Here is a 57671-nt window from a genome sequence, read left to right on the forward strand (position 1 = left end):
TTACTAATAGCTTTTTATCAGAAGGAAAAAGTTTATGTTTAAAATATACAATCTTTAATTCAGAAATTGGAAAAGAAGATAAAAACACCGTCAATATAATATTGGCGGTATTTTTATGGGAAAAATTAAAAAGAAAAATTGAAATATGTAAAGAAATAATTGAAGAAAATATTATTTTTAAATTAATTAAAAAATACACAACAAAATTTAATATGTGTTATTATAATTCTGTTATAAGCGAATATTATTTATATCTAAAAACATATGGGATAATGATAAATACAAGAGAATTTTATAGAAAATAAAAAAAATATATAAATAGATTAAAATTAAAATGTAATCACTTTAATGTTGATTTTTATGTAAAAATATAGTATAATCATAAAAAAGAATATACTTTTTTTAAGAATTTATTATAGGAGGTTATATAAAAAATATATTTAAAACTAGAATAATAAAGGAGAGAATATGAACAATAATTTGAGAAATATAGAAAAGAACTTAAGAGCATTTATTAAAAGATGTAAAGAAATAACTTATACAAAAGGATTACTTTTTACTTTTTTAATGACAGGAACATTTTCACAAGTAAATGGTAAAGCTAAAAAAGATGAAACAACAGGTAATCAAAGAAAACAGATAGAAAATTCAATAGGAGATATGAAAAAGCTTTTCAAGGATGCAAGATATGAAAATAATAAACTTTTAAAGTCTTCAAATCTTGAATTGATACAGCTTATGGAACAGGGAGACCATGTTGTAAAATCCCCATGGAGCAGCTGGCAATATGGAATTAATGGATTTTTTAGCCATTGGGGCAGTACATACAGAGGGAGAGGGGATAAGTCTGAAAGATACCCTTATAATGGAATTTATGAAAGAAGTACATACAGCTTTGACAGATACACTTCTCCATACAGTGACAGTTACAGCTTTTTACAAAAATCAAGCAATGTAAAATCAGCAACTACTACTGGAAGAGAAGGATACGGATCAAATTATGGATTAACAAGTACAACAAAGAAACAGGAACCTGTGGCAAGTTTAAATGTGGAAGCTACAATAAAGCCTAAAGAAGTAAGTAAGGCTTCAGTGGCGGCACCTAATATAAATGTAGTGGCACCTGTTCTGGTTTCACCTTCTATACCTACTGTAATTCCTGAGACTTTAACTATACCTAGTCCTAATCCTCCTGTGGTAAAGGTAAATCTTCCGCAGCCTAGTGCAAAGCCGTTTGTGGACTTTTCGTTTCAGAATGGAGTATTGGGATGGTTTAATGTAGCAAAGTCTACTGATTATAAAGCATATGATGGAACAACCTCTAAGTATAATGACGGGGGAGGACATAAATTTTGGACAGGATATAATCCGGTTACAAATCAATTACAGGCAAACTCAGGAGTAGATGGAACAACTTTAAATAAAGCATACAAAGCAATGGTGGCAGGAGTACCAAATTCTATAGTTAATCCTAGGGCAGGAGCACTGTTTTATTTCCATAGTACGACTACTGCAGGTTTAGCAAATGCTAGTGACAGGAAATTTATAGCTCAAAATATAGATATGTATTTAGCAGGTAATATAGGAGCAGCAGGACTGACAGATGGAAATCATGAAGGTGCATTAGGAATACATACAGTATGGAATGGAAAACTTTCGAATATTAATGCACATTTATATGGAAAAGCAGCTTTTCTTTCGTTAGAAACATGGTGGGCAGGTAAAATGGAATTTGATAATACACCAGGAAATGAAATAAAAGTAAATATTGAGTCAGTTCCAGGAGTAGCAGGAAGTGGAAATGAAAATACAATATTCCTTATTTATCCTGGGACTTATAGTATGGTAGCTGGACAAAATAATGGAGCTAAGCATCAGCGTGGAGGATTTACCGGTAAAGTAAATGCTGATATAAAAACTGATAAAAATATAGTTTATTCAGTGTTGGGTAATCAGGGATCTTTTGAGATAGACAGTAGTGGAAAATACAATATAACAGGAAATGAAAATATAGTTTATTCAGGTTATGGATATGTTCCTAACTGGAATAACTTTGTAGGGAAAGGGGTTGTTCAGGATAAACATCAGACTGGTATGACACCTACTATAAAACTTACAGAGGCTCCTGTAATAAATGGTGATAGAAATATTGTACTCCTTTTTAATGATAAAATGGATGATAATTTAGCAAAAGGTATTGATGTTTATGGAGGTATAAATAACAGTGATTGGAAAAAATCAGTAATTGGTATTTATCAGGGAGAAATTGATGCCAGAGCAAGAATAGGAAATAATGATGCAACAAGAGTAGTTGAAAATAACATCGGAATATATTCAAGATCAGGACAAAGAGGTCAGGAAACTATAAATGGTCAGGTTGCTAAATTTAATACAAAAACAGATTTAGGTGCTTCTGGATCCAGTATAAATTATGAAGATGATCCTATACATTCTTTGCAGATAAATAATATTGATATAACATTTGGTAAAAACTCTAAAAATGGAGTAATGATAGCCGCTGAACGAGGAACTGTAATTGATGTAGCTATGCCTGGAAATTTACATAGTAATGTTGTAAAAGATAATAGTGGAAACGCTATATCAGGAAAAACAGATTCCACAACAGTACCGATTATGACTACACCTATAAAGGATTATGAGGGAACATCGCCTTTAACAGCTTCTTATGATGATACTGCAAATGAAGTGGCTACAGGTACGGTTATTGCTTATGCATCAGGTGAATGGAAAAATACAGATCATAGAATGACTTCTTCTGAAGTACAGAGATTTGAAGGAAAGGGAAGTCAGATTAATATTGGACAGGATGTTATAATGTCTGCCAGATATAAAGATTATACACCGGCAGGATCTACAACAAAGGTAGAATCATTCCCAGTGGCGTATGTGGCTAAAGATAAAGGGGAAATAACAGCTGAGAAAACTACAGATGCAAAAGGATTTGGATCTATAATCGCTTATGCAGATACAAATTCTAAAATTACTTTAAAGGATAAAGCTACAGCGATAGATGAATGGGCAGCTTCAGATGCAACAACACAGCCTTATTTATATAAAAATATTGGTGGATATGCTAAAGCAGGAAGTACAATTACATTTGAAAAGGATGTAAAAATTCATGGAATGGCAGGATATGCTGACGGTGCAAATTCATTAGTTGAATTTAAAGGAACTGGCAATCTTGTGGAATCAGCAAAAGATGGTGGACTTGTAGCACAAAATGGAGGAAAGATTCAGTTTGGTGGTGGAGACATTAAAACTGAAAAAAGAAATCCTAATGATAATTATAGCGGAGTAGTGCCATTTTTAGCAGACGCTTCTTCAAATATAAACTTTAAGGGAGCAACAGAAATTTCTATTTCAGATGGTATACTTATGCCAGGAACAGCAACTGATTATGCAGCTGAAGATTCATCAGATCCTGCAAATGCCGCAGCAACAGCAGGTAAAAAATATACAGGAATGCAGAATGTAAAAGTTAATGTTACAGGAAATGGTGTAATATTAAGAGTTACAGAAGGCGGAACTGTAAATGATAACAAATGGACAGGACCTACTGGGCTTATTGAAAGTGTTGAAGATGACATGAAAATAAGCAGAGGAAACCTGAGAATAGGACCAAATGCAGATTATAAAGTATATTATAAAAATGGTGAATATTCTATAGAAAGAAATATTGACCTTGATAATGCACCTATTTTCAATAAAATAAAATTTGTGAGGGAAAAAATACATATACAGCCTGGAATTACTGTAAGTTCTGCGACAGGACAAGGAATGATAGTTGGATCAGATTCCGGAGCAACAAGTAATACACAGACAGGATATGTAAATAAAGGTAATGTTGAAATAACAGGTGGAACTGCTTCAACAATAGGATTAAGTACAAGTTATGGAGAAATTATAAATGAAAATGTTGTTAATGTAGATAATGGACTGGGACTGTATGGAGTAAATGGAAGTAAAATACTGAATGACAGTGCTGGAACAATTACTATAACAGGAAATGGAACTGGAATGGCTGCATTTACATCAGCAACTCAGCTTCAGGACTATGGAACAGATGCTAAAATAAAAGCAGGAACTCTTGGAAATAATGAAAAAACTTTAGAACTGGAAAATAAAGGTACAATTACAGTAAATGGAAATGGCGGAATTGGAATGTACGGAGAATTAAAAACATTACCAGGAGCGCATTCCAGTATAGAAGTAGGTAAAACAGGAACTTCTCATGGAAGTATAAGAAATGCAGGGAAAATAGTTCTGGCAGGAGATAATTCGGTAGGAGTTGTTTCAAAAGTGTCAGCTCCTGCAGGAGCGGCCTCGGCTCTTGACTTTGGAGGACCTGAAATAAGCCTGAATGGAACAGGAACTTCTGATATAGTTACAGGTAAGGAAGGAATCGGAGTATATGCAGACAATACAAAGGTTACTTTTGAAACTGACTATGGAGTGGAAGTAAAGGATAAAGGAACAGGAGTATTTATAGAAGGAAATAATCCATCGCTTACAGATAATAAAACTTTTGAATTGAAATATTCAGGAGTTCCAACTAAGTCAGCTGTTGCATTCTTTATGAATAATAAATCAACAGCGTCAGGAGCGGCAATGCTGAACAATATGAACATAAGATTAACTGATACTTCTCAAAATACAGAAGGATTAGTTGGAATATTGGCAAGAGGGACTACAGGAGAACTGAATAACCAGGGAAATATAACAGCAGATGCAGGATATGGAATTATTTCTGAAGGAGTGGAAGTTAGAAACAGTGGAAATATAACTTTAACTAATCCTGTAAGTGAAACACCTAAAAAGGAAAGTGTAGGAATTTATTCTAAAAACGGAAATAAAATTACAAACTCAGGAAATATAACAGTTGGAAAATATTCTGTAGGAATTTATGGAAATGAAGTACAGAATAGTGGTAACTTGAATATTGGTAATTCAGGTACAGGAATATTCAGCCAAGGTGGGAATGTAGACTTGACAGGAGGAACAATAACGGTTGGTTCAGATCAGGCGGCAGCAGTTTATGCAAATGGAGATGGTCAGACAGTAACTGCACATGCAGGATCAAATATTTCCATAGGAGACAACTCTTTTGGAATCCTTGTGGAAAAAGGTGCAGGTTCGGCTGGAAATAAAGTTATAAGTAATATTGCGGCAATAAATAATCTTGGAAATGATACTGTATACATATATTCCAACGATAACAGAACAGGAGCCCAAGTTATAAACAATACGGATCTTACAGCGTCAGGATCATTCAACTATGGAATATATTCTGCAGGAGAAGTTATAAACAACGGTAATATAAATTTTGGAGCAGGAGATGGAAATATTGGAATTTACAGTACTCATGGAGGAACAGCTGTTAATAATGCTTCAATTACAGTAGGTGAAAGTTATATGGATCCTACAAATTCATTGAATAATCGTTATGCTATCGGAATGGCTGCCGGATATACTCCAACTGCGACAGAACTTGCAGCAGGAAAACAGCCTTATACAGGAAATATTGTAAATAATGGTACAATAAACGTTACTGGAAAAGGAAGTATCGGAATGTACGGAACTGGTGCCGGAACAACAGTTTACAACGGTACTGCATCAAACCGTAATGCTGTAATAAACCTGAATTCAAGTGAAACTACAGGAATTTATCTGGATAACGGAGCTTATGGATATAACTACGGAAAGATAAAATCAAATGGCTCAAATTTAAGTAAAATTGTCGGAGTTGTTGTAAAAAATGGTTCAACTATTGAAAATCATGGAGAAATAGATATAACTGCCGCAGATGCTGTAGGAATATTAACTAAAGGAGATATGGCAGGTAATAACTTAGGTATAGTAAAGAACTATGGAAGCTTCAATATAAATGGAACAACAGTACCTGCAGGAACAAGGGCTGAAGATATTTCAGATTCTTCTATAATAGGTGTAAGTAAGGCAAGTGACCTGACTAAGACTGTAGAAGGAGTAAAAATAGAAGTTCCTCGTGGAAGTATTACAGGAACAATAACTGTAAACGGAACACCAGTTGTACCTGAAGTTGCAACAACATCAGGAGAAGAATTTAAACCTATGGAAGTATCAAAAATAGGTATGTATATAGATACTTCAAATAGAAATTATACGACTCCTATTACTGGACTGAGTGCCCTTACTAACCTTAAGAAAGCGGATCTGATAATTGGAGCGGAAGCGGCACAGAATACTACTGGAAAATACATTCAGTTAGATTCTAGAATAACAGATCCTTACAATGCAATGATAAGAGCAAACCAGCAGATTGAAAAATGGAGTATATATTCAGGTTCTTTGACATGGATGGCGACTGTTTCACAAAATGCAAGTGATGGAACTATACAAAATGCCTACCTTGCAAAAATACCTTATACATACTGGGCAGGGAATGAAGCAACACCTGTAAATGTTAGGGATACATACAACTTCTTAGATGGATTGGAACAAAGATATGGAGTGGAAGCGCTTGGAAGCAGAGAAAATCAGTTATTCCAAAAACTGAATGGAATAGGTAATAATGAAGCAATACTCTTCTATCAGGCAATGGATGAAATGATGGGACATCAGTATGCAAATACTCAAATGAGAATAAATGCTACTGGAAACATGCTTGACAAGGAATTCAGATATCTGAAGGACGAATGGAGAAATCCTTCTAAACAGAATAATAAGATAAAAGTATTTGGAATGAGGGATGAATACAAGACAGATACAGCAGGAATTATAGACTATACAAGTAATGCCTATGGAGTTGCTTATGTTCATGAAGACGAAACAGTAAAACTTGGTCATAGTTCAGGATGGTATGCAGGAGCTGTTCATAACAGATTCAAATTTAAGGATATAGGAAATTCTAAAGAAAATCAGACAATGCTGAAGGCAGGAGTATTTAAAACAATTTCTCCGGCATCAGATCATAATGGAAGTTTAAGATGGACTATATCTGGAGATGTATTTGCAGGAATAAATGAAATGAACCGTAGATTCCTTGTTGTAGATGATATATTCCAGGCAAAAGCTAACTATTATTCATATGGAGCGGCATTGAAAAATGAATTAGGTTATGATATAAGAATGAGTGAAAGAACTCATCTGAAACCATACGGAATGCTGAAGATGGAATATGGAAGATTTACTGGTATCAAGGAAAAGTCAGGAGAAATGAGACTTGAAGTGGAAGGAAATGACTATTTCTCTGTAAAACCGGAAGTAGGACTGGAATTTAAATACATACAACCACTTGCTGTCAGAACTCAGCTTTCTGTTGGAATTACAGCAGCTTATGAAAATGAACTTGGAAAAGTTGGAGATGTAAACAATAGAGCGAGAGTAAGATATACTACAGCTGACTGGTTTGGAATCAGAGGAGAAAAGGAAGATAGAAGAGGAAATGGTAAATTTGATCTGAATATTGGAATTGACAATACTAGAGTAGGATTTACACTGAATGCAGGATATGACACTAAAGGAAACAATGTAAGAGGTGGAATAGGATTCAGGGCAATCTATTAATTTTATACTAAATTCTGTGGAAAAAGTAAAATAGATAGGATTTAGAACACTTGTAAAAGAAAAAGGGCTGTCTCAAAAAGAAAATAAAATAATAATGTAAAAAACTATATTTTTGAATTATTTAGAATTTTACAATGTAAAACAGGAAATGAATTTAGGAAAAGTCATCTGTCCGAGCCTTTAGGCAAGTTTTTGACTTTTCCTTAATGAATGACTGTTTTATATAAGTAAAATTTTAGTAAATGAAAAAAATATAGTTTTTTCTTATATTATATTTAATTTTTACCATTTTGAGACAATCCCTTTTTTGTATTTTAAATTTATATAAAATTCAATCTATTCTTTTAATCGATTTTATTTATATGTTGAAAAAATTGTTTCCATAGTTTTTTTGAATGTTGGAGACCCTACCAGATTATAATCTTTTTCTGTGAATTTTTTACAATTATTAGCAAAGTATATTTCAAAAAGATATCCATCTCCTTTTATAGGATTTACTATTCCTGCATAAAGAAGTTCTTCATTTACATAATCTAGTATTGCAGCTGTATCATTTTGTCTTTGTAGGATTTTTCCTTCACTTGTATAGGAAATCTCCATAAGAGTGGAACCAATTAAACTGCACATCACATTACCTGAAGATGGGTTATCTCCATAGAAAGTAGCCCATTCTTCAAAAGAGTCATTAACAAGAACACCATCCTTTGTTTTTGAAAATTCTCCGAAGCTTAATAATGAAAACATTAAAAAAATTAATGTAGCTATTACTTTTTTACTCATAATATTCACTCCTTTAATATGTTATTTATCTAGTATAGCATGTGAAAATCAAAGTTTCAATTTTATGACATGTTAGTAAAAGTCTTTTAAGTATTTTTATGTTTATCAACTCTGACACCGTATTTAAAATACTTTCCCCAGTAGGGACTTTTAAGTGAAGACATTACAACACCTTTTGAAGAAGAAGCATTTATAAATAAGGAATTTCCCACATAAACTGCTGTATGGTTAGTCCTTCCTTCAGGTTTGAAAAATACAATATCTCCGGCTTTTAAATTTTTAGATGAAACTTTTTTTCCGGTTTGTGCCTGCTGGGTTGAAACTCTTGGCAGTTCATGACCGTAAACTTCACGATAAATTCTACGGGTTAAAGCTGAACAGTCAATTCCTTTTTTAGAATCTCCTCCCCATGCATATTTTGTATCCTTCCATTTGCTGTAAGATACAAGGAGCTTTTTTTCAGCAGCAGCAGTTCTTTTTTCACTTGCAGTTCCTGATTTTGCTATTCTTTCATGTTTTTTTCTTAGTTCAGTCATTTTATCAATGATAAGCTGATCTTTATTGTTTGCAGAAATACTGTAAATCCCTGTATTATGGGAAACTTTATTATGCGGAACTGTTTTTGCAGTATTTGCGACACTTGAAGTTTTTCCAGGTTTTGCTGTAGCTGTTCTTGCAGTTTGAGAAGTTTTTGCAATAGGATGTTTTTCTGCAGAATGTTTTGCTGCTGTTGGTTTTGTTTTGCTTTCTGAACTTTTAACGTTGCTTGTATTTTTAACAGCTATACTTTTAGCAGCTGTGCTTTTAGTGTTTGCAACCTTAACAGCTGTGTTTTTAACAGCCGGACCTTTAGAAACAGTTTTCTTTGTTTTTACAGTTTTAGCAGTATTCTGCTTTGCTTTGACATTTTTTTTATGCTTAACAGATTTTCCCTGTAATCCTGAAGTAATAAATGCAAACGCAGCCATACAGATTGCTGTAAAGAATCTCTTTTTTTTCATTTATTTTCTCCTTTTAAAATCAGTTATAATTTGTTTTTAAATTATTTCTGAAAAATATTTTTTTTATTGTATCATTAAATAAGAAAAAAGTAAATTGACTTTGAAAAAGAAAGATATTATAATTTAATATAAAATAAGTGTGGCGTAATTGAAATAAGGTAAAAATAAAATTATATAAATAAAATTTTTGGAGGCGATGAAATGACGGATATCGAAATAGCTCAAAGGGCAAAGTTGGAAAAAATTAATGTGATTGCTGAAAAAGCAGGACTTTCTGAAGAAGATTACGAACAATATGGGAATTATAAGGCTAAAGTCAGCCTTGATGTATTGAAAAAAAATTCTGACAAAAAGGATGGAAAACTTATACTTGTGACAGCTATAACTCCTACACCTCCAGGTGAAGGGAAATCAACTGTAACAGTAGGGCTTACTCAGGCCTTTAACAAATTTGGATATAAGTCAATTGCGGCACTAAGGGAACCGTCATTAGGCCCTGTATTTGGAATAAAGGGAGGAGCTACAGGGGGAGGAATGTCCCAGGTTGTTCCTATGGAAGAAATAAACCTTCATTTTACAGGAGATATCCATGCAATTTCAACTGCACATAACCTTATTTCTGCGTGCATTGACAATCATCTTATGCAGGGAAATGAACTGGACATAGATGTAAATAATATTACTTGGAAACGTGTCCTTGATATGAATGACAGGGCATTGAGAAATATTGTGGTTGGAATGGGAGGAAGACTTAACGGAATTCCTAGGGAATCTTCATTCCAAATAACAGTAGCGTCAGAAATAATGGCAATATTCTGTCTTGCTAACTCAATTACTGACCTGAAAAAAAGAATAGGTGAAATAGTTTTTGGGTACAATAGAAAAGGAGAAATGCTTAAGGTAAAACAGCTGAAAATAGAAGGAGCGGTTACAGCACTTCTTAAGGATGCTATTAAGCCTAATCTTGTTCAGACGCTGGAAAATACTCCTGTATTTATACATGGAGGACCTTTTGCGAATATTGCTCATGGATGTAATTCGGTGCTTGCAACGAAAATGGCATTGAAATTGTCAGATTATGTAGTAACAGAAGCAGGATTTGCGGCTGACCTTGGAGCAGAAAAATTTTTGGATATAAAGGCAAGAAAAGCAGAAATTGAACCAAATGTTATTGTTATAGTTGCAACTGTCAGAGCATTGAAACATCATGGTGGAGATACCGACCTGAAATCAGAAAATATAGAAACATTGAAAAAAGGACTTGTAAACCTTGAAAGACATATAGAAAGCATGCAGAAATATCATATTCCTGTAATTGTTGCAATAAATAAATTTATAACAGACACTGATGCTGAAATAAAGGAAATTGAAAAATTCTGCAATGCAAAGGGTGTAGAGGTAGCTCTTTGTGAAATTTGGGAAAAAGGTGGAGAAGGTGGAAAGGAACTTGTAGACAAAGTAATTTCTGCAGTTGAGGAAAATGAAAAGTCAGAAGAAAAATTTTCTCCATTGTATGAACTGGAACTTCCGATAAAGGAAAAAATAGAAATTATTGCAAAGGAAATATATGGAGCTGACGGGGTTAAATTTATGCCTAAGGCACTTAATAACATAAAAAAATACGAAGAATACGGATATGATAAACTTCCTGTATGTATTTCAAAAACACAGAAATCACTGTCAGATAACCCAAAATTATTGGGAAGACCTACAGGATTTGAAATTACAATAAATGAAATCAGACTGTCTGCAGGAGCAGGATTTTTAGTGGCGATGGCAGGAGAAATCATAGATATGCCCGGACTTCCTAAAAAACCTTCAGCAGAACTGATTGATATAGATGAAAATGGAGTAATTACAGGGTTGTTTTAAATGAAAATATGAGAGTTGAAAGTATTTATAAATTCATTAAAAGGTTATCCGACAAGTAAGCTGGAACAGGAAACTGTAAATAGACTAAAAAAATTACAGAATGAAGAAAATAACTAAAAATGAGAGGTCTAAAAATGTCTAAAAAATACGATTTTGAAACATTGATAAGTAGAAAAAATCAAGGCTCGTATAAATGGGAAGGGATGTACAAGGAATATCCTAATCTGCCTGATGATATAGTACCATTTTCAGTGGCAGACATGGAACTGCAGATTGCACCTGAAATAAAGGAAGGATTGAAAAAATACATAGATGAAGCAATACTCGGATATACTGGAACTTATGAAGAATACTTTGAAGCTGTAATAAATTGGATGAAAAGAAAACATAATTTTGATATTCAGAAGGAGTGGATTGTAACTTCATCAGGAGTTGTTTCTGCGTTGTTTGATTCTGTAAAGGCTTTTACTGAAAAAGAGGATGGAGTAATAGTGTTTACACCTGTGTATTATCCTTTTTACAGTGCAATAAAATTAAATGAAAGAAAAATTGTAGAGTGCCCACTCATGGAAAATGAGGGAAGATACACAATAGATTTTGAAAGTTTTGAAAAGCTTGCAAAGGAAGAAAAAAATACACTCCTCATTTTATGCAGTCCCCACAATCCGGTAGGAAGAGTATGGTCAAAAGAAGAACTGAAGAAAATTGGTGAAATTGCCCTTGAAAATAATCTGAAAATTGTTTCTGATGAAATACATTTTGATATTCTTATGGAAGGGGAAAAACATACTGTCCTGCAGACGCTGTCAGAAGAACTTTCTGAAATTATAGTTACTTGTACTGCTCCGACTAAGACATTTAACCTTGCCGGGATTGGAATATCAAATATAATTATAAAAAATGAAAAGATGAGGAAAAAGTTTATCAATGAACAGGGAAGATCATCTGCACACGTGTTTGCGGCATTGGGATATAGAGCCTGCATACTGGCATATACTCAGGCAGAAGAATGGTTTGAGAAGTTTCTTCAGCTTATTAATAAAAATCAGAAAATTGTAAATAGATTTTTTGAGGAAAAGTTTACTGAACTTAAAGCTCCATTAATTCAGGGAACTTATTTGCAGTGGATTGATTTCAGGGCTTTAGGGCTTAAAGGAGAAGATCTGAAAAAGTTTATGAATGGGAAAGCACAATTATTTTTCAGTGAAGGTTATACATTTGGAAAAAATGGAGATGGATTTGAAAGAATGAATCTTGCAGTTCCAACCCATATTCTTGAAAAAGGTCTGGAAAGACTGTATAAGGCAATAAAAGAAAATTATCCTGAATTCTGTAAATAAATTCTGTGATTGTTTAAAAAAGTAACATAAATAAATGAATGGGAATAATTCAGAAAAAATGCAAATCTGGAAAATGGAAAGTTGTACCAAAATAAAAAATACTAAAATAGAAAATGTTATTTGGGGCTGTTGAAAAACAGTCCCTTTTAAAGTGATTTCATTATTTTTGACTGTTTAATTTTATAATATTTTGTGGTATAATACTAAATAAAACTGATGTTAGGAAAAGAAAATAGAATTTATAGAAATATGCATTAAAAAGGAGTGAGAATATTGAAGGTCTCGTTAATAATGCCAACAATAAATGTTACTGATGAACTGGAACTGTTTTTAAAAAGTTTAAAGGAGCAGACTTATAAGGATTTTGAACTTATTGCAGTGGATCAGAACAAGGATGACAAGGCTTATAAAATTTTAGAAAAATATGAAAATGATTTTGAAATAAAGTATATGAAAAGTGACAGGAAAGGTCTAAGCCTGAACAGAAACAGGGGATTACTTGTAATGGACGGAAGTATTGCAGGATTTCCTGATGATGACTGTGAATATCAGCCTGATACATTGGAAAAGGTAGTAAAATTCTTTAAGGAAAATGAAGATAAAAGAATATATTCGTGTAGGACTCTTGAAAGGGGAAAAGACTACGGAACAGGAATAATGGCTGAGCAAAATGTTAAACTGACAAAAGGAAATATTGAAAAAACTGTAAAATCTATTACTTTTTTCGTGAATTATACATATGAGGATATAGTTCTGTTTGATGAAAATCTGGGTGTAGGTTCTGTTTTTGGAAGTGGAGAGGAAACAGACTATGTGCTGACATTACTGCATAAAGGATATAAAGGTGAGTATTTTGCAGATGACATTATTTTTCATCCTGCCAAAAAAGGAAACTATGATGATTTGGACAGGGCGTACAAATATGCACTTGGATATGGAGCACTTGTAAAGAAGGAAGTTTTAGGAAGAAAAAATTTTTTTTACTATTTTAAATTTTTAAAAAGAATATTTAGAAGTATAGCGGGTATAATACTTACAAAAAATAGAAAATATCATAAGACAGTTTTAAAGGGAAGAATCGAAGGATTTAACAAATACAAGTAGGAAAGAAGGAAAACTAAAAATGGACAAATTAAAATGCCTTATAAATATGATAATAGCCTTTATAATTTATCCTTTTACAAAGGGGAAATTTAAAAATAGGAAAATATGGCTTGTCGGGGGAAACGCAGGAGAGCTTTTTGTTGACAATGGAAGAGCAATTTATGAATATCTGAGATCTAAAAAGGATATAGAAGAATACTGGGTTGTTAATAAAAATTCGCCAGTTTTTGATAAAATTCATGGCGGAAAGCTTGTAAAGGGAAGTGTGGAAAGCTACCTTTATTTCATGAATTCGGAAGTTGTACTTTTTTCACATTCAATATCTGCAGATATAGCACCTTATCTGTTTGTTGTTCCAGTTATAAATCTGTTTCACTATAAACCTCTGAAGGTGTTCTTAAATCATGGGACGGTAGGTTTCAAGGTTAGAATGGCAATGAATAAGAAAACAGAAAAAATAGCTGAAAATCTTGTAAAATCCTATGATGTGAATATATGTGATTCAGAATATGAAAAAAATATAAAGACTAAAACATGGTGGAATGTTCCTGAAAATACTGCATTTATAACAGGATATCCGAGATATGATAAATTATATAATGTGGAAGTTGAAAGAAAAGAAATATTTTTTATGCCTACATGGAGAAACTGGATAAAGCTTGAAAATGCAAGGATAGAAGATACAGAATATTTTAAAAATATTACAGGTCTTATAACAGATGAAAGATTTAATAAATATCTGGAAGAAAAAAATCTTTATCTGAATGTGTATATTCATCAGCTTATGCATGATTACCTGAAGGATTTTAATAAGGTAAAACTTGGAAAAAATGTCACTCTATTACCAAAAGATGCTGATATTACTAAGGAACTGATGAAAGCAAAAATTCTTATAACTGATTATTCAAGTGTCGCATATGATTTCTATTATCTGAATAAGCCGATTGTATTCTTTCAGTTTGACAGGGAGGAATATCAGAAGAAAGTCGGTTCCTATGTGGATCTGGATAAAGAACTTTTTGGAGAAGGAGTTCACACTATAAGGGAATGTGTGGAAAAAATAGAAGAAATTACAGAAAATAACTTTGAATATAGTCCAGCTGTAAGGGAAAATATGGATAAAATGAGAAGTATGTTCTTAAAATACACTGATAAGGAAAACTGTAAGAGAGTATATGAACTGATTATAAAAAAACTTGGAGAAAAAAATGGAAAAAAATAAAGTATCTATAATAATTCCTGTATATAATGCAGAAAAATTTATTGGAGAAACAATAGAATCAGTTATTTCCCAAACATATACAAATTGGGAAATACTTATATTAAATGACATGTCTACTGACAGAAGTTATGAAATCATACAGGAATATGCACAGAAGGACGGAAGAATAAAAGTCATTAACAGTGAAAAAAACATTGGTGTGGTTGAAGGAAGAAACAGACTTATAAATGAAGCAGATGGAGAATATATAGCCTTTCTTGATGCTGATGACTACTGGAAGGAAGACAAACTTGAAAAACAGATTGAATTCATGAAAAATAAGGATATCGCCATAAGCTGTACAGAATATACAAGAGTTACAGAAAATGGAAAACCTATTAATGAAATAAAAATAAAGGAAGAAATAACTTACAGGGATTTGCTTAAAAATAACTATTTAGGCTGTCTTACAGTTGTTTACAATGCTGGAAAGCTTGGAAAAAGATATTTTAAGGAAAGGGATAAAAACGAAGACTATGTCCTTTGGCTTGAAATAGTGAAAGATACTGGAAAAATATATGGACTAAAGGAAAATCTCGCATTTTATAGAGTCCTGGATAAATCAAGATCCAGCAATAAAATAGATGCTGCCAAAGTAAGATGGAGAATATACAGGGATGTGGAAAAACTTTCATTGTTTCAGGCAGCCTATTATTTCATAAATTACGTAATAATAGCTTTAAAAAAGACAAAATAAACTTGCATAACAGAATTAGAAAATAAAAATATAATAAGTAAAAATGTAAAGGTGGGAAACAGAAAGATGGCCATGAGCGGAGTAAGAAAAAATTTTTCCTATTTATTTGGGATATTGACGGTAGCAATGTATTTTATTGGACTGATTATAATAAACAGAGGACTGGGATTTAGGAATGCAATGATAATAGTCAGTGCCTTGATTGCCTACTACATAGCAAATGTATATAATGTAGCAACAAATAAGTATAAATTGAAGGATATGACAACGGTAATTGTAATAAACGGGATTTTAATGACTGTTACAACTTTTTCTAAAATATTTACTTTTTATGAAGGGATTGTCCTTTTTGGGATAATAACAATATTTCAGATAGCTTTCAGATATATAGTTATTATGGGGGTAGTTGAAAAGGAAAGAGTTGTATTTGTTGGAGAAAATGACTATACGGAGGATTTGCTTGAAAGTGTGAAAAAGGATGGCCAGTATGTATTTGTGACATCATTGAATAATACTGATATGAAGGCACTTGGAAAGGAAATACTTGAACTATATAATACAAAGAAATTTGATGTGCTTGTGGATTTTACGGATAAACTGTTAAGGGATCCTAAAATAACAGAAAAATTGTTACAATATAAACTTGAAGGATTACAGTATTATAACTATCTGGAATTTTATGAAACATACGAAAATAAACTTCCAATATCTCATTTAAGTCCAAAATGGTTTCTTGAAAATACAGGATTTGAAATATATCATAATAACTTTAACCTTAAGGCGAAAAGGCTTCTGGATTTACTTTTTGCATTACTGATAGGAATATTTGCGGCTCCGGTAATTGTGCTCGCTGCAATAATAGTAAAACTTGAATCTAAAGGGCCGATATTCTTTATACAGGAGAGAATAGGTGAAGGAAATAAGAAGTTTAATATAGTAAAATTCCGTTCAATGACTACTGATGCTGAAAAAGACGGGCCTCAATGGGCATCTAAAAATGACAACAGGGTTACGAAATTTGGGAAAATAATGAGAGCTACGAGAATTGATGAATTACCTCAGCTATGGAATGTGTTACGTGGGGAAATGAGTTTTGTGGGTCCTCGTCCTGAAAGGGAATATTTTATTCAGCAGCTTGAAAAGGAAATACCTTACTATAATTTAAGACATACTGTAAAACCAGGACTGACAGGGTGGGCACAAGTAATGTATCCTTATGGTGCCAGTGTTGAAGATGCTTACAGAAAATTGCAGTATGATTTATATTATATAAAACATCACAGCATTCCATTTGATGTGAAGGTGCTTCTAAAAACAGTAACGATAGTTATTTTTGGAAAAGGAAGATAGCCAAATATAAGTGAAAAGAAGAAAAGAGAAGTATAGTTGTAAAAGACAGAGAAAATAAAATTTATCAGGAAATAAATGGGAAAAGAAAGGGTATTACACATGCATTTAAAGGCATTGGAGCTTGCAGGATTTAAATCATTTGCTGAAAAGACGACAGTTGAGTTTAACAGAGGGATTACCTCGATAGTTGGGCCTAACGGAAGTGGAAAGAGCAATATTCTGGATGCAATTTTATGGGTTTTAGGTGAGCAGAGCTACAAAAATATAAGAGCCAAGGAAAGTTCGGATATTATTTTTTCAGGTGGAAAAAATAAAAAGCCACGTTCCATGGCGGAAGTCAGTCTTATCATTGAAAATGAAGACAGATATCTTGACATAGATTTTTCTGAAGTAAAAATAACAAGAAGAATATATAAAAGCGGAGAAAATGAATACTTTATAAATAACAGACGGGTAAGACTGAAGGATATAAGTAATCTTTTTATGGATACAGGTATCGGAAAACAGGCTTATTCCATAATTGGGCAAGGAAGAGTTGAAAGAATAATAAGCTCGAATCCAAGAGAACTGAGGGAAATTATAGAAGAAGCTGCCGGAGTAAAAAGAGCCAAGGTGGAAAAGGAAGATTCTACGAAAAAGCTGAAGGAAGTAAAAAATGAGATTGAAAAGATAGAGTTTGTTGAAAAGGAACTGGCTACAAGGGTGGGGCATCTAAGGGAAGAAGAAAGAAAAGCAAGACTTTATAAGACTTTTTCTGAAAAAATAGATACTCATAAGCTTATGATTTTAGAATATAATCAGAATGAAGGAAAGAGAAAGCAGGAAGAATTTGAAGTAAAACGTTCCCAGCTTGAAAAAATTATTTTGGAAATACAGGAAGAATATCAGATAAAAAATACTGAAGCTGAAAATATCTCTATAAGTAAAAAAGAAAAATATGAACTTCTAGAAAATGAGAAAAATGCAAATGAACAGATTTTTCTTGAAATGGAAACATTTAGAGATGAGTATGCAAAGCTGTCAGGTCAGCTTTCCAATCTGGATATTCAGGCTGAAGAAAAGGAAAAGAGAAATAAAGTTCTTGAGAAAGATATAAAGGAAAAGGGAGAAATTTTGTCAAAATCTGAAAAAGAACTTTCAGAAATTGTGAAGGAACTTTCAGAAAAGGAAATATCTAAAAATAAAATAGAAGAAAAAGTGGAAGAGCTGAAGGTACGCCATGAACTTTTAACGACAAAATTAAAAAAGGCAACACAGCAAAGCCATGATTTTGAAGTGGATAAAATAAAGGCAACAAGTGAAAATGAAGAATATGAAAAAAGAATTGCCACTGCTGAAATTGTAATGAAAAGACAAGTTGCAGAAAAGGAAGATATGGATGCAGAATTTTCTGAGTTTGTCAGCAGAATGAAAGTTTTTGAGCAGAATAAACTTGCAAAGGAAAATGAAAAGAAAGAAAAAGAGCTGATTTTAAAAGAGGCTGATGCTAAAGCTGAAAAAAGAAGAAAGCAGTATTCAGATATAAATAAGGATTCGGGAGAACTCAGCTATAAATATGAAAACCTTAATGCTAAAAAGAGGGCGAATGAAAATATAATTGAGAAAAATGAAACATTTGCAAGGGCGACAAAGGGAATACTTCAGGAAAATATAAAAGGAGTAATAGGAGCTTTTGTAAATTTAATAAATATTCCTGATGGATATGAGGAAGCGATACAGACCCTTTCTGGAGGGAATTTTCAGGATATTGTTGTAGAAAACAGTGATATTGGTAAAAAATGTATAGCTATTTTAAAGGATAAAAAGCTTGGAAGAGCATCATTTCTGCCAGTTGCAGATGTAAAGGTGTATAAAATTCTGAATGAATATCCTAAAAAAGAAGGAGTTATAGGTTTTGCCAGAAATATAGTGGGATGCGATGAAAGAATAAAAAAGATTGTAGATTTTGTTTATGGAAATTCAATTGTGGTAAAAAACATTGAAATAGGAACACAGCTTCTTAAAGAAGGTTTTAATGACAGAATAGTCACACTTGAAGGAGATATAATAACTGCAAGGGGAAGAATGACAGGAGGTTATTCTGTAAGAGGGAAGGATGAACTTTTAGAGAGAAAGAAAGAGCTTAAAGTAATAAAGGAAAAAATGAATGAAATTCAGAATGAAAGGGAAGAATTATCAAGAAAACTTGAGAAATTATCAGAAATATTAAAGGCAGAAGAAAAGGAAAGAGAAAAAATTCAGAAGGAATTGGAAGTAATGGAAGGAAATTACAGGGAATTTCTGAAGGAATATGATAATTTTAGTTCTGAATATAACAAAAGAAAAAGGGAAATTGGGACATTAGAGTATGAAATCAAACAAAATAGAGATTTTATAGCTTCGAGAAAAGAAAAGATTAAAGAAAATACCGAAATTATTGAAAATATAGTCAAGCTGATAGAAGAAAATAAGCTGGCTATTGCAATATTAAACAATGAAATAGAAAAGTCGGAAAATATAAATGAGTATTATCATGAATTAAATACAATTGATAAGGAATACGAGATTTTAAAAGTGAAAACTGACAGCAACAAGTCGAGATATGCTGAAATAAAAGCTGATTATGAGAAACTTGTTAACGAAAAGAAGGAAGTTGAGGAGTTTCAACAGAAAAAAACTGTCATGAAGGAAAAACTTACAAAAGCGATTCAGGATAAAAAAGAAGAAATTGAAGGAAAACAGAAGGAAAATACTGAAAAGTCGCAGCTTATAAAGTCCCTTGAAAAGGAAATAAAGGAACTGGAAGTTTCTGAAAAGGAACTTATAAAAGGTGTTAAGGATATTGAAATTAAGAAAAGAGATCAGGAAAATGAATATGGAAAACTGATTGAAAAGATTTCTGAAAATGAGAAAAAAATGGAAACTTACAATTATGAACTGGAGGAAATTCCTGAAGAAAGAGCAAAGAATAACGAAGAATATAAAGAAATTGAGAATGAAACTGAACTTCAGGCAATAAAGCGGAAACTTTCTGTTAATGAAAGAAGCAGAACTGAAATAGGAAGTGTAAATCTTTCAGCAATAGAAGAATATGAAAGGGAAAATAAGAGATATACTGAACTTGTTAATCAGAAAAGAGACCTGCTTGCAAGTAGGGAGTCCCTTCTTACGCTAATTGGTGATATTGAAAACGATATAGTTGAAAAGTTTAACATTGCATTGGAAGAAATTAATAATAATTTCAAGTATATGTGTGAAACTATCCTGAATGGAGCAAAAGGAGCAATAAGACTGCTTGATGAGGAAAATATGCTGGAAACAGGATTGGAACTAAGCGTGAAATATAAAAATAAACCTGAACAGACACTTATGCTTCTGTCAGGAGGAGAAAAATCAATGCTGGCAGTTTCGTTTATAATGGCAATATTTATGTTTAAGCCGAGTCCATTTACCTTCTTTGATGAAATTGAAGCGGCTCTTGATGAGGAAAATACTAAGAAAATAGTCAAACTCTTAAATAAATTCATAACTAAATCACAGTTTATACTGATAACCCATAACAAGGAAACAATGAAGGGTTCACATAGGCTTTATGGAGTCACTATGAATAAAGAAATAGGTGAATCAAGGATAATTTCGGTGGATGTATAGTTATGGAAAAGAGGAATATGGACAAGAATAACAATGTATGTTAAAATAGAAAACAAAACTCAAATCAGATTAAGTACGTCAGGGGGAAAATGTTACAGGAACATTTAAAATATTTGATATTACTTGAGTTGATGGAAATAATAAAATAAAGGAAAGGAGAGTATGGTTTATATAAGTTTATATATTATCATACAGAAAATATGTTAAAAAAAATATTAATTGTAATAGCAGTAACGCTCTTTTCAATAATTGGATTTGGAAAAGAAGTAGATGTATCACAGATAGCAGTTGACTATCCTTATAAGGATAATGCAATAATGGCAACTGTTATGGGAACTCCTAGCAGTCAATGGTATAAATTTAAAAAGGGGAAGGCACCAAAAGTAAAAAAATTCAAGACTATAAAAAAAGTTCCTGAAATATTAAGACAGTGGAGTGATTATGAATATGGAGTATGGACACAGAAAAACGATGCTCCTCTAATGATACTTGTATCCGGGACAGGATCACTGTATAACAGTGGACTTACAATGTATATGGCAAATGTATTTTATGATAGGGGATACAATGTAATTGCCTTAAGTTCACCTACTACAATGCCATATATTGTGAGCCAGAGTAAAAATAACTATGCAGGATATATAAAAGATGAATCTACACATATGTATGAACTGATAGCAGCAGCAGTTTTAAAGGAAAAGGCTGATGGAATGAAGGTTACTAAAACTCATATTGGTGGATACAGTCTTGGAGGATTCCAGTCATTACTTATACAGGAGTTGGACAGTAAAAATAAAAAAATTGGTATCGAAAAATCACTTATGCTTAATTCACCTGTAAGTATTTTGACAGCAACGCAGAAACTTGACAGCTATCTTGTAGAAAATGGAATATACAATGCAGAAGGTCTTGAAAAGTTTCTTGATAATATATTTGGAAAGCTTGTATATGATGAAAAAATTGAATTAAGTGATGTTGATTTTACAGATATAAGATCGGCAGTATCAAAATTACAGTTAAAAGATAGTGATTTTGAAGTTCTGACAGGGCTTCTTTTCAGATTTTATTCAGCAAATATGACTTTTGCGGGAGAAGTTTTCAGCGGGAAAGATGCTGTTGGAAGACTTTCTGACAAAAAAGCATATAAGAGATTTGATTCAGTGACTGAAGAATTCAGGGAAGGTTTGTCAGTATCCTTTGATGAATATTCAAAAGAAATTTTATATCCTTACCTGAAAAAGAATAAATATCCTGACTTGACAATGGAACAGTTTATAAAGGAATTTGATTTGAGAAACAGTCAGGAATTTATTGAAAAAAACAATAAAAATATAATATTTATAACATCTAAAGATGATATTCTTATAACAGAAAGTGATCTGGACTACATAAATAACACATTTGGTAATAAAGTTATAATACCTTATGGGGGACATACAGGAATATTGTGGCATAAAGATGTTGCAAACCTGATGATAGATAAACTGGAGGAAGAATAGATGAAAATAAGAAATAAATTTATATTACTGGGGGCAGTGCTATTTACGACTTCTTTTGCATATGGAGAGAAGTCGGAGGCTTTAAAATCTTATACCACGGAAAATCTTAATTATACTGAAATGGTTGAAAAGGAAATAAATGATGATATATTTCTGGAATTTGTAGATGGAGATATTGTTGAAGAACCTTCAAAAAATATAGAAATATACGAAAGATACAATTATAATCCTAAGAATAAAAATAAAAAATATAATGGTCATTACATGGCATTTGAAAAGGATACGTATGGAATTATTGCAAATAATATTGACAGGCTTGACGAAGAATATATTATTTCCAGTAAAGTGTTTGAACTGACTGATATAAATGACGGATTTGAGCCATTTAACAGAAGGATGTATGCCTTTAATACACAGCTTGATAGAAAAGTTATGTATCCAGCTTCACAGGTATATGCGGCAATTGTTCCTAAGCCGATTAGAATAGGAATAGAAAATTTCTATAACAACTTTAAGGAAATACCTACAATGTTTAACTCCCTACTGCAGTTCAAACCTAAAAAAGCTGCAAATGCATTTGGAAGATTTGCAATAAATTCAACTATCGGTCTTTTAGGAACAAATGATGTTGCTAAAAAATTTGGATTGAAGAAAGACTGGGAAACAATGGGGGATACACTTGGAGTTTATGGTGTTCCTACAGGTTCCTACCTTGTACTTCCTGTATTGGGACCAAGTACATTAAGAGATGGATTAGGAAGTATTGCAGACTCGGCAATGGAAGTATACGTAAAAGGAAAAGTTGAAACAGAACTATTTTTTGATACAGGAGTGTTTGATAAAAGTATTTATGGATTTACAAGACCGGTAGTTACAGGATTGAATGCCAGATCGCTTATAGGATTTAGATATGGAGATTTAAATTCCCCTTTTGAGTACGATCTTGTAAAGGCACTCTATTACAATTACAGAAAAAATGCAGGTAAGAAAATAGGGAGAAAGAAACTATGGATAAGATAAAAAGAATTGAAGAAATGGAAAAAATAATGGATAAATCTGCAGATATTTTCAATGAACTTAATGCTGTTCTTGATAAACTGTGTGAAAACTTGCCTGATTATAAAAAACTGGATGAGTATTATAGCAGCCAGGACTGGTTTTCAGATGTGGAAGATTCTAACAATAATCTTTTACCTGAAGATTTAAAATGTGGTGTCCTAAGTGAAGACGGTGCCTACAATTTATTCGGAGATAATCATGAACTGGCAATAAGAATGGTTGAAATTGCGGCAAAAATGCTGAGAAGAGAGTAATTTTTGCTTTCATCATAAAAGAGTTGACAAATTCTATAATTTATAATAAAATATATAATATGTAATGATTACAAAATTAAAAATATTATATATTTAGGAGGAGAAATGGATTTTAGCTTGAATTTAGGTGTCCTTGATGAAGGAAAATTAGTAAAAATTGATGAAAACAAATTATATGATGTAACTGTAATAGGAGCAGGACCGGCAGCAGTTTCAGCAGCTATATATTCTGCAAGAAAAGGACTTTCAGTTGCAATGGTAGGTCTTAAAGTAGGAGGCCAGGTTCTAGATACAGATGGAATAGAAAACATAATAGGAACTACATCTACAACAGGAGCAAAGTTTGCAGAATCTCTTCATAAGCATCTTAAGGAATATGAAGTGGCTTTTAAGGAAGGGCATCTTGTAACTGAAATTAAAGAAGATGGAAAAGACAAAATTTTTGTAACAGATGACGGAAAAAGTTACAGAACAAAGGCAATAATAATTGCAACAGGAGCTAAACCTAGAGGACTTAACATTCCTGGAGAAAAGGAATATACAGGAAAAGGAGTTCACTACTGTTCAACTTGTGACGGACCATTCTATAAAGGATTAGATGTTGCAGTTATAGGTGGAGGAAACTCAGGAGTAGAGGCGGCTATTGATATGTCTGGAATAGCTAAAAGTGTAACTTTGATTGAATTTATGCCAGAAATGAAAGCAGATAAAGTATTACAGGATAAGCTTGCAGAAAGGGAAAATGTAAAGGTTATACTTAATTCAGCAACAAAAGAAGTTGTTGGAAAAGAATTTGCTGAAAGTTTAAAATATGTGGATAGAGCAACTAATGAAGAACATGAATTAAAAATAAATGGAATGTTTATTGAAATAGGTCTATCTCCAAGAAGCGAATTAGTAAAGGATTTAGTAAAACTTAATAAAGTTGGAGAAATTGAAATAGACAACGAAAATAACATGACAAGCGTAAAGGGAATATTTGCTGCAGGAGATGTTACAACAGTAAAACAGAAACAGATTATCATTGCAATGGGTGAAGGAGCGAAAGCCGCACTTGGAGCATTTGAATATTTAATTAAGGAATATTAGGAAATAGAAAAATGAGATAAAGTAACGGAACTATTCTATATAAGTATGTTAAAAAAAGTGGATATCATTATCCAGGATTTAAAATATGCTTTTAGGATAGTTTCTTTTTTATTAAAAATATTAAAAAATATCTATTCAAAAACAAAAAAAAGTGATATAATTAACTTAGTTAAAATAAAAAAATAACAAATGGAGATGATTGTATGAGAAAAATTATTAATTCCCCTTCAAAATATGTTCAGGGAGCAGGAGAAATATCCAATCTTGGGCAATATTACAAAGTTAAAGGAAAAACATCAGCTTATATATTAGCAGATAAATTTGTTTATGATAACTTTAAAGGAAAGATAATCGAAGGATTTGAAAAGGAGAATGTACCATACCATATTGAAGTTTTTGGTGGAGAATGTTCTCAAAAGGAAATAGACAGAAATATCGAAATATTGAAATTTAAGAAATGTGATGTAATGATAGGAATAGGTGGAGGAAAAACTCTTGATGCCGCTAAAGCAATTTCATACTATACAAATATTCCTGTAATTGTAGTTCCAACAATAGCATCTACTGACGCACCATGCAGTGCTTTATCAGTAGTATACACTCCTGAAGGTGAATTTGAAAAATATCTGTTCTTAAAATCAAATCCTGATATGGTAATAATGGATACAGATGTTATTGTAAATGCACCTGTAAGACTATTAGTAGCAGGAATAGGAGATGCCCTTTCTACATATTTTGAAGCAAAAGCATGTGTGGATTCAAATGCTACATCTATCGCAGGAGGAAAAGCTACAAAAGCGGCTCTTGCCATAGCGGAATTATGTCTGGATACTCTTTTTGAAGATGGCCTTAAAGCTAAAATTGCTGTAGAAAATAAAGTATGTTCAAAAGCTGTGGAAAATATAATTGAAGCTAATACTTATTTAAGTGGAATAGGATTTGAAAGTGGAGGTCTTGCTGCGGCTCATGCAATTCATAACGGACTTACAATACTTGAAGAAGGTCATCATATGTATCATGGAGAAAAAGTTGCATTTGGAACTATCGTTCAAATGGTTCTGGAAAACAGATCACTTGATGAAATAAATGAAGTTATAGCATTATGTAAAAGTGTAGGATTACCTACAACTCTTGGACAGCTAGGACTTGGAAGTGTTTCAAGAGAAAGATTATATAAAGTTGCAGAAGCAAGTACAGTAGAAACAGAAACTATTCATAATATGCCTTTTAAAGTAACTGCTGATGGTGTATTTGCCGCAATATTAGTTGCTGATAAACTTGGAAAATAGAATTTTAATAGGGAGAACTTCAGTTTTGAAGTTCTTCTTTTTATTGGATAAGGATTAGAAGAACAGAAACAGGAACTTTGATATTTTCAGAGTTCCTATTTTGTGTTATAATGAAAAAGTAATAAATGGAATTTTATATTGAAAATACTAAAAAGTAAAAATATAAAATAAATATTGTGAAAAAATAGAGGTAAAAAGATGAATTTGTTTGAAAATCTATATGAAGAAAAAAAGCCTTTGGCTTTCAGATACAGACCTAAAACTCTTGAGGATTTTTATGGTCAGGAAAAACTTGTGGGAGAAAAGGGAGTACTAAAAAGAATTATAGAAAAAGGAACATTTATGAATTCGATTTTCTGGGGAGCTCCAGGTACGGGAAAAACCACTCTTGCAGAAATTATTGCAAATAGAATGAATTACAACTATGAATACCTTAATGCAATAAAGTCTTCAGTTTCAGATATTAAGGAATTATCAGAAAGGGCAAAAAGAATATTCAGCATAGAAGGAAGACAGACATTGTTGTTTTTTGATGAAATCCATAGATTTAATAAATTGCAGCAGGATTCACTGCTTCAGGATTTGGAAAATGGAAATATTATATTAATAGGAGCAACAACTGAAAATCCTTATTATAGCTTGAATAATGCACTTCTGTCGAGATGTCTTGCTTTTGAATTTAAGAAATTGAATGAGGAAGATTTGTTTAAAATTCTTAAAAATATAAATGAAAAGGAAAAATTTGATTTTTCTGAAGAAATTCTGTCATATATTGCAGAAATAATAGAAGGAGATGCAAGACAGGCGATAAATATACTTGAACTACTTTCAAATACAGGTGTGAATTTTACAATTGAAGAAGTGAAGGAGGTTCTGAATACAAAAAAATCCTACCATAAAACAGAAGATAAGTATGACACTATTTCAGCCATGATAAAGAGCATAAGAGGAAGTGATCCTGATGCGGCAGTTTACTGGATAGGTAAAATGCTTTCAGGTGGTGAAGATCCAATGTATCTTGCAAGAAGGCTTGTAATTCTGTCATCCGAAGATATAGGACTTGCAAATCCTCAGGCTCTTCCCATAGCCGTAGCCGGGATGCATGCCACAAAAGAAATTGGGATGCCTGAAGCTAGAATTATTTTATCTGAAGTAGCTATTTATCTGGCACTTTCTCCGAAGAGCAATTCAGCATACCTGGCAATAGATGCCGCAATCAGCCAGATTGAGAATAATAAAATTCAGGAGGTACCTAAGCATCTAACAAAGTTAGGTGCAAAGGATTATAAATATCCACATGCATATCCTGAACATTTTATAAAACAGGATTATATGAATGAAAAAATAAAATTTTATAATCCTGGAGATAATAAATTTGAAAATGCAGCAAATGAACATCAGGAAAAATTGTGGAATAAAAAGAAGGAGAAATAGGTTTCTATTTCTCCACTACAATTTTATTATTTTCGATTTTAATATTTTTTATAGTCTGAAACTTTTCAATATTTTTTAGATTAAGCAGTTCTTCCTTTTCCAGCTGACTGAAGGCAAAATTTAATGCCGTTCTTATAATAGGTTTTTTATTAATATCTATATCTTTTCCTTCCTTTGTAAGTTTTTTCAGAGTAAAGTTATTTAAGTAAAGTTTTGAATTCATCGGATCATAGATTAAGTCGGTTTCAAATGTCATTGTTCCGCTAATTCTATCATTGAGGGCATCATTCATATATTCAGCTTCGATTACAAGTTTATCATTTTCAAAATGACTTTTTGGATTGAAAAGTTTTATTTTTCCCAACGGATACGATTTTTCAATTGGAAAACGTGCCTTAACAGCAGTCTGTATCATAGAATTTGGGATACCGACTTTATTCTGTGTAAATATATAAGCACCGATAGCAATTACGGCTATAATAATTCCTAAAATAACAAAATTTAAAATTTTCTTCATATGAGTTTCTCCTTTATTTAGAATAAAGCAATATTATCATTGAAAGCTTAAAAAGAACTTAGAAAAATCATTCAAACAGCAGATGATAAAATAAAAAATCTGTTATCGAAAAAAATTTAAAAATAATTTATGCGAAATAGAAAAATTATGGTATAATTAGTAAAGTAAAACATAAAAAAATAGATTAATCAAAAATGAAGTGAGAGGAATTAAAATAAAAATGGCAGATGGAGAAGAAAAAAAAGAACTTGTCATAATAACTGGAATGAGCGGTGCAGGAAAATCTGAAGCAATGAATTTTTTTGAAGATAGGGAATATTTTTGCATTGATAATTTTCCGATAAGTTTATTTCAATATCTAAACGAAATATTTCTAAGCAACAAAAAAAGAAATAAAGTTGCAGTTGCAATAGACATAAGAAATCAGGAGTTTATAGATCAGTTTTTAAAACAGCTTGAATTTCTTGATGAAAATGAGATAAATTATAAAGTTATATATCTGGATGCCAGAACAAATGTACTTCTTAGCAGATACGAACTTTCAAGAAGAAAGCATCCTTTAAATCTGTATGATACCTTGCTTGAAAATATTGAAGAAGAAAGAAAGTTAATTAAAGATTTCATGCTGAAGGCAGATTTAGTTATAGACACAACTAAAACATCAGCAAAAGAGCTTCAGCAAATACTTGAAAAAGCATTTTCAGGTAAGAAGACAAAACTGAATGTAAACCTTACTTCTTTTGGATTTAAGAATGGAATTCCGCTGGATTTGCATCTAATGTTTGATTTGAGATTTTTACCAAATCCTTATTATATTGACGATTTAAAGCGTAAAACAGGAAATCATAAAGATGTTATGGATTACGTAATGAGGCTTGAAGAAAGCAGGGAGTTCTATAAGATGCTTCTGGATATGCTGGAATACCTCATACCAAAATACGAAAAGGATGGGAAATCGCATTTGCGTATAGGGATAGGATGTTCAGGAGGTCAGCACAGATCTGCAACATTTGTAAATATGCTGTATAAGGATTTATCTGAAAAACTGGATTACAAAATAACTAAGTTTCATAGGGAAATAGGTGATAAAACGGAGGTATAAAAAAGTAAAATGATAGAAGTCAAGTCGCCTGTAGAATATAAAAATATACCTGATAATCCAGGTGTATATTTAATGAAAAATGAAAAAGGAAAAATAATATACGTAGGGAAGGCAAAAAACCTTAGAAATAGGGTGTCTTCCTATTTTAAGAATATTAACTCCCATAATGCGAAAACATTGGAACTAGTGAAAAATATAAGAGATATAGAATTTTTCATATGCAAGACGGAAGTTGAAGCACTAATACTGGAAAATAATCTTATAAAGAAAAACAAACCTAAATATAACATTCTGTTAAAGGATGAAAAAACCTACCCTTACATAAAATTTACAAGGGAAAAGTTTCCCAAGCTGGAGGTTGTGCGTAGTACGAAAAGGTTAAATGAAAAGGCAGATTATTTTGGACCTTATCCGATGGGAATATTTTTTGCTGTAAAATCGCTTTTAAAAATATTTCCTATGAGAGATTGCAACAGAAACATGGAGAAAATAACGAAACCTTGCCTTAAATATCATATGAATACCTGTCCTGCACCATGTGTGTATAAGGATATAGAAACAGAATACAATGTAAATGTGGAAAATTTTAAAAGTTTTCTGAAGGGACATCAGAGCGATATTTTAGATATACTTGAAAAAAGAATGAAGCATTTCAGTGATAACATGGAATTTGAAAGGGCAATAAATGAACGTGAAAAAATAAATTCGCTTAAGAGAATGCTGGAGACACAGATAATAGAATATAGTAAGGAAATTAATGAAGATGTATTTGTGTTTGAAGAAAAAAGAGAATTTGTTTTTTTATGTGTATTGAATATAAGAGAAGGGAAGGTTATAAATAAGAATCATATAAAAATCTCCATGGAAAAAAGTCAGGAGGATGATCTGTTTGAAAGGCTTATAACTTCATATTATGAAAAGAGGAGCATACCAAGGAATATAATATGTGACATGAGATATGAAGACAAGAGCGAACTGATAAAGGAATGGTCAAAAATAGAAAAGGGCAAGGAAATAAAAATGCACTTTCCTAAAATTCATAGTAGACGTTATGAACTGCTTGAAATGGGATATTTGAACCTGAAGGAAGAAGTGGAGAAATATTTAAGACAGAAAAAAGTAGTTCAGGAAGGCTTGAGAAATCTTAAAAAGACACTAAGATTGAATAGTCATCCTTACAGAATTGAATGTTTTGATATTTCCAATATTCAGGGAAAAGATGCAGTGGCTGCAATGACTGTTGCAATAGATGGTGAAGTTACACCTAAGGAATACAGACATTTTAAGATAACAGTCAAGGATACACCTGATGATTTCCTCATGATGAGGGAAGCTCTGACAAGAAGGTACTCAAAGCTAGAAATAGATCAGCTTCCAAATCTTATATTGATAGATGGAGGAAAGGGACAGCTGGGAGTTGCAACAGAAGTACTGGAAAAACTTGGAAAAATAGAATATACAGATATTATAAGTATTGCAAAAAGGGAAGAAGAGATATTTAAAAGCTATGAAAGTGATCCATATCTGTTTGAAAGGGAAGATGAAACCTTAAAGATACTCCAGAGATTAAGGGATGAAGCCCACAGATTTGGAATAACTCATCATAGAAAATTGAGAAGTAAAAGAAATATTAAAAGTGCACTAGATGATATAGATGGAATAGGACCTAAAAGGAAAAAGGAACTGATAAAGAGGTTTGGGACAATAAGTAATATAAGAAATGCCACTATGGAAGAACTTATGGAAGTAATACCGGAAAAGATAGCGGAAGCCATAAAAGAAGGTTTATAAAAAATCTATAATAACTGTTACTTTTTATAATTTTTATGAAAATTAATAATGGAAATAAAAATAATACAGGAAACAGGAGGGAAACTTTGAAAAAGATAGTAATGATAATGATGCTGGGAGCAAGTTTAACAAGTTTCAGCATGTTTGATAAAATAAAATCAGAAATAAAATGGAAGGAAGAGGAACAGCCAAGATTTGGAGAAGTAAAAGTAGTAATAAATGGCGAGCCTAAAATGAGAAAGGTAATTCCAGGAAAATATGAAATAAAAATATATGAACTTAACTATCCTGAAGAACTTTTTGAAAAAAATAAATTTTACAATGAATTTAATCAGGTATTGAAAAATGTTGATAAAAATAAGAAATACTCTTTACTGCTGGAAAAACGTTTTTATGATGATATGAAAAAAATCAAAGAAAGTGAACTTTCAGATGAAGAAGAAATTCTGGAAATTCCAGCATCATCCCTTGATGAAAATCAGAGACAGGAACTTGTATCAATGTCAGGTAAGTTAAATCTTACACAGTATCTCGGAACGGATCAGGAATTTTTAAATAGACAGGTATATATACTGAACCAGCTACTTAATAAGGAAGGGTTTGATGAAAATAACGTGTATTCAGAATTGGATAAAGAATTTCTTATATCAGAATTAAAGGAAAAAAGAAAAAATATTGTGGAAAATTTTAGAAAATCAAATTTTGAATATTTCGTAAAAGAAAGTTATAAAAACATAGATTTTAATAAATTTGAAGATGACTCTGTATATACTTTTGATAAGGATATTGTGATTTCAGAAGATGTCGAAGATCAGGCAATCTTACCTGAAATAAAGGAAAATATCTATCTGACAGATTTTCCAAAAGATATACTGGATAAACTGGCCACAAATAAATTAAAATTAAAAAGAAGAATTTTACTACTTGAAAATAATGAATATCAAGGGTACACTTATAATGAAGAAAACACGGTTATTTTCATAAATGGTAAAAAACCTAAGTATTACTACGGTGATTATAAGATAAATGTTATAAAACGTAAGACAGATGTTTTGAATTTATTAAAACTGAATTCAAACTATTATGTATCAGATTTCTTTAAATAAAATATTGAGATTCACTAAATTATTGAAATCTTTTTTAAATAATTACAGTTACAAAAAATTGATATATATATATTGAGTAAGATGTGAGTTTAAATTTGTTTAGGAGGAAGTATGAGTGACTACATTTTGGAAATGAAAAACATAAGAAAAGAGTTTTTGGGTGGAAAAATAGTTGCTAATGATGATATTACCCTAAAGATAAAAAAGGGTGAAATTCATGCAATAGTTGGAGAGAATGGTGCCGGAAAATCAACTCTTATGAAAATACTGAATGGACTTTATTCGCCAACTTCAGGTGAAATATACTACAAGGGAGAAAAAATAGAAATCACAAGTCCTACAGTAGCTGCAAATCTTGGAATAGGAATGGTTTATCAGCATTTTATGCTTATAGACACATTGACTGTAGCCGAAAATATGGTTCTAGGTTTTGAGCCAAAGAAAGCAGGAGGAATATTTGATTTGGCAACTGCCAGAAAACAGGTAAAGGAAGTTTCAGAAAAATATGGACTGAATATTGATCCAGATGCAAAAGTTTCTGACTTATCTGTTGGTATCCATCAGAGAATAGAAATATTGAAGATACTGTTTAAAGGGGCAGAGCTACTTATATTTGATGAACCTAGTGCAGTACTTACTCCACAGGAAGTTATTGAACTTTATGCAATAATGAGAAACCTTATTAAAGAAGGAAAAACAATAATATTTATAACGCATAAACTGCATGAAGTATTGGAACTTTCAGATAATATAACAGTTATAAGAAAAGGAAAAGATGTTGGAGACCTTACAAGAGCAGAAGCAACAAAAGAAAAAATAGCAAATATGATGGTTGGAAGGGTTGTCCTGTTTGAAGTGAAAAGACCTGATGTAAAAATAGGAAAAACTGTTGTAAAAGTAGATAATATTGTAGTAAAAGGTGACAACAATATAGAAAAAATTAAAGGAATTTCCTTTGATATAAAAGAAGGTGAGATACTGGGAATAGCCGGAGTTGAAGGAAATGGTCAGACAGAGCTTATAGAAGCACTGGCAGGACTTCAAAAGATTGAAAGTGGAAGTTACTCTATTGATGGGGTAGATTTGACACATGAAGATGCCGGAAGCATAAGACAGAAGGGATTATCACACATACCTGAAAATAGACATAAAAGAGCAACTCTTGATGACTTTACAATTGAAGAAAATATGGCATTGGGAGTACAGAATGTATATCAGAAGGGAATGCTTCTTGATTATTCACTGCTTGCTAAAAAGACAGATGAATATATACAGAAATACGATATAAGACCGACAGATGGAAAAATCAAGTTTGGAGGACTTTCCGGAGGAAATCAGCAGAAGGTAGTTGTTGCAAGGGAACTGGAAAAGGAAAATAAATTTATAATAGCTGCTCAGCCTACAAGAGGTGTAGATATAGGAGCTATTGAAATGATACATAACACTATTTTAAATGAAAAAACTAAGAAAAAGGCAATATTGGTAGTGTCAGCGGAATTGTCTGAAATAATGGCTTTAAGCGACAGAATAGCAGTAATGCACTCTGGAAAAATTGTAGGAATGCTGGACAGAAAAGATGCTACTACTGAAAAAATAGGAATCTTAATGGCAGGAGGAAAATTAGATGAGTAAGAAATTTAAGGAAATAATGCCATCGCTTATAGCGGTTCTGATTGCGTTGATTATTGGAGGCATTATAATGATATTAAAAGGAGTAAATCCAATATTTGCATACGCAGACATGGCAAAATCTGCATTTTATCAGACTTCACCAAGATCACCTTTCATGAGTGGACTTGCGAGAACATTATTGACGGCTACACCACTCATATTTTCAGCACTTGCCGCAATGGTGGCTTTTAAAGCCGGACTATTTAACATAGGGGCACAGGGGCAAATGATAGCAGGTGGACTTGCCGCAACATTCTGGGCAGTAACATTTAGAAACTATGTTATAGGTAATCTGCTTATAGTTCTTATTGTTGCAATGATAGCAGGATTTTTATGGGCAGGGCTTGCAGGTTATCTGAAGTCAAAATTTGGTGTAAATGAAGTAATCAGTACAATTATGCTGAACTATATAATTATCGAATTTCAGAATTTTGTTCTGAACGGACCTTTAAAAGATGCTAAAGCAGGAAATACACAGTCAGAAAAGATATTTGATGGAGCAAAACTTCCTACTCTTTTCTTTAAAGTTACAAAACAGCGTTTAAATCTTGGATTTGTTATTGTAGTTATTTTAGTAATAGCGATTTACCTTTTCTTTAAATATTTTAGAACAGGTTATGACATAAAGGCTGTAGGAAATAGCGAAACTGTTGCGGAAAATGCAGGAATCAGTCCTAAGAAAATGATGTTTCTTGCAATGGGACTGGCAGGAATATGTGCCGGTCTAGGTGGTGCTGAAAGAGTTTTAGGAGGATCAGCACAGTATGTATACACAGAAAGTATAATGGGTGATGCCGGATTTACAGGACTGGCAGTTGCACTACTTGGAAAAAATAATCCTTTTGGGATACTTATAGCAGGGATATTCTATGCTGCCCTTGATGTTGGAGGATCTACATTACAGCTTAGATATCAGGTTGATAAGGAAATAGTTTCAATAATACAGGCTTTAATAATAATCTTTGTTGCTTCTGAAAATTTATTTAAAATTTTCGTATCGAAGAGAAAGGGGAAATAATGAATATATTTCAGATTATAAAATTTTTAATAGAACAAACTATAGTAATAGCACCTCCAATATTGATAACAGCAGTAGGAGCCTGTCTATCTGAACGTAGTGGAGTTGTAAATATCGGACTTGAAGGAATAATGTTAAGTGGAGCATTTGCTACAACAGTAGTAAATATAGCTACAGGAAATCCTTATTTGGGAATACTTGCCGGAATAATAGTAGGAGGACTTATCTCCCTTATTCATGCTGTCATAAGTATAAATCTTAAAGGGGATCAGATAATAAGTGGAGTTGCAATAAACCTTTTTGCAGTAGCAACAACATCCTTCCTAATAAAGACATTATATGGTGTAGCAGGAACTACACCTCAGGCACCGCACCTTGCAAATAAAAAACTAGTATTAATAATAATATATGCAATTGCGATTTTAAGTCATTATCTGTTATTCCACACTGTACTTGGATTGAGAATAAGAGCGGTTGGAGAACATCCGCTTGCAGCAGATACAGTTGGAATAAGTGTTTATAAAATAAGATATATAAGTGTTATTTTATCAGGAATGTACGCAGGACTAGGAGGAGCATACCTTACAGCAGTAACATTGCCTTCCTTCTCAAACAATATGTCGGCAGGAAGAGGATTTATGGCCATGGCGGCAATGATTTTTGGTAAATGGAATCCAATAGGGGCAATACTGGCAAGTCTGCTATTTGCTTTTGGACAGGCATTTGCTGACGTAATAAAGGCTTCAAATTTCCCTATTCCACAGCAGTTCCTGACAATGATACCATATGTGTTGACATTGCTGGCACTTATAGGATTTGTAGGAAAAGCTAGAGCACCAAAAGCTTCTGGACAACCTTATGACAAATAAAATGTTATTTTTGAAAAAATTTTTAAAAAAATAACAAAAATAATTTGTAAAAAATCGAAAATAAAGGTATAATTTATCAATGAAAATATTTAATAAAATAGGAGGATGAAACAAAAATGAGAAAAATTTTAACATTTTTAAGTATCATGGCTACATTAGTACTGTTCGTAGCATGTGGGAATTCAAAGCCTGCAGAAGGTGAACAGAAAAAAGATGGTGGAGAAAAGCAGGTTGCTCAGTCAGCTGATGTTAAAAAGAACATAGCTGTTGTTTATTCTACAGGTGGAAAAGGAGACAAATCTTTTAATGACGCTGTATTCCACGGATTAGAAAAAGCAAAAGCTGAATTAGGTATTAAATTTAGTGAATATGAACCTAAAAACGCAGAATCTGAAGCAAAAGAAGCATTGGAAAAATTTGCTGAAACAGGAGAATATGATTTAATTATTGGTGTAGGATTCACAATGAAAGAATCAGTAATGGCAGCTGCAACAGCTTATCCTGATCAAAAATTTGCTATCGTTGATGAAACAATTACAGGACTTCCAAATGTTACATCTTTAACATTTAAAGAACATGAAGGATCATTCCTTGTAGGAGCATTGGCTGCAATGATGAGTAAAACAGGAACAATTGGATTTATAGGTGGAATGGAAAATCCTGTTATCCAAAAATTTGAAGCTGGATTTGCTCAAGGAGCGAAATACATAAATCCTAATATAAAAGTATTATCAGTTTACATTGGTGGAAGTAATGCATTTAACGATCCTGCATCTGCAAAAACTAAAACAGAAACTTTAATTCAACAAAAAGCTGATGTAGTTTACCATGCTGCAGGAGGAAGTGGAGCAGGAGTATTCCAGGCTGCAAAAGAAAAAAATGTTTATGCAATTGGAGTAGACTCTGACCAGGATGATATAGTTCCAGGAACAATTTTGACTTCAATGATGAAATATGTTGACGTTGCTACATTTAACATAGTAAAAGATACTCTTGAAGGAAAATTCACTAACGAACATCATGAATTTGGTGTTAAAGAAAATGGTGTAGGAACAACTGATTTCAAAAATACAAAAGATAAAATTGGAGAAGCAAACATTAAAAAGTTAGAAGAAATAAAACAAGATATAAGTAGTGGAAAAATCGTAGTTAGTCCTACTGTACAAGGTAAATAATAATAACAGTTAGAAAATTTAAATACAGCAAAAGCAGGATTTTTCCTGCTTTTCTTGATTAAATAAAAATATATTTTAGGAGGGTATAATGAGAGCAGTAGATTTAATAGAAAAGAAAAGAAATAAAGAAGAACTTTCAAAAGAAGAAATCTCATTTTTGTTAAATGAATATTTAAAGGGAAATGTACCTGATTATCAAATGTCGGCATTTCTTATGGCAACTTACTTTAATGATATGACAGCTGGGGAATTGCTGGAATTTACAACTATAATGAGGGATTCTGGAGATATTGTAAAATTTGATGATGTTGAAAAATTCCTTGTAGATAAGCACAGTACAGGAGGAGTTGGAGATAAGGTAACTGTAGTACTGGCCCCAATATTGTCAGCATTGGGAATGGGAACTACAAAACTTTCTGGAAAAGGATTGGGACATACAGGAGGAACAATAGATAAATTTGAAGCTATAGAAGGATTTAGATTTTCAAATACAAGGGAAGAAGTTGTTTCCATAGCAAATAAAACTGGGATAGGACTTATGGGATACAGTGATAAGATAGTTCCTCTTGACAAGAAACTTTATTCCTTAAGGGATGTTACAGGAACAGTACCGAGCATTCCTCTGATTGCAAGCAGCATTATGAGTAAAAAACTGGCTATACAGTCTGATGTAATTATACTTGACGTAAAAGTAGGAGACGGGGCTTTTATGAAGGATATTAATCAGGCTAAGGAATTGGCAAAAAGAATGATAGAGATAGGAAAAGGTGCCGGAAGACAGGTAAAAGCAGTTTTAAGTAATATGGATGAACCTTTAGGATATGCCATAGGAAATGCAAATGAAATAGTGGAAGCTATAGAAACATTAAAGGGAAATGGTCCTGAAGACCTTAATGAAGTAGTTTATACTATTGCTTTACTGTCATTGAAGGCAAAAGGTGAAATAAAAGATTTATCAGAAGGAAAGAAAAAGATAGATGAAGTAATAAACAATGGAACAGCTCTTGAGAAATTGTCACAGTTTATAACTGAAAGCGGAGGAGATGGAAATCTGATAAATGATTACAGCCTTCTTCCTCAGCCAAAAGAAGTTATGGAGGTACTTTCTGCAAAAGAAGGGTATGTTTCAAAAATAAAAGCTGAAGAAATAGGAAAGGCTGCAATGATTATTGGAGCTGGAAGAGCAACTAAGGAAGACTTGATAGACCATGCTGTTGGAATAAAAATATTGAAAAAAGTAGGAGATAAAGTCAATAAAAATGAAAAAATAGCTGAAATATATTATAATGACAGCAAAAATGTTGAAGATTCTAAAAATATGCTTTTAGATGCCTACGTAATTCAAGAAGAAAAAGTGGAAAAACAGAAGGCAATACTGGAAATAATAGAATAATAGGAGTTTTCTGCAACTAGGAGAAATGATGTGAAAATAAGAATGGAATATAATCTGAAAAAAAGAAGAAGATTTATACACCATAGCAAGTAACTTCAAATGGAAATATTGCTGGTGGAATAGTAGCAGTACTTGATGAAGAAGAACTATATATAGTCACATTGGCTGTATCGCCTGAATAGAGAGGGGAAAATTTTTCTCTTAACCTGCTTTCAAGACTGTTAATGAAAGTATAGGAAAAAGGGTATGAAAAGATAGTTTTGTATGTGACAGACAGTAATATTCCAGCTATAAATATTTATAATAAAGCAGGATTTGAAGTGCAGAAAGGAACTTGATAATGGAAGAAATAGTATTAAAGAGTCCTACAATTGAAGAATTGTGGTTTATAGAGAAACTTTTAAGTGATCCGGAAACAATGTCCTACAATCATGCATATGGTGGAACTATAAATTTTCCAAAAGAACAATGGGAAGAATGGTATGCTTATTGGATGGAAAATGTTCAAGGCAAAAGATTTTACAGATATTTGTATAACAAAAATCTTAAAGAATATATAGGAGAAGTTTATTACAGATATGATGAAAGCACAGATGCCTATTGTTGCGGAATATTGATATTAGATAAATGGAGAAACAGGGGCTATGGAACTGAAGGTATAAAGTTACTTTGTAGAAGTGCAAAAGAGAATGGAATAAAGGAATTTTATGATAATATAGCCATAGATAATCCATCTATTAATCTGTTTAAGAAATTAGGATTTATAGAAAAATTCAGAAATGAAGAATATATAAGAGTTTATAAAAAATTATAAAACACTTGACAACCCCCCTTTATTTTTTGATATAATTTATTCATAAAATGAAAAATTATGAATAATTGAGGAGGGTTGTTATGATAAAAAGAATAGATACAAAAAGTGGAAAAACAATTTCATATGTATATAATTTAAAAGATGAAGATTATAGAATTGTATCTGAAAGATTGGAAATGGATGAAGATAAAATAAAAAATGTTATTGATGAAGAAACTTTCACTCCAAGAATTTCAAAATCAGACTGGGAAATTTATAAGCTGTATTATCCGACTGTGAAAAAACCTATGATAGATAAAGAGGTTACATCTTACGAGATTAATCCAATTGTGATTTGTATGAAGGAGGACAAAGTTGTCATTTTAGATGATGATTATTTTGAAGATTTTTATGATTTTGTTGAAGAATATGCTGAATTGAGGGATGATGTTCTTGAGGAAAATCGTTTTTTTCTAAATATGCTTCATAAAATTTCTCAAAGTTTGTATAAATATGTACGACTTTTAATTGGTGAGCACGATAATATTGAAACAGTTTTAAGGGAACAGCAAAGCAATGAAAAATTGATTTCATTATCGGAAGTGGAGCAAGGCTTTTATGTTTACAATATCGCAATGAGAAATTTGGATTATGTCGTTGAGAATTTGAAAGAAGATGAACAATTTCAGCAATATGAAGAATATATGACAAGAATTTTGCAGGAAATAAACTTTACACTTGATTTATCTTCATCATACTGTGAAATTTGTAAAACAACAAGGGAAACATACTCTTCATATATTGGAAATAATATGAATATTACAATGAAAGTTTTGGCAGCGGCGACAATACTAATCACAGTTCCAAATATGATTTTTGGATTTTATGGAATGAATGTAAAATTACCACTTCAAGACACAGGATTTTGGGCATTAGTCATAATTTTTGTGATAATGGTAGCTTTGATGGTTGTATTGTGGAAGTATTTGAAAGATAAGGTTTTGTAATATGAAAAAAATAGTTTTAGTAATTAGTTTAATGATTTCTTTAGTTTTGTGTTCGGCTGAAAAAACGGATTTTATACGAGAAGTATTAGCTAAAAATGATGGATTTGCTTCAGAAGGCAAAGGAACTACTGGTGGAGCTGGAGCTGTGCAGAAAAATATATTTAAAGTTACAAATAAGAAAGAGTTTGTTGAAGCAATTAGAAATAGAAAAAATTCGGATCCTAAGATTTTGATGATATATGGGACAATAGATTTTGATACAGATGATAATGGTAAGACTTTAAAGATGGAAGATTATATGGTTAAAGGGTATGATTTTCAAAAATATTTGGAAACACATGCTTCTAAAAGTTCAGCATCTAAAAGTTTAAAGGAAGATCAGGAAGCAAAAAGAGGGCAATCTCAAAAAAATCAAAGTAAAAATATTACAGTTCATGTTCCTGCAAATACAAGTATAATTGGAATTGAAAATGCAAAATTAAAAGGTGTAGATTTAGTAATAGATTCTGATAATGTAATTATAAGAAATATAATGTTCGAGTCACCTTATGATTATTTTCCGTCATGGGATCCGAAAGATGGAAAAGAAGGTAACTGGAATTCTCAGTATGACAGTATTTCAATAAAGGGTGGTACTCATATTTGGATAGATCATTGCCATTTTCAAGATGGGTCTGAAACTGTTGAAAAATATTTTGATCGTAAATATGAGCATAGAGATGGTTTAGTTGATATAACAAATCAATCAGATTACATAACTTTATCATATAATATTTTTGAAAATCATAATAAAGCAATTTTGATAGGCAGTAGTGATTCAAAAGTAGCGGATGAAGGGAAATTGAATGTGACTTTACATCATAATTATTTTCATAATTTAGTTCAGAGAGCACCAAGAGTAAGATTTGGAAAGGTTCATGTGTATAATAATTATTATCAATCAGACAATAAAAATAGTGAATACAGTTATTCTTATTCTTTAGGAGTTGGAAAAAATTCAAAAATATATGCTGAAAACAATGTTGCAGATATAGAAGGAAGAGATTATAAAGAGTTTGTAAAAGTTTTTGGAGGAAAAGAACTTACAACTGTTAATAATATATTTAATGGACAGAAGATTGATAAATTTAATGAAAGTCTAGTAAAAGTGAATTGGGTTCCTACATTATATCAAAAAATAGATGCTACAAATGAAGTAAAAGATAAAGTTTTAAATAATGCGGGAGTGTTTAAAAAATAAAGTGTAGTTTGTTTTAGTTGAAATAAAAAATAAATATTAAATATAAATTGTTAAGGATTAGTTTTTGCATAAAGTGAAGGCTAATCTTTTTTAATTTTTGTATTTATTTTCTAAGTTATAACTGATAAAATCTTAGAAAAATATATTTTTCTAAGATATAACTTATAAAAAATTTTTTGTAGACAAATTAAAAATAAAAATTAAAATATGAAAAAAATCTTGACTTTTTTATTTATGTACTGTATTATGTACATAGATGAAAGGGGTGATTTTTGTGACAAATACAAATGCAACTAATTTGAGAAAAAATTTATTTTCTTATTTAGAATCAGCGATTGACTATAATGATGTTATTAATGTGAATACAAAAAAAGGGAATGCAATTATTATTAGTGAAGCTGAATACAATGGTTTACTAGAAACTTTATACTTATTATCAGATCCTAATATGAAAGAAAAGATTGAAACTGCAAAGAATGCTACTGATGAAGATTATGAGGTTTTTGAATGGTAGAAAAATATAAGATTTATATTTTAAAGAAAGCTAATAAAGATAAGGAGAAAATAAAACAATTTCCAGCATTAAAAAATAATGTAGATAAATTGATAAATTTTATAAAGAAAAATCCTTTTCAAACTCCACCATCTTACGAGATTTTAACTAAAGATTTGAAGGGATATTATTCAAGAAGAATTAATAAGCAACATAGGCTTGTTTATGAAGTTATTGAGGAAGAAAAAAGGATAAATGTTATTAGTATGTGGACACATTATGAATTTTAGTAAATTAAGTAAGGATTAGTTTTTATGAAAAGTGAAGGCTAATCTTTTTTTATTTTCGTATTTATTTGCTAAGTTATAACTAATAAAATTGTAAAAAATACATTTTTGTAAGTTATAACTGATAAAAATATTGATTTTTAGTTTTTTGTAAGTTATAATTTAAAAGAGGTGATAAGATGTTAAAAAGAGATGAGTATATAAAACAAATAGTACCTTTTATTAATAAAGACGTCATAAAAGTGTTAACAGGAATAAGAAGAAGTGGAAAATCAGTAATGTTGAAACTTTTAATGGAAGAACTAAAGAAGAGAAAAATAAATGAAAATCAATTTATATACATTAATTTTGAAAATTTAAAATATAGAAATCTAAAAAATTATGAGAAATTATATGATTTTATTTTAAATAAAGTCAATAAAAAATACAAAAATTACTATATTTTTTTAGATGAAATACAGGAAGTGAAAGAATGGGAAAGATGCGTAAATTCTCTGAGAGTAAATGAAGAATTTAATTTTGATATTTATATTACAGGGTCAAATGCTAAATTACTATCAGGACAGCTTTCAACATATTTAGCAGGAAGATATATTGAATTTGTTGTGTATCCGTTTTCATTTAAAGAATTTTTTGAAATTATACAGGAGAAAAATCAAGAAATAAAAGTCAAAGAAGCATTTCAGAATTATGTAAAATTTGGAGGAATGCCATTTCTTCATAATTTGGATTACAATTTTGAAGCAAGTATGCAATATTTACAGGACTTATATGCTTCCATTATATTAAAGGATATTACCCAGAGAAATAATATTAGAGATACAGATTTGCTTGAAAGAATAATAAATTATGTTGTTATGAATATTGGAAATACATTTTCAGCAACATCAATTTCTAAATTTTTTAAAAGCGAGAATAGAAAAGTTGCAACAGAGACAATACTAAACTATATAAAAGCATGTGAAGAGGCATTTTTAGTTTACCGGGTTGCTAGAAATGATTTATTAGGAAAAAAGATATTGAATGTGAATGAAAAATATTACATAGCTGATCATGGAATAAGGGAAGCAATAATGGAAAATAATCAAAAAAATATAAATCAAGTACTGGAAAATATTGTGTACTTTGAAATGTTAAGAAGAGGATATAATGTAAAAATTGGAAAGGTAGATAATCTTGAAGTAGATTTTGTCTGTAAAAAAAATGATGAAACAATATATATTCAAGTGAGTTATCTACTGGCATCAGAAGACACAAAAGAAAGAGAATTTTCAGTTTTAGAAAATATTAAAGACAACTATCCAAAGTATGTGTTGTCAACGGATGAGTTTGATATGTCAAGAAATGGGATAAAGCATATGAATCTGATAGAATTTTTAACAAAAGACAGCAGAAATTTTAAAAATAATCTATGTAATTAGAAAAACTTATAAGAGAAAATTTAATTATAATATAAAAAAAAGCTCGTGATAAAAAGGCTAGATTTTCCAGTCTTTTTTGTTTAAAATAAAGTTGCTAAAAGAATAAAAAGCCGATATAATATAATAAAATAAAAACAACAAATAACAAATCAAAGAAGGGAATGATAATAATGGAAATAAGCAAATTTATCGATCACACAATTTTAAAGGCAACTGCTAGAAAGGAAGATATTAAGAAATTATGTGAGGAGGCAAAAAAATATAATTTCTTTTCTGTATGTGTAAATGGTGCAAATGTCAGATATGCTTATGAGCAGGTAAAAAATTCTGATGTGAAGGTGGCTGCAGTTGTGGGATTTCCTTTAGGAGCAATGTCTAAGGATGCTAAAGTTTTTGAAGCAAAAAGGGCAATAGAAGACGGTGCTTCAGAAATAGATATGGTTATAAATATTGGAGCATTAAAAGATGGAGAATACGAATATGTGGAAAATGAAATCAGAGAAATAAAGGAAACTATTGGAAATAATGTATTAAAAGTAATAATAGAAACTTGCTACCTTACTGATGACGAGAAGAAAAAGGCATGTGAGCTGTCATTAAATGCAAAGGCTGATTTTGTAAAAACTTCTACAGGATTTGGAACAGGAGGAGCAACATTTGAAGATGTACAACTTATGAAATCAGTAGTCGGAGATAAAGCAGAAGTTAAGGCAAGTGGTGGAGTGAAAGACCTTGAAACTGCAAAAAAATATATCGAATTGGGAGCAACAAGACTTGGTACAAGTTCTGGAATAGCAATTGTAACAGGAATGGAAAGTGAAAAATCAGGATATTAAATATTTTGCTAATAGCTGGAGGGGTGAAGTAGAATGAAACTTAAAAATTATTTATTTTTTGGATTTTTACTATTAATTTCTATGATTGGATTTAGTCAGAATGTGAAAGCTGATGAAGTTCTGCTGACTGATGAAGGGGTAATTTTAAATTTAAAAGGTCTTCTTAAAATGGATTGGGATAAAGAGGATAGAGATGTTCCCTGTTTTGCGGCAGGATATGGTGAAATACTGTTTTATCCTGAAAATAAAGATATTGTAAATGGAAAGCCGTTAGTATTGAGGCTTAGAAATTTTGATTATTATAATCCGGATATTGATGCGGATTATGAAAAGGAAGCTGTTAAGACAGAGAAAACTGTAACTGAAATATTAAAGAAAAATTTTCCGGAAGAGTACAAAAAAATGCAGAAAATCCGTAGAGGAAATTTTGAAGTTCAGTCAACAGTAAAGATAAAAAAGGTGGTACCATATACAGAATGTGATTTTACAACAGTTTATGCTTATGCCACAGAATTAAAGAGAGTTAGTGGAGCAAAATCAAAAATAACAGAAATTAAAACAAAAAAATCAGAAGATTCGGAAGAAGATTTTATAGATCCGGATGAAAAATTTGATTTGAAAAAATATGAAGTAAGTTCAAAGGATGGATATTCAAATTTACGTGAAAAGCCGACAAAAGATTCAAAAATTGTTTTAAAAATGAATAATGGAACTGTTGTAAAATATATTACAAAATCTGGCGACTGGTATTATATTCACTATGCTGATTACCCTTCTGAAAATGAGAAAGAATGGAAGGTCAAAGAATATAGGGGATTTATTCATAAGAGCCAGTTGAAAAAATATGTCGAGTAAAAGTTTGTAAAATATAAGGGAAATAAAAGAGATGATTTTAGAAATAAAAGAAAAATTTTATCAGCAAGATACTGTTACAATGGCAAGGGAACTGCTTGGAAAGATTCTGATTTTAAAAAATGAAAATGGAATATTTGCGGGGTACATTGTTGAAACAGAGGCATATTTAGGAGAGTTTGATAAAGCCTGTCACGGATATGGAAATAAGAAGACTCCAAAAGTTGAAGCATTGTTTGAGAAGGCAGGAACAGTCTATATTTATACGATGCATACTCATAAAATGCTGAATATCGTCTCATGTGAGGAAGGTAATCCGCAGGCAGTATTAATTCGGGCAGTAGAGCCTATTCTAAATGTCAATGTAATGGAAGAAAATCGTGGGAAAAGCGGAATTCTGGTGAGCAATGGCCCAGGAAAATTGACAAAGGCGTTTGGAATAGATGACAGATTTAATAAGACAGAAATTCAGATTATTGAAAAGAATATGTTTGAAAAGAAAAATTTATTAGAGAAATTAGAAAATAGAAATTTTGGAATTAAATATGATATTTCTAAAATAAATGAAGAATATTTATATCTTGACTTTGAAAATGCTAAAATTCCTAGGAAAATAGAAACTTCTGCAAGAATAGGAATTCCAAATAAAGGAATCTGGACTGAGAAGAAATTAAGATTTTTTGTAAAAGGGAATAAATTTGTTTCTGGAATGAAGAAAGCGGAAATGAAGGAAGATACATGGAAGTAAGGAATTTTTGGATTTAGAGAAAGGATGAGTTGTGAAAAAAATTTTTTTGAGGATAGTATTATTATTAATTTTGGCAAATGTGGGTTTTGGAGATGTTATTCAAATTTTAGGAAGTAATTATTCAATATACAAAGGAAATGTTTATTATGGAAATGAAATTTTGGAAGGAGCAAATCCGAAAACTGCTGAGTTGATAGGATTTTCTCTTTTAAAAGATGATAAAAATCATGTGTATATAGGAAATAGCAGTATAGGTCTTTGGAAACTTGATAAAATTGAAAATCCTGAAACATTCGAATTTTTATCAGATACTATAAATACTGATTCATTTTATGGAAAAGACAAATATAATGTTTATTATGTAAATAGGATATTTTTAAGTTGTTTTGGAACATATACTTGGATAGGGTTTAAAGTAGAAGGAATTAATAGAGATAAAGTAGAAGTTTTGAATGACTGGTTTATAAAAGATGATAAAAATATTTATTTTGAGGGAAAAATTTTAGAAGGTGTAGATTATAATACATTTGAAGTGCTTCCAAATGGAGATGGAAAAGATAAAAATAGAAGTTATGAATATTTGACTAAAGACTAGTTGAAATGGTTTTAATCAATAGGGAACTAATTGCTTATACAGATTAAAATAAAAAGGATAGGAAATAAAAAATGGAATTTAGAATAATGACTTACAATATTTACGGAGCAAGGCTTGCTGATGGGAAAAATTGGCAAAAAGCGTAAAAAAAAATATATAAGCCTGATTTTGTTGCATTGCAGGAAGTTGATAAAAATACGAAAAGAAGTAATTTTCGTGATGTGACGCAGGATTTTGCACTTGAACTTGGGTATAATTATTATTATTTTTAAAAAGCGATGGATTTTGATAAGGGAGAATTTGGAATTGATTAATGATAATACAGGTAAGGTTTAAAAATAAGTTGTGCGGAAACAAAATTTTCAAGTAAGAAATATTTTCTATCATAATAGAGTTGTTAAAGCTTCTATTTAATAAAAAAAGGATTTGTATGGCTTTTAGCAAATTTAAAAATGATAAAGTATCATTGCAATTTTTGTAATATATTTTCATTTTTCGTTGTAAAAAGTGTGTAATGATAACATTTTTTCGTTGTAATTTTTGTTGAAAAATGCTATATTTTATACATAAAGTTATAAAAAGAGGTGTTTTATGTATAGAATTGCTATTGAAAATCTTTATGAATGGAAAAATAAGAAAAATCGGAAACCTTTGATTATACAAGGGGCAAGACAAGTGGGGAAAACTTGGCTTATGAAAGAATTTGGAAAGAAGGCTTATAAAAATACAGTTTATATAAATTTTGATTCTAATTCTAATATGAAAAAATTGTTTGAAACAGATTTAGATGTAGAGCGACTGGTTATGGGAATTGAGCTTTATAGTGGAATAAAAATAGTACCTGAAGAAACTTTGATTATTTTTGATGAAGTTCAGGAAGTTCCAAAAGCAATTTCCAGCCTTAAATATTTTTACGAAAATGCACAGCAGTATCATATTATTTGTGCAGGTTCGTTGTTAGGAGTTGCACTGCATGAGGGAACATCATTTCCAGTTGGGAAAATTGATTTTTTAAAGTTGTATCCTTTATCTTTTAAGGAATTTTTACTTGCCACAGGGGATGAAAAATTTTTAAAACTTGTTGAAAATAATGATTACCAGATGATAAAAGTATTTAAGCAAAAATTTATAGATATGCTTAAATATTATTATTTTGTAGGTGGAATGCCTGAATGTGTACTTCATTTTTCGGAAAATAAGGATTTTAATGAAGTTAGGGAAATTCAAAAGCGTATACTTTTAGCCTATGAACAGGATTTTTCAAAACATGCTCCAAATGAAATTGTGCCTAGATTGAGAATGTTATGGAATAGTATTCCATCACAACTTGCAAAAGAAAACAAAAAGTTTATTTATGGTCTGGTTAGAGAAGGTGCAAGGGCAAAAGAATATGAAATGGCATTAATGTGGCTTATTGATTGTGGTCTTATTTATAAAGTGAACAGGGTTAATAATCCTAAACTTCCATTAAAAGTATACGAGGATTTAAAGGCTTTTAAATTATTTTTACTTGATACAGGACTTCTTACCTGCATGACAGGATTGAATCAGAGTACGCTTATTGAAGGAAATAAACTATTTGTTGAATTTAAAGGAGCATTAACAGAACAATATGTGCTGCAGCAACTTGTTACAATTGAAAATTTGAATACATATTATTACACAAATGACCGTGGTTCATGTGAAATTGATTTTTTATTAGATAATGGAGAAAGTGTAATTCCTGTCGAAGTAAAAGCCGAAGTAAATTTAAAAGCCAAAAGTTTGAAAGTGTATAAAGAAAAATATAATCCTGAAATATCAGTAAGAATATCAATGAGTGATTATAAAAAAGAAGAGTGGTTGTTAAATTTACCGTTGTATATGACAGAAGAAATTGGAAATATTGTGGAAAAAGAAAGAAATGATAAGGGATAGTTTTAATATGGAAAAAGAATATGGTTATAGTCCACCATTTGAGATTACAAATGAGATAATTGAGCTTGTGGCTCAAATCACTGAATTAACAGGAATGATTATAGTTTCAGAAAAACTATCTTCAAATCCAGTTTTGAGAAGAGAAAATAGAATAAAAACAATTTATTCATCGCTTGCGATAGAGCAAAATACACTAACATTTGAGCAAGTGACAGATGTGATTAATGGGAAAAGAATTTTAGCTCCTCCAAAGGATATAAAAGAAGTCAAAAATGCTTATGAAATCTATGAAAAATTAAGTTTATTAAATCCATATTCAATTAAAGATTTATTGAAAGCACATAAAATTCTGACTGCTGATTTAATAAATGAAAGCGGCAGATTTCGTACAAAAGGAGCAGGAGTTTATCAGGGAAACCAGCTGATACATGCAGGAACACTACCTCAATATATTCCTGAATTAATTGACCAGCTTTTTTCATGGTTGAAAAAAAGTAAAGTTCATCCACTGATAAAGGCTTGTGTATTTCATTATGAATTTGAATTTATTCATCCATTTCAAGATGGAAATGGAAGGTTAGGACGGCTTTGGCATACATTAATCCTATCAAAATGGAAAGAGTTTTTTGCCTGGCTGCCAATTGAAACTTTGATTCAGAAAAGACAGCAGAAATATTATGAGGCGATAAATTTATCAAATACTGCTGGAGGATCTACGCCATTTATTACATTTATTCTTGAAATAATAAAAGAAACTTTGGAAGAATTGCAAAAAAATGACTTAAAAATGACTGATATTTTGACTGATAAAATGACTGATAAAGAGCTTCAAAGGCTGAAAATACTGGAAGAATATTTTGAAAAAAATAATTATATTGATAATAGTGAAGTTCAAAAGATTTTGAATGTTTCGGATTCTACGGCGAGAAGATTTTTGAATAAACTTTTGAAAAATGGGATTTTGGAGGCATTTGGAGAGAAAAAAGGGAGAAAATATAGGAAGAAATAATAAAATATGGAGATAAATTGGATGAAAATAAAATATTCAAAATTTGAAATTAATATGTGGGATATATTTTTTCTAATACTGTTTTTAGGACATTTATTAGGAGGAATTCATATTTTATTTAATGAAAAAGAAAAGGGTGGAATATTTTTTTTAGCTATTGGAATAAGTTATTTTATATATAGATTTCTTTTGGTAATGATTATTAAAAATAAGATGAAATTTGATTTTTCTGATTATGAAGTGAAAATAAAAGGTCTATTTTTTGAGAAAACTATTGCATATAATGATATAAAAACTTTGACAGTGAGAAAAAATATATTAGGATCGTATGATATTCTTTTAAATTTTGACAGTTCAATAAATATTTATAAGTATTTCTGTAATTTAATAATTGATGTTTCAATAGAAAGTAATCATAAAAAAAGTTATATTTTTTGTGACATAAAAAATAAAGATGAAATTTTGGAATATTTGTTGGAGAAAATAGGTTGTCCCAAAAAAGAAATTCGTGAAAAAAAAGAGGAAGAAAAATTATATGTAAAATATTCAATTTTTGAAAAGCATTATATGATGTGTTTTGCAGTATTTAGTTTAATGATAATTTTTTCAGTTGGAATTGCTTGGGGATATTTAAATTTAATGATTAAATTGTTTACAATAATAATCTTATTACTTGTAATAACTGTAATAAGATTTTTTGAAAAAGATTATATTATAAAAAGATATAGTAATTACAGTATATCAATATCTGAAAAGAAAAAAGAAATTTATATTATGGATGATTTTTTTGAAACAGATAAAAAAGTAATAATTAATTATAAAAATAAAAATTTTAATAGTGTAAAATTTAATTTCTATTATTTTCAAAATGATGTCATGCCTAAAAATTATAAAAAATATTATAATTGAAATTATAAAAATAGTATGTATTTATATGAATATTACATATGTTTATATTTTCTATTAAAAATAATGGTTTTGAAAAGGAATTATTACAATGAAGAATAAGAATTACATTGAAGGATTTATTAAAGGTGTCTCAATGTGTTGGAATAATGGGATGAAGATTTGTCCTGAATATACAGCAATATATATTGATACATTTTTTATTGATAATGATAAAAATAATGATTTGAATGAAATAATAAAGAAAAAATTATTGCAATATTATGAAAGTAGTTCATCTGAGAAAAAAGATGATAATATTAGAAAAAAATTGGAAAAATTGAATATTGTTTTCAAAAAAAATAAAAAATACGAAAAGCTGATAGAACAAAATGAAACAAAAACTGGTTATGATAGAATTTCTGAATTTGTTAAATTGCAAACAGAATTTACTGTTGAGGAAATAATTGAAAATTTAGAAAATAAAGTAGATAAAAAGGAACAATACTGGAATGTAAGACGTTTTTTTTATCAAATAACACATTGGTTTGGTGAGCCTGTAAATTTTTATTTAGCGATAAAGAAATATGAAGATATTTTAAGTGAATTTTATGCATATAATGTTTTTTCAGCCGGAATAATACAATACAAAGAACATTTGTTGATGATTATTTATGGATCAGATGAATAAAAAACAAAAAAAGTATGCAATTAATTTGCTTTTAAAAAATTTAAAAGGTATAATATAATTAATAAATAAAGAAAGGAAAGCAGATAAATGGGAAAAGTGGAAAGAGTTACAATAATAGTATTGGATAGTGTTGGAGCTGGAGAATTGCCTGATGCAAATTTATTTGATGATTGCGGATCAAATACTTTAGGAAATATGGCTAAAGCTTATGGAGGAATGAGCTTGCCAAATATGGGGAAATTAGGGCTTGGAAATATTACTGAAATTGAAGGTACACCAGCTGTTGAAAATGTAGAAGGGGCTTATGGAAGAGCTATTGAAGTATCGCATGGAAAAGATTCTACAACTGGCCACTGGGAAATTGCCGGAGTGCCATTGGAAAGACCATTTCCAAACTACCAGAATGGATTTTCAGATGAGGTTATAAAGGAATTTGAAGAAAAAACTGGAAGAAAAGTTATGTTAAATAAGCCAATTTCAGGAACTGTGGCAATTGATCAATATGGAGAAGAGCAGATAAAAACAGGAAACTGGATAGTTTACGGTTCGGCAGACCCTGTATTCCAGATTGCTGCAAATGAAGAAATTATACCATTGGAAGAACTTTACAAAGCATGTGAAATTGCACTTGAAATTTGTAATGAAAAATCACCTGTGGCAAGGGTAATTGCAAGACCTTATGTTGGTAAAAAAGTAGGAGAATTTAAAAGAACTGCAAATAGACACGATTTCTCCATTGACCCTCCAAGAGAAAGTATGCTTGAAAGATTGGAAAAAGCTGGACTTGATGTAGTGGGAATCGGTAAGACAAGCGACCTGTTCAATGGGAAAGGAATCACAGATAACAGAAAAGCTAATCAGGATAACCTGGATGGAATTAAGAAAACAGTGGCCGCATTGAAGGAAGATACAAAAGGATTGATTTTCACTAACTTAGTTGATTTTGATGCTGTATACGGACATAGAAGAAATGTAGAAGGTTATGTAAAAGCATTAATTGAATTTGACAACTGGCTTCCTGAAATCCAAAAGAACTTGAAAGATGACGAAATCCTTATTATTACTGCGGATCATGGAAATGACCCTACATACAAAGGAACAGACCATACAAGAGAATATATACCAATATTAATTTGTGGTAAAAATGTTAAAAAGAATGTAAATATTGGAACTAGAAAAACTTTTGCCGATATTGCTGCAACAGTTGAAGAACTTCTATTGGGAACTGAAAAAGAAGGAAGTTTTGCTAAGGAAATATTATAAAAGGTTATTTTATCGGAAGGACTTAATATGAAAGATAGGGAACAGTGGCTAAAATGGGCCATGGAATTACAGAGTCTGTCGCAGGCAGGACTAAATTATGCAAAAGATGTGTTTGATGTGGAAAGATATACACGGATAAGAGAAATTTCAGCAGAAATAGTGGCTCATAAAGGTGATATTCCGGTGGAAAAGGTGAAAAATCTCTTCTGCAATGAAGTCGGGTATCAGACACCTAAGATTGACTGCCGTGCCGCAGTATTTAAGGAAGACAGGGTTCTCATGGTAAAGGAAAGGGATGGGAAATGGTCGCTTCCTGGAGGCTGGGTAGATGTGGATCAGTCAGTTGCAGACAACACTGTAAAGGAAGTACTGGAAGAAGCAGGAATAAATGTAACTGCAGAAAAAATTATAGCTGTACAGGATGGCGTGAAAAATAATTTAGGCTGTGGTTTAGGTACAGTTCCCTATGGAGTTACAAAAATTTTTGTTCTTTGCAGAATAGCTGATGATAATGAATGTGAATTTGTAAAAAATATTGAAACATCTGAAAGAGGGTATTTTGAAATTGACAGTTTACCTGAACTTTCAGAAATAAGAAATACTGAAAAGCAGATTAGAATGTGTTTTGAAGCGTATAAATCAGATGTGTGGGAAGCATTGTTTGATTAAGATGTAGGCTTTGCAATTTGAATTTGTAGACTGAAAAGAGGGAAACTATAAATTATGAGAAGAAAAGACAGGGAAATAACAGATAGGGTAAAAATAAAGAAGATTATATCAGAGTGTGATTGCTGCAGATTAGGATTTAATGATAATGGAAAAGTTTATATAGTTCCCTTAAATTTTGGATTCATCGAGAGAAATGAGAAATTTATATTTTATTTTCATGGTGCAAAAACAGGAAGAAAACATGATATAATGAAAGAAAATAACAATGTAGGTTTTGAGCTAGATACGAATCATAGAATATATGGAAAAGATGATGTTGCATGTACTTATACTTCAGCATTTCAGAGTATTATAGGAACAGGAAAGGTTTTTATTGTTGAAGATTATGATGAAAAGGTTCAAGGACTTATTGAAATTATGAAACATAATACCGGAAAAGCAGAATGGCAATTTAATGAAAAAATGGTAAATTCTGTATGTGTATTTAAGCTGGAAGTAGAAGAACTGGCATGCAAGGAACATGAGTAGAATAGTGAATTGTGGAAATTTATTAAGGACAAACTATACATAAAAGAGGTGATATCTTGATTTTACCATCGGAAGAACACCAACTGAAAAATGGAAATTATTATGATGAAATAATTATGGGAATTATGTTATAATAAGATAACGTATTTATTTAGCTGAAAGCAGCCATTAAGTTATAAGAATTGGCTAAAAATATAAAAATAAAATTTAGGAGGTACAAATATGGCAACACCGCACTTAGGAGCAAAAAAGGGAGATATCGCAGAAACGGTATTATTACCGGGAGATCCGCTAAGAGCGAAATATATTGCAGAAACATTTTTGGAAGATGTAGTACAATATAACAATGTAAGAGGAATGTTAGGATTTACAGGAACTTATAAAGGAAAAAGAGTATCTGTTCAGGGAACAGGAATGGGAGTACCTTCAATAGGAATTTATACTCATGAATTAATCAATGAATATGGATGTAAAAATTTAATAAGAATAGGAACAGCAGGATCTTTACAGGAAGATGTAAAAATAAGAGATGTAGTTATTGCAATGGCTGCTTCTACAGATTCTGCAATAAACAAATTAAGATTTAACGGAGCTGACTATGCACCTACTGCAAGTGCAGAATTACTGTTTAAAGCTTATGAAGCTGGAAAAGCAAAAGGATTGAACATGAAACCTGGAAATGTCCTTACAAGTGATACTTTTTATGGAGATGACCCTGAAGGATGGAAAAAATGGGCAAAATTTGGAGTTCTATGTGTAGAAATGGAAACTGCTCAACTGTATACGACAGCTGCAAAATTTGGAGTAAATGCATTGACTCTTTTAACAATAAGTGATTCATTAGTTACAGGAGAAGTTACTTCTGCAGAAGAAAGACAGCTTACATTCAATGACATGATTGAAGTAGCTCTTGAAAGTGCTTTAAGTTTATAGGATACAGACTAATTAACAGGAGAAAATTATGAAAGAAATAAATGGAAAAATGAAATTAACTGAAGAAGAAATATCCAGATACATAGACGAAGCAAATGACATACTTAAAAATGCGTACGTTCCGTATTCTAAGTTTCCTGTTGCGGCATTACTGATTGATGAACAGGGAAGAAAATTCAGAGGAGTAAATGTGGAAAACGCTTCCTATGGGTTAGGAATATGTGCAGAAAGAAATGTAATTCCCACGGCAGTGACTGAAGGAATGAAAAAAATCAAACTGTTAGTAGTGACCGGAGGTACACCTGAACCAATTAGTCCGTGTGGTGCCTGCAGACAGGTAATTTCAGAATTTTCTGATAAGGATACAGTCATTATTCTGACAAATAAGGATAAAAAGTATAAAATATGGTCGATAAATGAATTACTGCCTTATTCATTTGGCCCTGATGATTTATAGGAAAATCAATAAAATATGAAAAAGAAACTGTTTTATAATGAAAAGTAAATAATATATTTCAATATAGGGAGTATATTTTTATAAATTATAACTCAGTTTCTTTTTTGATTTTAAGGATAGGTTATTGTTTAAAACAGGGGTGAAATTTTTTGACAAAAATATGAAAAAATATTATAATTTATCAATAAAAAAGAGGAATTGAATAGAAAAGAGGTTGTGAAATGCACAAGGAATTTGCTGAAGTATATGATGTTTTTATGAAACATGTGGATTATAAAGGCTGGTACAAGTTTCTTAAAACATATATTAAGACTAAGGGAGAGGTTCTCGATCTGGGATGTGGAACAGGAGAATTTATATACAGGCTTTTAGATGACGGATTTTCAGTTACAGGAGTTGATATATCTGAAGGAATGCTTGAAATGGCTGAAAAAAAGATAAAGTCTAAAAATCTGAAAAATAATGATTATAAGCTTGTAAAGGCGGATATTGTAAATTATGAGCATAGTAATGAAGCTGATTATATTATGTGTAATTTTGATACGGTAAACTATTTTGAAAATAAGACAGAATTTAAAAAGTTTATATCAAAATCCTATAAAAATCTTAAAAAGGGCGGATACCTCATATTTGATATTGTAACAGAAGAAATATTTGAAGAAATATTTGAAAATGGAATATTTTTAGATGAAGAGCCTGAGTATACAAGTATATGGAGATACGAAAAAAAATCGAAAAGTAAATATTTTGTTGAAATAGATTTGTTTATAAGACAGCAGGAAGGGGATAACTTATTCAGAAAGTATAATGAACAGCATAACAAATTTATATATGAGCCTGAATGGGTTGTGGAAACAGTTCAAAAAGCCGGTTTTGAAATTTTTGATGCTGCTACAAATCCTGATTTTGGGGAAAGCAGAATATTTTTTATATTTAAAAAAATATAGATAAATTAGGAGAAGTTAAATGTCTGATATATTAAAAAAAAGCAGTAAAAGTATAAAAGAAGTAAATAAAAGAGATGATACAGCAGAAAATAAATATTTTGAAGAAAATATGAATGATGATGTTTTTTCATTGGAAAGTAATGAAGATAAGACAGAAAATGAAGATAGTGAAGAAAAAAGACAGGAAAGACTGGAAAAAATAGAAAAACGTCTTGGTAGATACGATAAGGCAAAGGAAATAAAACATAAGAAAAATAATATTCTTATGAAATATTTTCTTATAGCAACAAACATGATTTATATTTTGGCAGGGCCTATTATACTTATGCTGGGTGCATATCTTCTGCTGGAAAAATTTGTGTTTAAGAAACAGCAACCAATAGTACTCATAATATTTCTTATATTAGGGGCTTTTACAGGATACTGGTCCCTTATAAAACAGGTAAGAGATATAAAATAGTGAGTAGAAAATATTTGATAAATGGAGAGAAAAATGTTTGAAAATATACCTGAAATGATAAAAAGAACTTATGTAATAACAATATGTATTTCTGTTATATCACTTATTGCAGGTGTGTTATTGCAGAGGGAAGAAATATATCTGGGATTTTTTACTGGAAGTCTTATTTCCCTTTTAAATACGTATCTGTTAATATCAGGAACATATAAAATCCTTCATGTGAAATTAAATGGAAAAATTGCAGGAACACTTGAATTTATAAAGCGTATGATTGTTTTCTGTTTTGGAGTACTTTTTGTAGTATATATAAGTAAAAAGTACTATGCAGACAGTGTTTTGTGGAATATTGCAGCAACAGGGGCAGGCAGCCTTTCCTTTAAATTTTCTATATTCATAAATAGTTTTATTTCAAAGTATATTAAGAAATCTTAAAAAAAATATATTTGCAAAATAAAAATGATAGGAGTATAATAAAAAGCGGAAATTCAGATTTATACCTGATATTCCAATTTCAGAAGGAAGGGAGATGAAAGAATGAAAAAGAAAATAGTTATTTCCATATTGGGGCTATTTATTTTAATGCTGGTTGTCAATATCATACTGTCACTTATTACAAGTTTTTTACCTATAAAGTTTGTAATGCCTGACGGACTGGTAGAACCACCACATTACTATAACTTTGTTTTAGGAAAATATAATTTGAGTTTAAGCCAGACGGTTTTAAATACATGGGCAATAATGCTTTTAATAGTAATTCTTGTTAAACAGGGAGTGAAAAATATAAGTGTTACTAATCCAGGTAAAATGCAGATTATTTTAGAAGAGTATTATCATTTTATTGAAAATACATTTTTAGTTACATTTGGAAAGTATAAGAAAAAATTTATGCCGTTTTTCTCAGCATTATTTGCATTTATACTTTTTTCAAATTTAAGTCTGTTTTTATTTCCCTTTATTGTAACAGTAACTAAGGGACCCGAAGGATATACAGTAGGACACTTTTTCAGAACTCCTACAGCAGATCCGAATACAGCGATAGGGTTATCTCTTGTGGTAGCGGTACTGTTTGTATCAGTTGGTATAAGAAAAGGTGGAGTGCTGGGTTATATAAAGAGCCTTATGCATCCGGCGTGGTTTATGCTTCCTATAAATATCGTAGGGGAAATATCCAAAATATTGAACACTTCAATGAGATTATTTGGGAATATGCTGGCAGGACTTGTAATAGGAGGACTTTTATATAGCCTTGTAGGAAGAGGACTTATCCAGTCATGGACTCACAATGCCCTTCAGGGAAGCTTTTCATTTTCAGTAGGGTGGCCAATGCTGATACAGCTTTATCTTGACGGATTTGTAGGAATAATACAGGCATTTGTCTTTACTATGCTGTCATCAGTATATGTTGGAGAAGTGCTTGGAGAAGAAGTAGAAGAAGAAAATTAGAAATTATTAAGTTTTATAAATTAAAAAATATAAATAAAAACAAAAAAATAGGAGGATAAAAAGTTATGGAAGGAATAGTACAGGCAGCAGCTTTATTAGGAGCAGGAATAGCGGCAATAGGAGGAATAGGAGCAGGACTGGGGCAAGGAATTGCTACAGGATATGCGGTTGAGGCAATATCAAGACAACCTGAAGCAAAACAGGATATAATGCAGACTTTAATTACAGGGTTGGCAATAACTGAGTCAACAGGGATTTACGCCTTGGTAATCTCATTCCTTTTAATATTCTTAAAAGGATAATTGTGTATTAACAGTTAATGCAGTACGT

At 31.1% G+C, this 57671-nt stretch carries 50 protein-coding genes and 1 pseudogene; 48 read left to right on the plus strand and 3 right to left on the minus strand.

Translation table 11 applies throughout. From position 1 onward, the window contains the following. Positions 1-305 (plus strand): hypothetical protein (locus HMPREF1984_RS11620; RefSeq protein ID WP_021766740.1); only part of this gene is annotated, 305 nt, incomplete at its 5' end. A 163-nt stretch (positions 306-468) separates the two neighbouring features. Further along, the gene (locus tag HMPREF1984_RS04580; protein WP_021766741.1) at positions 469-7566 is read left to right on the plus strand and encodes an autotransporter-associated N-terminal domain-containing protein; all 7098 of its coding nucleotides are present in this window, start codon (positions 469-471) and stop codon (positions 7564-7566) included. Between the two features lie 354 nt (positions 7567-7920). Here HMPREF1984_RS04580 and HMPREF1984_RS04585 read toward each other — a convergent pair whose 3' ends face one another. Further along, a complete protein-coding gene (locus HMPREF1984_RS04585) occupies positions 7921-8346 on the minus strand; it encodes a hypothetical protein (RefSeq protein WP_021766742.1) in 426 nt (141 codons plus the stop codon). Between the two features lie 86 nt (positions 8347-8432). Next, complete coding sequence (locus HMPREF1984_RS11625; protein ID WP_021766743.1) at positions 8433-9347, minus strand: C40 family peptidase; 915 nt, start codon at positions 9345-9347, stop codon at positions 8433-8435. A 201-nt stretch (positions 9348-9548) separates the two neighbouring features. Between HMPREF1984_RS11625 and HMPREF1984_RS04595 the strand changes: the two genes are divergently transcribed. The 13 genes from HMPREF1984_RS04595 (at position 9549) to HMPREF1984_RS04655 (ending at position 27225) form a co-directional block, all read left to right on the plus strand. Continuing rightward, positions 9549-11219, plus strand: a complete 1671-nt coding sequence (locus HMPREF1984_RS04595; protein ID WP_021766744.1) for a formate--tetrahydrofolate ligase — start codon at positions 9549-9551, stop codon at positions 11217-11219. A 134-nt stretch (positions 11220-11353) separates the two neighbouring features. Continuing rightward, complete coding sequence (locus HMPREF1984_RS04600; RefSeq protein ID WP_036099811.1) at positions 11354-12559, plus strand: MalY/PatB family protein; 1206 nt, start codon at positions 11354-11356, stop codon at positions 12557-12559. 273 nt (positions 12560-12832) lie between these two features. Next, on the plus strand, positions 12833-13663 hold the full coding sequence (locus tag HMPREF1984_RS04605; protein WP_036099813.1) for a glycosyltransferase family 2 protein: 831 nt from the start codon (positions 12833-12835) through the stop codon (positions 13661-13663). 19 nt (positions 13664-13682) lie between these two features. Then, the gene (locus HMPREF1984_RS04610; RefSeq protein WP_021766747.1) at positions 13683-14885 is read left to right on the plus strand and encodes a CDP-glycerol--poly(glycerophosphate) glycerophosphotransferase; all 1203 of its coding nucleotides are present in this window, start codon (positions 13683-13685) and stop codon (positions 14883-14885) included. After that, positions 14872-15621, plus strand: a complete 750-nt coding sequence (locus HMPREF1984_RS04615; RefSeq protein WP_021766748.1) for a glycosyltransferase family 2 protein — start codon at positions 14872-14874, stop codon at positions 15619-15621. The genes HMPREF1984_RS04610 and HMPREF1984_RS04615 overlap by 14 nt, the downstream gene beginning before the upstream one ends. A 66-nt stretch (positions 15622-15687) precedes the next feature. Beyond that, on the plus strand, positions 15688-16971 hold the full coding sequence (locus HMPREF1984_RS04620; RefSeq protein ID WP_021766749.1) for an exopolysaccharide biosynthesis polyprenyl glycosylphosphotransferase: 1284 nt from the start codon (positions 15688-15690) through the stop codon (positions 16969-16971). 99 nt (positions 16972-17070) lie between these two features. After that, a complete protein-coding gene (smc, locus tag HMPREF1984_RS04625; protein WP_036099849.1) occupies positions 17071-20601 on the plus strand; it encodes a chromosome segregation protein SMC in 3531 nt (1176 codons plus the stop codon). A gap of 200 nt (positions 20602-20801) precedes the next feature. Next, on the plus strand, positions 20802-22100 hold the full coding sequence (locus tag HMPREF1984_RS04630; RefSeq protein ID WP_021766751.1) for a hypothetical protein: 1299 nt from the start codon (positions 20802-20804) through the stop codon (positions 22098-22100). Then, positions 22101-23120: a VacJ family lipoprotein gene (locus HMPREF1984_RS10915; protein WP_021766752.1), complete on the plus strand. Its 1020-nt coding sequence runs from the start codon at positions 22101-22103 to the stop codon at positions 23118-23120. Continuing rightward, complete coding sequence (locus tag HMPREF1984_RS04640) at positions 23108-23413, plus strand: DUF4298 domain-containing protein (protein WP_021766753.1); 306 nt, start codon at positions 23108-23110, stop codon at positions 23411-23413. Before HMPREF1984_RS10915 ends, HMPREF1984_RS04640 begins: the two co-directional genes overlap by 13 nt. Before the next feature lie 105 nt (positions 23414-23518). Continuing rightward, on the plus strand, positions 23519-24502 hold the full coding sequence (locus HMPREF1984_RS04645) for an FAD-dependent oxidoreductase (protein WP_021766754.1): 984 nt from the start codon (positions 23519-23521) through the stop codon (positions 24500-24502). Between the two features lie 203 nt (positions 24503-24705). Further along, entirely contained in the window at positions 24706-25791 is a 1086-nt protein-coding gene (locus HMPREF1984_RS04650) for a glycerol dehydrogenase (RefSeq protein ID WP_021766756.1), read from the plus strand. Positions 25792-25989: 198 nt separating this feature from the next. Further along, entirely contained in the window at positions 25990-27225 is a 1236-nt protein-coding gene (locus HMPREF1984_RS04655; RefSeq protein ID WP_021766757.1) for a replication-associated recombination protein A, read from the plus strand. A gap of 4 nt (positions 27226-27229) precedes the next feature. Here HMPREF1984_RS04655 and HMPREF1984_RS04660 read toward each other — a convergent pair whose 3' ends face one another. Beyond that, positions 27230-27742: a DUF1439 domain-containing protein gene (locus tag HMPREF1984_RS04660; protein WP_021766758.1), complete on the minus strand. Its 513-nt coding sequence runs from the start codon at positions 27740-27742 to the stop codon at positions 27230-27232. 220 nt (positions 27743-27962) lie between these two features. On the opposite strand from HMPREF1984_RS04660, the gene rapZ reads away from it, so the two are divergent. The 33 genes and pseudogenes from rapZ to atpE all read left to right on the plus strand — a co-directional run bounded on the left by rapZ (position 27963) and on the right by atpE (position 57643). Next, complete coding sequence (gene rapZ, locus HMPREF1984_RS04665) at positions 27963-28844, plus strand: RNase adapter RapZ (RefSeq protein WP_021766759.1); 882 nt, start codon at positions 27963-27965, stop codon at positions 28842-28844. A gap of 9 nt (positions 28845-28853) precedes the next feature. After that, on the plus strand, positions 28854-30635 hold the full coding sequence (gene uvrC, locus HMPREF1984_RS04670) for an excinuclease ABC subunit UvrC (RefSeq protein WP_021766760.1): 1782 nt from the start codon (positions 28854-28856) through the stop codon (positions 30633-30635). An 86-nt stretch (positions 30636-30721) separates the two neighbouring features. Then, complete coding sequence (locus HMPREF1984_RS04675; RefSeq protein WP_036099816.1) at positions 30722-31741, plus strand: hypothetical protein; 1020 nt, start codon at positions 30722-30724, stop codon at positions 31739-31741. A 111-nt stretch (positions 31742-31852) separates the two neighbouring features. Continuing rightward, on the plus strand, positions 31853-33373 hold the full coding sequence (locus HMPREF1984_RS04680; protein ID WP_021766762.1) for an ABC transporter ATP-binding protein: 1521 nt from the start codon (positions 31853-31855) through the stop codon (positions 33371-33373). Next, the gene (locus HMPREF1984_RS04685) at positions 33366-34430 is read left to right on the plus strand and encodes an ABC transporter permease (RefSeq protein WP_021766763.1); all 1065 of its coding nucleotides are present in this window, start codon (positions 33366-33368) and stop codon (positions 34428-34430) included. The genes HMPREF1984_RS04680 and HMPREF1984_RS04685 overlap by 8 nt, the downstream gene beginning before the upstream one ends. Next, complete coding sequence (locus tag HMPREF1984_RS04690) at positions 34430-35299, plus strand: ABC transporter permease (protein WP_021766764.1); 870 nt, start codon at positions 34430-34432, stop codon at positions 35297-35299. Before HMPREF1984_RS04685 ends, HMPREF1984_RS04690 begins: the two co-directional genes overlap by 1 nt. A 116-nt stretch (positions 35300-35415) precedes the next feature. Then, on the plus strand, positions 35416-36474 hold the full coding sequence (locus HMPREF1984_RS04695; RefSeq protein ID WP_021766765.1) for a BMP family protein: 1059 nt from the start codon (positions 35416-35418) through the stop codon (positions 36472-36474). An 88-nt stretch (positions 36475-36562) separates the two neighbouring features. Further along, a complete protein-coding gene (locus HMPREF1984_RS04700) occupies positions 36563-37867 on the plus strand; it encodes a thymidine phosphorylase (RefSeq protein WP_021766766.1) in 1305 nt (434 codons plus the stop codon). A 340-nt stretch (positions 37868-38207) separates the two neighbouring features. Further along, entirely contained in the window at positions 38208-38681 is a 474-nt protein-coding gene (locus HMPREF1984_RS04705; RefSeq protein WP_021766767.1) for a GNAT family N-acetyltransferase, read from the plus strand. 80 nt (positions 38682-38761) lie between these two features. Further along, positions 38762-39667 carry a CorA family divalent cation transporter gene (locus tag HMPREF1984_RS04710; RefSeq protein ID WP_021766768.1) on the plus strand — a complete coding sequence of 302 codons (906 nt, stop codon included), beginning with the start codon at positions 38762-38764 and terminating at the stop codon, positions 39665-39667. A gap of 1 nt (position 39668) precedes the next feature. Beyond that, positions 39669-40907 (plus strand): polysaccharide lyase family 1 protein, encoded by a 1239-nt coding sequence (locus HMPREF1984_RS04715; protein ID WP_021766769.1) that lies wholly within the window; start codon positions 39669-39671, stop codon positions 40905-40907. Between the two features lie 274 nt (positions 40908-41181). Next, the gene (locus HMPREF1984_RS04720; RefSeq protein WP_036099819.1) at positions 41182-41421 is read left to right on the plus strand and encodes a type II toxin-antitoxin system Phd/YefM family antitoxin; all 240 of its coding nucleotides are present in this window, start codon (positions 41182-41184) and stop codon (positions 41419-41421) included. Next, complete coding sequence (locus tag HMPREF1984_RS04725; RefSeq protein WP_021766771.1) at positions 41415-41690, plus strand: Txe/YoeB family addiction module toxin; 276 nt, start codon at positions 41415-41417, stop codon at positions 41688-41690. The genes HMPREF1984_RS04720 and HMPREF1984_RS04725 overlap by 7 nt, the downstream gene beginning before the upstream one ends. Positions 41691-41866: 176 nt before the next feature. Next, complete coding sequence (locus HMPREF1984_RS04730) at positions 41867-43108, plus strand: ATP-binding protein (RefSeq protein WP_021766772.1); 1242 nt, start codon at positions 41867-41869, stop codon at positions 43106-43108. Positions 43109-43278: 170 nt separating this feature from the next. After that, a complete protein-coding gene (gene deoC / locus HMPREF1984_RS04735) occupies positions 43279-43944 on the plus strand; it encodes a deoxyribose-phosphate aldolase (RefSeq protein WP_021766773.1) in 666 nt (221 codons plus the stop codon). A 33-nt stretch (positions 43945-43977) separates the two neighbouring features. Continuing rightward, a complete protein-coding gene (locus tag HMPREF1984_RS04740) occupies positions 43978-44799 on the plus strand; it encodes an SH3 domain-containing protein (RefSeq protein ID WP_021766774.1) in 822 nt (273 codons plus the stop codon). A 31-nt stretch (positions 44800-44830) separates the two neighbouring features. Next, complete coding sequence (locus tag HMPREF1984_RS04745) at positions 44831-45544, plus strand: DNA-3-methyladenine glycosylase (protein ID WP_021766775.1); 714 nt, start codon at positions 44831-44833, stop codon at positions 45542-45544. A 31-nt stretch (positions 45545-45575) separates the two neighbouring features. Next, positions 45576-46139: a DKNYY domain-containing protein gene (locus HMPREF1984_RS04750; protein WP_021766776.1), complete on the plus strand. Its 564-nt coding sequence runs from the start codon at positions 45576-45578 to the stop codon at positions 46137-46139. 71 nt (positions 46140-46210) lie between these two features. After that, a pseudogene (locus HMPREF1984_RS11630) lies at positions 46211-46408 on the plus strand (endonuclease); the annotation flags it as partial. 322 nt (positions 46409-46730) lie between these two features. Continuing rightward, positions 46731-48056, plus strand: a complete 1326-nt coding sequence (locus HMPREF1984_RS04755) for an ATP-binding protein (RefSeq protein ID WP_021766778.1) — start codon at positions 46731-46733, stop codon at positions 48054-48056. A gap of 7 nt (positions 48057-48063) precedes the next feature. Further along, positions 48064-49065, plus strand: a complete 1002-nt coding sequence (locus HMPREF1984_RS04760) for a Fic family protein (protein ID WP_036099856.1) — start codon at positions 48064-48066, stop codon at positions 49063-49065. A gap of 21 nt (positions 49066-49086) precedes the next feature. Continuing rightward, a complete protein-coding gene (locus HMPREF1984_RS04765; protein ID WP_036099820.1) occupies positions 49087-49974 on the plus strand; it encodes a hypothetical protein in 888 nt (295 codons plus the stop codon). A gap of 88 nt (positions 49975-50062) precedes the next feature. Next, a complete protein-coding gene (locus HMPREF1984_RS04770; protein WP_021766781.1) occupies positions 50063-50641 on the plus strand; it encodes a hypothetical protein in 579 nt (192 codons plus the stop codon). 87 nt (positions 50642-50728) lie between these two features. Continuing rightward, entirely contained in the window at positions 50729-51904 is a 1176-nt protein-coding gene (locus HMPREF1984_RS04775; RefSeq protein WP_021766782.1) for a phosphopentomutase, read from the plus strand. Positions 51905-51931: 27 nt separating this feature from the next. After that, positions 51932-52573, plus strand: coding sequence for an NUDIX hydrolase N-terminal domain-containing protein (locus tag HMPREF1984_RS04780; protein WP_021766783.1), 642 nt, complete (start codon positions 51932-51934; stop codon positions 52571-52573). 54 nt (positions 52574-52627) lie between these two features. Beyond that, the gene (locus HMPREF1984_RS04785; RefSeq protein WP_021766784.1) at positions 52628-53101 is read left to right on the plus strand and encodes a pyridoxamine 5'-phosphate oxidase family protein; all 474 of its coding nucleotides are present in this window, start codon (positions 52628-52630) and stop codon (positions 53099-53101) included. A 222-nt stretch (positions 53102-53323) separates the two neighbouring features. Then, positions 53324-54034: a purine-nucleoside phosphorylase gene (gene deoD, locus HMPREF1984_RS04790; protein WP_021766785.1), complete on the plus strand. Its 711-nt coding sequence runs from the start codon at positions 53324-53326 to the stop codon at positions 54032-54034. Between the two features lie 28 nt (positions 54035-54062). Then, positions 54063-54491 carry a cytidine deaminase gene (gene cdd / locus HMPREF1984_RS04795; protein WP_021766786.1) on the plus strand — a complete coding sequence of 143 codons (429 nt, stop codon included), beginning with the start codon at positions 54063-54065 and terminating at the stop codon, positions 54489-54491. 221 nt (positions 54492-54712) lie between these two features. After that, positions 54713-55438, plus strand: coding sequence for a class I SAM-dependent methyltransferase (locus HMPREF1984_RS04800; protein WP_021766787.1), 726 nt, complete (start codon positions 54713-54715; stop codon positions 55436-55438). Positions 55439-55457: 19 nt separating this feature from the next. Further along, the gene (locus HMPREF1984_RS04805) at positions 55458-55898 is read left to right on the plus strand and encodes an AtpZ/AtpI family protein (protein ID WP_021766788.1); all 441 of its coding nucleotides are present in this window, start codon (positions 55458-55460) and stop codon (positions 55896-55898) included. A gap of 33 nt (positions 55899-55931) precedes the next feature. Next, complete coding sequence (locus HMPREF1984_RS04810; RefSeq protein WP_036099821.1) at positions 55932-56330, plus strand: hypothetical protein; 399 nt, start codon at positions 55932-55934, stop codon at positions 56328-56330. 102 nt (positions 56331-56432) lie between these two features. Continuing rightward, entirely contained in the window at positions 56433-57341 is a 909-nt protein-coding gene (atpB, locus tag HMPREF1984_RS04815) for a F0F1 ATP synthase subunit A (protein ID WP_021766790.1), read from the plus strand. Positions 57342-57406: 65 nt separating this feature from the next. Continuing rightward, positions 57407-57643: an ATP synthase F0 subunit C gene (atpE, locus tag HMPREF1984_RS04820; RefSeq protein WP_021766791.1), complete on the plus strand. Its 237-nt coding sequence runs from the start codon at positions 57407-57409 to the stop codon at positions 57641-57643. The last annotated feature ends 28 nt before the right edge of the window (positions 57644-57671 follow it).

The organism is Leptotrichia sp. oral taxon 215 str. W9775 (genome assembly GCF_000469505.1).
Taxonomy (GTDB): Bacteria; Fusobacteriota; Fusobacteriia; order Fusobacteriales; family Leptotrichiaceae; genus Leptotrichia_A.

Coding starts and splice junctions, on each gene's coding strand:
- HMPREF1984_RS04650 (WP_021766756.1), top strand. CDS start 24,706: ATGAGAAAAATTATTAATTCCCCTTCAAAATATGTTCAGGGAGCAGGA.
- atpB (WP_021766790.1), top strand. CDS start 56,433: ATGAAAAAGAAAATAGTTATTTCCATATTGGGGCTATTTATTTTAATG.
- HMPREF1984_RS04695 (WP_021766765.1), top strand. CDS start 35,416: ATGAGAAAAATTTTAACATTTTTAAGTATCATGGCTACATTAGTACTG.
- HMPREF1984_RS04630 (WP_021766751.1), top strand. CDS start 20,802: ATGTTAAAAAAAATATTAATTGTAATAGCAGTAACGCTCTTTTCAATA.
- atpE (WP_021766791.1), top strand. CDS start 57,407: ATGGAAGGAATAGTACAGGCAGCAGCTTTATTAGGAGCAGGAATAGCG.
- HMPREF1984_RS04655 (WP_021766757.1), top strand. CDS start 25,990: ATGAATTTGTTTGAAAATCTATATGAAGAAAAAAAGCCTTTGGCTTTC.
- HMPREF1984_RS11625 (WP_021766743.1), bottom strand. CDS start 9,347: ATGAAAAAAAAGAGATTCTTTACAGCAATCTGTATGGCTGCGTTTGCA.
- HMPREF1984_RS04610 (WP_021766747.1), top strand. CDS start 13,683: ATGGACAAATTAAAATGCCTTATAAATATGATAATAGCCTTTATAATT.
- HMPREF1984_RS04580 (WP_021766741.1), top strand. CDS start 469: ATGAACAATAATTTGAGAAATATAGAAAAGAACTTAAGAGCATTTATT.
- HMPREF1984_RS04755 (WP_021766778.1), top strand. CDS start 46,731: ATGTATAGAATTGCTATTGAAAATCTTTATGAATGGAAAAATAAGAAA.
- cdd (WP_021766786.1), top strand. CDS start 54,063: ATGAAAGAAATAAATGGAAAAATGAAATTAACTGAAGAAGAAATATCC.
- deoC (WP_021766773.1), top strand. CDS start 43,279: ATGGAAATAAGCAAATTTATCGATCACACAATTTTAAAGGCAACTGCT.
- HMPREF1984_RS04595 (WP_021766744.1), top strand. CDS start 9,549: ATGACGGATATCGAAATAGCTCAAAGGGCAAAGTTGGAAAAAATTAAT.
- HMPREF1984_RS10915 (WP_021766752.1), top strand. CDS start 22,101: ATGAAAATAAGAAATAAATTTATATTACTGGGGGCAGTGCTATTTACG.
- HMPREF1984_RS04730 (WP_021766772.1), top strand. CDS start 41,867: ATGTTAAAAAGAGATGAGTATATAAAACAAATAGTACCTTTTATTAAT.
- HMPREF1984_RS04765 (WP_036099820.1), top strand. CDS start 49,087: ATGAAAATAAAATATTCAAAATTTGAAATTAATATGTGGGATATATTT.
- HMPREF1984_RS04760 (WP_036099856.1), top strand. CDS start 48,064: ATGGAAAAAGAATATGGTTATAGTCCACCATTTGAGATTACAAATGAG.
- HMPREF1984_RS04725 (WP_021766771.1), top strand. CDS start 41,415: ATGGTAGAAAAATATAAGATTTATATTTTAAAGAAAGCTAATAAAGAT.
- HMPREF1984_RS04805 (WP_021766788.1), top strand. CDS start 55,458: ATGTCTGATATATTAAAAAAAAGCAGTAAAAGTATAAAAGAAGTAAAT.
- deoD (WP_021766785.1), top strand. CDS start 53,324: ATGGCAACACCGCACTTAGGAGCAAAAAAGGGAGATATCGCAGAAACG.
- HMPREF1984_RS04780 (WP_021766783.1), top strand. CDS start 51,932: ATGAAAGATAGGGAACAGTGGCTAAAATGGGCCATGGAATTACAGAGT.
- HMPREF1984_RS04800 (WP_021766787.1), top strand. CDS start 54,713: ATGCACAAGGAATTTGCTGAAGTATATGATGTTTTTATGAAACATGTG.
- HMPREF1984_RS04600 (WP_036099811.1), top strand. CDS start 11,354: ATGTCTAAAAAATACGATTTTGAAACATTGATAAGTAGAAAAAATCAA.
- HMPREF1984_RS04775 (WP_021766782.1), top strand. CDS start 50,729: ATGGGAAAAGTGGAAAGAGTTACAATAATAGTATTGGATAGTGTTGGA.
- HMPREF1984_RS04705 (WP_021766767.1), top strand. CDS start 38,208: ATGGAAGAAATAGTATTAAAGAGTCCTACAATTGAAGAATTGTGGTTT.
- smc (WP_036099849.1), top strand. CDS start 17,071: ATGCATTTAAAGGCATTGGAGCTTGCAGGATTTAAATCATTTGCTGAA.
- HMPREF1984_RS04640 (WP_021766753.1), top strand. CDS start 23,108: ATGGATAAGATAAAAAGAATTGAAGAAATGGAAAAAATAATGGATAAA.
- HMPREF1984_RS04615 (WP_021766748.1), top strand. CDS start 14,872: ATGGAAAAAAATAAAGTATCTATAATAATTCCTGTATATAATGCAGAA.
- HMPREF1984_RS04770 (WP_021766781.1), top strand. CDS start 50,063: ATGAAGAATAAGAATTACATTGAAGGATTTATTAAAGGTGTCTCAATG.
- HMPREF1984_RS04690 (WP_021766764.1), top strand. CDS start 34,430: ATGAATATATTTCAGATTATAAAATTTTTAATAGAACAAACTATAGTA.
- HMPREF1984_RS04585 (WP_021766742.1), bottom strand. CDS start 8,346: ATGAGTAAAAAAGTAATAGCTACATTAATTTTTTTAATGTTTTCATTA.
- HMPREF1984_RS04680 (WP_021766762.1), top strand. CDS start 31,853: ATGAGTGACTACATTTTGGAAATGAAAAACATAAGAAAAGAGTTTTTG.
- HMPREF1984_RS04715 (WP_021766769.1), top strand. CDS start 39,669: ATGAAAAAAATAGTTTTAGTAATTAGTTTAATGATTTCTTTAGTTTTG.
- HMPREF1984_RS04745 (WP_021766775.1), top strand. CDS start 44,831: ATGATTTTAGAAATAAAAGAAAAATTTTATCAGCAAGATACTGTTACA.
- uvrC (WP_021766760.1), top strand. CDS start 28,854: ATGATAGAAGTCAAGTCGCCTGTAGAATATAAAAATATACCTGATAAT.
- HMPREF1984_RS04700 (WP_021766766.1), top strand. CDS start 36,563: ATGAGAGCAGTAGATTTAATAGAAAAGAAAAGAAATAAAGAAGAACTT.
- HMPREF1984_RS04785 (WP_021766784.1), top strand. CDS start 52,628: ATGAGAAGAAAAGACAGGGAAATAACAGATAGGGTAAAAATAAAGAAG.
- HMPREF1984_RS04660 (WP_021766758.1), bottom strand. CDS start 27,742: ATGAAGAAAATTTTAAATTTTGTTATTTTAGGAATTATTATAGCCGTA.
- HMPREF1984_RS04740 (WP_021766774.1), top strand. CDS start 43,978: ATGAAACTTAAAAATTATTTATTTTTTGGATTTTTACTATTAATTTCT.
- HMPREF1984_RS04620 (WP_021766749.1), top strand. CDS start 15,688: ATGGCCATGAGCGGAGTAAGAAAAAATTTTTCCTATTTATTTGGGATA.
- rapZ (WP_021766759.1), top strand. CDS start 27,963: ATGGCAGATGGAGAAGAAAAAAAAGAACTTGTCATAATAACTGGAATG.
- HMPREF1984_RS04710 (WP_021766768.1), top strand. CDS start 38,762: ATGATAAAAAGAATAGATACAAAAAGTGGAAAAACAATTTCATATGTA.
- HMPREF1984_RS04810 (WP_036099821.1), top strand. CDS start 55,932: ATGTTTGAAAATATACCTGAAATGATAAAAAGAACTTATGTAATAACA.
- HMPREF1984_RS04685 (WP_021766763.1), top strand. CDS start 33,366: ATGAGTAAGAAATTTAAGGAAATAATGCCATCGCTTATAGCGGTTCTG.
- HMPREF1984_RS04645 (WP_021766754.1), top strand. CDS start 23,519: ATGGATTTTAGCTTGAATTTAGGTGTCCTTGATGAAGGAAAATTAGTA.